Here is a 56,411-nt window from a genome sequence, read left to right as displayed (position 1 = left end):
CCGAGGAGGCCCTGGGCATCGAGAAGGTCCCCGCGTCGCTGGACGCCGCGCTGGACAACCTCGAGGCCGACCACGAGTACCTCGTCGACGGCGGGGTGTTCACCCCCGACCTGATCGAGACGTGGATCGACTACAAGCGGGCCAACGAGATCGACCCGATCCGCCTGCGCCCGCACCCGCACGAGTTCGCGATGTACTACGACATCTGAGTCGTGACCGCCGCCGCGGCCCCCGTCCTGCTCGCCAGGACGGGGGCCGCGGTGCGTTCGGTCCCCGAGTGCCCGTCCACCGCCCTCGCGGGGCGTGGATGAGGGCGCTCAGCGGGCGCTCGCCCGGGATCACGCGGTGGGGGCGGCCCAGAGCCAGGCGCCGCGCAGCAGCTCCCCCTCGGAGTCGGTGGCGTCGGACCACCGCTCACCCCCGAAGACGAAGAGGTCCCGCCCGAGGCCGGTGCTCGACTGCCCGGACGCGTCGGCGCGGTCGGGCAGTGCGGGGACGACGACGAAGGCGTCCGCGACGCTGTCGTAGACCACCGACCGCCGCGACGGGTCCGCCGCCTTGAGGTCCAGCCAGACGTCGTAGGTGGCGCGGTCGCGGTCGAGCACGCCGCTGACCCCCGCTGTCCCGTCGCCGTGGTCGGGCGCCGCGGTCCACGTCCACGACTCCTGGTCGAGGAGCGCCGACGAGTCGTCGTCGAAGTGCCCGGCGAGCAGCGGCCCGTCATCGGTGGCGAACAGCTGGTAGGACAGCCCGGGCCCGTCCGGGAGCACGGTCCACGTCCCGCTGGCGAGGTCGAGCCGCGCGGCGACCTTGCGGGGCAGCTCGTCCGATCCCGGCGCCAGCACGGCGGAGCCTGCGACCACGAGCTGGTCGCCGGCCGGCACGACGTAGCGGTCGTGGACCGCGGGCAGCGGGTCGGCGGGGAGCTCGCTCCAGGTCGCGGTCCCCGGGTCGAAGACGACGTCCGGCACCCGGCCCAGCGCGCTGGCGTCGGCGGCGACGAGGACGGTCCGCTCGAGCGCGACGAGCCGGGCGCCGCGCTCCGGCCCGGGCACCTGCCCGTGGTCGGTCCACCGGTCGTCGGGCAGGTGGTAGGAGAGCAGGCGCAAGGGAGCGTCGCAGTCCGGGCCCGACGCGCACGTCGTCAGCACGTACGCGGTGTCGTCGAGGACGGCGGTCCTGCCCGGGCCGCGCAGGCCGAACGGGGGCGGCGCGGCTGCCCGCCACGAGTCGCCGGCCCGGTCGTAGACGGCGCCGTCCGGCAGCAGGGGCTCCGAGGGCGTGGAGCAGTCGGCGTTCGGCGGGCAGAGGAACTCCCAGCCGCCCACCACCAGGACGCTGTCGCCGATACCCACGACCACGGCGTCGGTGCGGGGGCTCAGCGGCGCCTCCGGCAGCTGCCGCCAGCCCCCGCCGTCGCCGCCCGAGCCGGACGTGCAGCCGGCCGCACCCGTCGCGACGACGGCGCCGACGAGGAAGGCGGAGATCATCGACCGGCTCATGCCGCTTCGACGCCCACCGGGACGTTCTGGTTCCCGACGGCGCCGGTCAGGCGTAGCGGGCGACGAAGGCGGTGAGGATCCGCGCCGGCTCGGTGACGACGGCCGGCGTGACGCGGGCGACCAGCGCGTCGAGCTCCGACGGCGGGAAGTAGCCGGCGTCGCGGTAGACGTGGATGCGCGTCACGAGCCCGGCGACGTCCAGCTCCGGGTGGAACTGGGTCGCGTAGACGTTGCGCCGGACCCGGAACATCTGCACCGGGCAGCCGGCCGACCCGGCGAGCAGCACCGCGGACGGCGGCAGGACCCGGCAGGCCTCCTTGTGCCCGACGAACGCGTCGAACTCGCCGGGCAGGCCGGCGAGCAGCGGGTCGGCCCGGCCGTCGTCGGTGAGCGCCACGCGCACCGCCGCGATGGGCTCGCCGTAGGTGCGGTCGACGACGCCGCCCTGGTGGGTGCCGAGCGTCCCGATGCCGTAGCAGGCGCCGAGGAACGGGACGTCGCGGGCGACCACCCGGTCCAGCAGCCGGGCCAGGTCGTGCTCGACGCGGCGCTGCACGGCGGACTTGGCCTCCGCCGGATCGCTGGCGTTGAACGGGCTGCCACCCAGCAGGATCCCGGCGTGGGCGTCCAGGTCGAGCTCCGGCAGCGGCCCGGCCTCGACGCGGACGCGCCGCAGCTCCCGCTCCTCCAGCCCGGTCGCGCGCAGGAAGCCGGCGTACTCGTCGTCGGCCGCGACGTCCTCCGGGCGGGTGGAGAGCAGGAGGAAGGGCCGCACGCCGGGATCGTAGGGTCGCCGGCGCCCTACCCCTCGGGCCGGTCGACGCGCACCGCCACCGCCCGCCGCGCCGCCGCACCGATCCGGCCCACCTGCCGCGAGAGGACGGCGTCCAGGACGCGGTTCACCGGCGTCACCTCGCCGAGCCGGGCGGCACCGGCCCAACGCGGCACGGTGACCGTCCGCGGGCGCGGCGAGGTCAGGCACCCGGCGATCCGGTCGGCGACCCGGGCCGGCGCGATGCCCCGGGAGAGCCGGCCCTCGGCGTCGGCGTCGGAGACCGGGGGGTGCCCGTGGCCCCGGGCCAGCCACTCGGTCTGCACGAAGAACGGGTTGACCGTGTGCACCCGCACGCCGCGGGCGGTCACCTCGCGCCGCAGGCCCTTCACGAAGCCGCCGAGCCCGGCCTTCGTGGCCGAGTAGACCGTCAGGGGCGGCACCTGCGACCACGCGGCGACCGAGGAGACGGCGACGACGTCGCCCCTCCCCCGCTCCCGAGCGGCGGCGAGCAGGTGCGGCAGCGCCAGCCGGGTCAGCTCGATCGCACCGGTGAGGTTGAGCGCGACGATGCCGGCGACGGCCTCCCCCGGCATCTCCTCCACCAGCCCGGCCCAGCCCAGCCCCGCGTTGAGGACGACGCCGTCGAGCCGGCCGTGCGCTGCCAGCGCCGTCTCCAGCAGGCGGGCGCGGTCCCCGGGGTCGGCCACGTCCGCGGTCACGCAGGTCACCCCCGGCAGGCCGCCGACGGAGGCGGCGAGCCGGTCCCCGTCGCGGGCGCAGGTCACCACGCGGGCGCCGTCGGCGGCCAGCCGCTCGACCGTCGCGCGGCCGATGCCGGCGCTGCCGCCGGTGACGACGAGGACGCGCGTGCTCAGCTCCGTCATGCCCGCTGTCCTACCCGCGGGTGACGGCCCAACCGGCCAGGCATCGAATCCGCTGGTCCTGGGCATGGGCGAGGTCATGCACCTCCCTGCTGCCCGCGGTCCGCTCAGCGAGTCCCTCGTCCACGACCTGGCCACCCGCCCGGCGCTCTCCCCCCGGACGTTCGAGAGCGCCGCCCGCCTGGCCGACGCGACCGGGCCGGCGCTGCTCGACGAGGACCTGCAGCTGTCGCTGGCGATCTGCTACGAGCTGCACTTCCGCGGTTTCGACGGCGTCGACGACGCGTGGGAGTGGGACCCCGAGCTGCTGCGGCTGCGCGCCGGCCTGGAGCGGCGCCACCTGGCCGCGCTCGAGGAGCTCGTCGGCCCGGTGCCGGTCACCGACGAGCCGATCGACGTGCAGCTCACCGCCGCCATCGCCGCGGACGACGGCCCGTCGCTGTCCTCCTTCATGGCCAAGCAGGGCAGCCTGGAGCAGTGGCGGGAGTACCTGACCCTGCGCTCGGTGTACCACCTCAAGGAGGCCGATCCGCACACCTTCGCCATCCCGCGCCTCTCCGGGCGGACCAAGGCCGCGATGGTCGAGATCCAGGCCGACGAGTACGGCGGCGGCTCGGCCGCCCGGATGCACAGCGAGCTGTTCGCCGGCCTGATGCGCGACCTCGGGCTGGACGCCGGCTACGGCGCCCTGTGGGACGACGCCCCGGCCGCGGCGTTCGCCAACACCAACACGATGGCGGTGTTCGGGCTGCACCGCCGCTGGCGCGGCGCGGCCCTGGGTCACCTGGCGACGGTGGAGATGACCTCGTCCGAGCCCAGCCGCCGCTACTCCTCCGGGCTGCGCCGTCTGGGCTTCGACGCCTCGACCACGGTGTTCTACGACGAGCACGTGGAGGCCGACGCCGTCCACGAGCAGATCGCCTCGGTGGACATGTGCGGCGCCTTCGTGGCGGAGAACCCCGCGTTGGCCCGCGACGTCCTCTTCGGCGCCCGCTGCTCCCTGGCGATGGACGGCCTGGCCGCCCGGCACCTGCTGGGCGCCTGGGAGGCCGGTCGCTCGGCGCTGCGCCGGGCGACCCCCCTGGCCGCCTGAGGCGGTCGGTCGCCCTCAGTCCTGCGGGCGGGGCTCCTGCCGCAGCTGGGCCGCGGGACGGGGACGGCTCGGGGCGCTCGGCGCGGAGAAGCCGGCCCGCTTGTGCGAGCCGTCGCAGAACGGCTTGATGCCGGACTTGCCGCAGCGGCACAGCGCGATGGTGCGGCGGCCGGGGTCGATCTCGCCGCCGTCCTGGTCGACCAGCCGGAAGTCCCCGCGCACGATGAGCGGGCCGTCCCGGTAGGGCGTGATCGTGGCTGCGACCTCGCCCTCGTCGGTGGTCGCTGCGACGTCGTCGGGCGACGGGGACTCGGTGGAGGGCAGGCTCGACACGCCTCCACTCTGCCCCGCCCCCGGGGCCGGCACACGCCCGCGGTCGCGCGCGACCCGCTCGGGGGACGGCTCACCCGGTCGTGCGGCGGTCCCCCTCCCGCGCGGGTGCCGAGGCCCGGGCCGCGGGGATCGAGGCCGGCGCCGTCTCGTCGGGCAGCTGGACGCCGGTCTCGTCCACGGCCCTCTCGGCGTCGAGCGTGGGCGGCGCGAGCAGCCGGACGACAAGGACCGCGAGGACCGCGCCGACCAGCGGGGCCAGGATGAACAGCCACACGTGCTCCAGGGGCTGCCCGCCGGCGAAGAGGGCCGGGCCCAGCGACCGGGCGGGGTTCACCGACGTGCCGGTCAGCGGGATGCCGATCAGGTGGACGGCGGCCAGGGTGAGCCCGATGGCCAGGCCGGCGAAGCCTGGGGACGCGGCCTTGCCGGTGACCAGCAGGACCACCGCGACCAGCACGAAGGTCAGCAGCGTCTCCAGCACGAACGCACCGGGGCCGCTGATCGCCACGCCCCAGTCGTTCGCGCCCAGCACGCCGGTCTGGTCGGTGACCTCGCCGAAGTCGCTGGTCAGCAGCTGGAGGACGGCGGCGCCCGCGATGCCACCGGCGAACTGGGCGACCCAGTAGGCGCCGGCCTCGGACGCCGTCATGCCGCGGGAGAGCAGCACGCCCAGCGTCACGGCCGGGTTGATGTGGCAGCCCGACACCGGGCCGATCGCGTAGGCCAGCGCCAGCAGCGTGAGACCGAAGGCGAGGGCGACGCCGAGCGCACCGATGCTGTCGATGCCTCCGACGGCCGCGCCGACGGCCAGCGTCACGAGCAGCGCGGTCCCGAGGAACTCGGCGACCAGGGAGCGGAGAAGGGTCGGGGACACGTGCGACCTCCCGGACGGCCGCAACCGCTCCCCCGCGCCGCCGTGGACGACGACCACGGTGCGGATGCCACCCAGCATGACCGACCGGCGACCGTCGGTACAGCGGTCAGCTCGCCGGTGACTCCGCAGCAGCCGGCCGCCGCCGCGGGAGCCGCAGCCACGCCGGGCGCCGCAACCACGCCGGGCGCCGCAACCACGTCGGGCGCCTGAGCCACGCCGGGCGGCGCGGCCCGCGGAGCGGCAGCACCCCGACGGTCACGGCGGCGAGGGCCGTGATCGCCAGCACCTGCCGGGCCACCCCGGTGCCGTCCGGGAGGACCAGCAGGAGCAGCCCCGCCGCCAGGGTCGCACCGGCTGCCACGGCTCCGAGCACGACCGGCCGCCGGTGCCCGGCACGACGGCCGACCAGCCAGAGCAGGGCCAGGACCGCGACGCCGACGGCTCCACCGACCGCCGCCGTCCCCAGCGCGACCGCGGTCGCCAGGCCGGCCGTCCGCCACGCAGCCGCGGCGCCGGACCGCCGTCGCGGAGGCGTCGGCGCCCGGCCCGGCCGCACCGGGAGCAGGGAGACCAGGAGGAGGAGCACGACCGCCGCCGCACCGCCGGCGAGCGCCAGCCGGTACCCGTCGGCCGGGGCGAACTCGAGCCGGACGGTCCCGCCCGGGCCCTCCGGCAGCAGGTAGCCCTGCTGCCAGCCGTCGACCGTCACCGCCTCGACCTCGCGCCCGTCCAGCCGGGCCACCCAGCCGGCGTTGGCGTTCTCGGGGACCACCAGCAGCGTCGGCTCGTCCCGCGCGCCGACCTCGACCGCGCGGTGCTCGGCGTCCCAGCGGGTGCGCTCGACCGGCGTCCGGCCGGCGGGACCGGCCTCGACCGTCGCGCCGTCCCGCGTGAGAGTCACCGACCGGGCGGTGAGCAGGAAGCCGGCCCGGGACTGCAGCCGGTGCTCCCCTTCGGGGAGGAACACCGCCGAGGACCCCGAGCAGACCTCCAGCGGGACGGGCTCGCCGGCCAGCAGCGCGCCCAGCGTCGTGGTGGCCGCGGTCTGGACCACCTCACCGTCCACCTGCACGTCCGGCCCGGCCCCGCACGGGAAGGGGACCTCGGTCTCCGGGGCCAGCACCGGGTTGGGGCCGCCGACCTCCAGCTCGCTCACACCGATCCCCAGCCGCTGCTCCCAGCCGGTGCGGGGGTCGACGGTCTCGCGGAAGTCGGGCAGCTCGAAGGTGACCGACAACCGGTCGGTCACCACCGGCGCGAACCGGGCGGTGCCGTCGGCCTCCAGCTGCAGCGTGCGCCGCAGGCCCCCGCCGTCGTCGATGCTCACCGCCGCCGCGGAGGAGGCCGGCACACCGGGGTCGGTGACGACGCGGAGCGAGTCGATCGTCCGGACCTCCGGGAAGGTGAGGGTCAGCGTGGGCCGCTCGTCGTCCACCCCGGCCAGCCAGGTGGTGCCCGGGTCGCCGTCGACGGCCGCCGCGGGGCTGGCCCGCGGGTCCCACAGCGAGCTGCTGCTGGCCTCGGGTCGCGGGCCGCCGCGGATCAGCGCGAGCATCGCGTCGAAGGCCGGCCCGAGGCGCGGCAGGCCGGTCGCCGCGACCTCGTGCTCCGCGTCCCCCACCGTGTCGAAGACCCGGTCCAGCACCAGGCTCTCCTCGGCGGCGTCGGCGAGCGCGGCGGCGCAGCGCGGCGCCCCGGCGGCGTCGACGACGCAGCCGGTCCGGCCGGCCGAGACGTCGAAGGCGTAGGTCTGCACCGGCGCGTCCACCGGCGGGGCGACCAGGGTCCGCTGCACGTCGACGCCGGTGAGCGAGACCTCCGCGAGCGAGAGCCCCGACCCCGAGGTGGCCGAGGCGTCCGGGACGGTGCTGATGGTCAGGGAGGTCGAGGGCCCCGAGGCCAGCGGGAGGATCTGCGGTTCACCGGTGTCCGCGACCGGGACGGTGACCGTGCCGCCGTCCGTGGTCAGCCGCAGCCGCTCGGGCCGCTCGCCCCCCAGCTGCGCGCCCAGGCGGACGATGACCCCCGAGGCCGAGAAGGGCTCCAGGGTCGAGACCCGCCACCACGCGGGCTCGGACGTGTCCGCCCACGGCGCCGGCTGCCAGGCCGTCAGCAGGTTGCGGTCCAGCGCCGACCACGGCTGGGCGTCGAGCTGGGGGGCCTGGAAACCATCGGCGTCCGAGGCGGAGCTGGAGGCGCTCAGGTGCCCGTTGAAGTAGGCGACGGTCGACTCGGCGAGGTCCTCGTCCGGCGTGGTGTAGTCCCGGGCGGGCGCGTCCAAGCGCACGGGGTCCATGACGGCCATGCCCGCGGACGTCGCGCCCGCGATGCGGCCGAAGTTGCGCTCCCGCCGGACCCAGGCGTCGCTCAGCACCACGGTGGGGACGTCGAGCGCCCCCGCGGACACCGTGGGGCGGTCGGTGACCAGCCCCCGGTCCTCGAGCGCCAGCAGCGCGTCCGGACCGCCGTGGACGCCGACCGCCGCCGACAGCGGCGCGGTCCAGGCGCGGGGCGCGACGTCGGCCACCTCGTAGACCTGGATGGCGGGGGCCGGCTCCTGCAGCCCGGCGTCGACCACCGTCTCCCCGTCCGGGGCGTCCTCGCCCACGAGGGGACCGAACTCGGCGACCGGGGTGATGCCCGGCGACCTCGCCAGGGCCTGCCGGACCAGCAGCGGCCGGGTCGAGCCGGCGGTCTCGGTGTCGAGGTCGTTCCGCAGCACCAGGTGGGAGATCCCGGCGCGGGCGAGGAACGGAGCCAGGCCGGTGGAACCCTCGCCGCGGGAGAGCCGCCCCTCCACGGCGTCCAGCATCCGGATGTGGCCCTCCGGGGTCAGCGGGATCTGGTTGCGGACGTCCCACGGCGAGCGCGCCAGCGACTGGAGGGGTTCGTCGGTGGCCGAGCCCCAGGCGTAGGTGGGGAACGACGACCCCGGCACCAGCAGCGCCCGCCCGCTCGACTGCTCGTCGGCCAGGAACCGCGCCGTCTCCCGCCAGTGAGCGGGCAGGTCCTCGAAACCGGTCGGCGGCACGAGACGCCCGGCCAGGGCCGGCGACGCCGTGGCCACCAGCGCCAGCACGAGGGCGGCCAGCACCCCGCGAGCGGCCCACGCGAGGGCCGGCCCCCGGTCGGGCCCCGGGCCGCCGTCCGCAGGCACGCGCCGGCGAGCCCGCCGTACCAGGACCGCACCGAGATGGGCCAGCCCGAGCACCAGCGGCAGCCGGAGCACCGGGTCGAACTTGTGGACGTTCCGCAGCGGGGCCAGGGGCCCGTCCAGGGCCTCGCGCAGCCAGCCGGCCGCCATCCCGTCCACCGTGGCGAGGTGGCCCATCGACACCAGGGCCACCCCGGTGAGCACGGCCAGCACGAGCCACCGCCGCTCGGGCAGGTCGCGGCGGCACAGCGCCGCCAGGCCGGCGGCCGCCAGGACGACCGTGGCTGCGACGGGGAGCGCGTCCTCGAGCAGGGACCACCCCGCCGGCCAGACCGGGCCCTGCCGCGTGCGGATCGAGGCCACCCACAGCGAGGTGCCGCGCAGCACGCTGAGGACGTCGGTCGGGGCGGTCGTCGTCGCGGCCGATTCGATGTAGTCCAGGAAGCGCGGGCTGTAGCGGCCCAATGTCAGGAGGGGGCCGATCCACCAGGCGGTGGCCAGCGCGACGGCCAGCGCCCACCAGCCGATCAGGCGTCGGCGGAGCGCTCCGGGCGGGCGGGTGAGCAGGAACAGCGCGGCCAGCGGTAGCGCCGCGGCCGTCGCCACGGCGTTGACCCCGCCGATGCAGAACACGACCAGCCCCGAGCGGGTCGCCGCCCGCCGCGCCGAGCCGTGCAGCGCCACGCCCGCCAGCGGCACCACGACCCACGGCGTCAGGGCCATCGGCACCATCTCGACCGAGTGCGCGCCCAGCGAGGTGACCATCCGCGGCGCCAGGGCGTACGCGATGCCGGCCACCAGCGCGGTCGTCGGCGTGCCGATGCGCAGCCGGCGGGCGAGGACCACCACGCCCAGGAACGCCACGCTCATGAGCGCGGCCAGCCACAGCCGCTGCACCAGCCACGGCGGCAGCCCCAGCAGCCGGCCGAGCACGAAGAACGGCCCCATCGGGAAGAAGTAGCCGTACGCCTGGTTCTGCAGCTGCCCCGCGGAACCCTGCGGCTCCCAGAGCGTCAGCGCACGAGCGAGGAACCCGACCGGGTCCACGACCAGGTCCAGCTTGGTGTCACCGACGATCTCACCCGGACGCTGCAGGACCGAGAGCAGCACGAAACCCAGGCACACCAGCGCGTAGCGGCCGCGCCCCAGCAGCCACCGGAGGCCGCCGCCGCGGCGCTGCACCGGATCCGCGAGCGGAGCCGGGCGGGTGGTGGTCGCGCCGGTCAGCTCGTCGAGCGGGATCGTCGCCATGTCCCCGGCCTCAGGCCACCGGGGCGGGCTGCCGGACAGGCCCGTCCGGCACCTGCTGGGTCGGCCGCGCCGGCCTGCGGGCGGCGAGCAGCACTCCCCCGGCCACCAGGACCGCCCCTGCGCCCCCGGCCACCCACGGGAGGACCGCGCCGGGGGCGCCGGCGGCGAGGTCCCGCGCCTCCCGCGTGCGGGCGACCGCCTCGGCCACGCTGTCCTCGGACGAGCGGAACGCCCCGCCGAGCAGGACCGCGCCCGCCGTGCCGTCCCGGCCCCGCAGGCGGGTCAGGGGGATCTCCTCGATCTGGACCACGACGCCGCTGACCGGCTCCACGAGCAGGTCGCGCGTGGTGCTGTGCACGACGTCGGCCGGCGCGCTCGGCCCGGTGCCGCCGAGGAGCGCCCCCGGAACGGTCACCGAGCGGACGACCTGCTCGGGGACCACGTGCTCGTACCGCTGGACCTCGAGACCGCGGAAGCGCTCCGTGCCGACGTAGCGCAGCGGGAAGGACGCCTGGACGGTGTCGTCCCACATCATCCGGTCCTGCTCCCGCGTGGCCGGCGGCAGGACGTCCACCAGGCCGCGGACGGCGGCCGGCCGGCCGTCCACCGACGCCGCCGGGCAGTCGACCGCCTCGGCGGTGCGCCGGTCCAGGCAGGCCGTCGTCGTCCCGGTCCCGAGCAGCGTCCCGTCCGCGGCGCGCGTGCTCCGCTCGTACGCCCGGATCGCGGGGCCGTCGGGCTCGGCGTCGGGATCGGCGTCGTCGCGGACGCGCAGCGACACCGTCACCTGCTCGCCGGACCGCTGCTCGAGCGTCACCGGGTCGAGGAAGGTGACGTCCGCGCCCACGACGACGGTGTCGTAGGCCACCTCGCGCGGGAGCTCCGCCGCGGACGCCGGCGACCCGGCGGGCGCCAGCGCGGCGACGGCGAGCGTGACGCCACCGAGCGCGGCCAGGGCCCGCCCGAGGACACGTGCCCGCATGCAGCCCCCCTCGCCAGGCCGGTCGCGCGTGCCGCGATCGACCGGAGTCCGTCGGTTCGTATCACGCTGCGCGACGAACCGACAGGCCTCGCCTGCCGACGGGTGAACACCGAGGACGTGCGTCGTCGCCCGTTCGGGTGGCGTTCGCTGACCCCGAGTGACGAGGCGAACGTGCTCGGTCAGAAATGCGCCGTCACGCGCGGATCCGCCGCATTCCGGCCGGAACTGTGCCTTTTCCGGGGGCTTATGACCCAGGTCACCTGCACTACTGTGCCGCGAATGTTCGACGGGCCCGTGGACACCGACGTCCTCTTCGTCAATTGGCGCGACCTCAGCCATCCGCAGGGTGGCGGGTCCGAGCGGTACGTGCACCGGGTCGCCGAAGGTCTGGCGGCCGCCGGGTTGCGGGTCACCCTGCTCTGCGCCGCCCACGAGCGGGCCCCGGCCGAGGAGGTCGTGAACGGCGTGCGCATCGTCCGGCGGGGTGGCCGGCTGAGCGTCTACCCCCGGGCGCTGGCCTACGTGCGCCGCCACCGCCCGCGACTGGTCGTCGACGTGCAGAACGGGATCCCGTTCTGCAGCACGCTGGTGACGCGGACGCCGGTGACCGTGCTGGTCCACCACGTGCACCGGGAGCAGTGGCCCATCGTCTTCGGCCGCATCGGTGGTCGGATGGGCTGGTGGCTCGAGTCGGTGCTCGCCCCCCGGGTCTACCGCCGGGCGCGCTACATCGCTGTCTCCGAGGCCACCCGTGGGGAGATGGTGGAGCTCGGCATCGACGCGGAGCGCATCAGCATCGTCCCCGTCGGGATCGAGCCGGCCCTGGAGGTGACGACGCCGCGCTCCCCCACGCCCGAGCTGGTCGTGCTCTCCCGGCTGGTGCCGCACAAGCGCGTCGAGCACGCTCTCGAGGTGCTCGCCAGGCTCCGCGACCGCTGGCCGGACCTGCGGCTGACCGTGGTCGGGGACGGGTGGTCCGAGGAGGACCTGCGCGCGGAGGCCGTACGCCTCGGCGTGGCCGACCGGGTCACCTTCGCCGGTTTCGTGGACGAGCAGACCAAGCACGAGCACCTCGCCTCGGCCTGGGTGCACCTGGTCCCGTCGGTCAAGGAGGGCTGGTGCCTCGTGGTCAACGAGGCGGGCGGCCACGGCGTGCCCACCGTCGGCTACCGGTCGGCCGGCGGGCTGCGCGAGTCCGTCGTCGACGGGGTCAGCGGGGTGCTCGTCGACGACCTCGACGAGATGACCGCCGCGACCGCGCGGCTGCTCGAGGAGGACGGCACGCGCGAGGCCATGGGGCGCGCCGCCCAGCAGCACGCGGCTGCGTTCGCGTGGCCGGCCACCGTGCGCGCCTTCGCCGCCGTGCTGGCCCGCTCGGCACGGGCCGCCGGGGCCGCGGCCTCCGCCCCGGACCACGGGCTCGACGATCTCGCGCACGCCCTGGAGCGGGCCGCGGTGGCCGTCGTCTTCACCGGGAACACCGCGAGCGAGCAGACGCCCGCAGAGGGCCACGACGTGCTCCTGCACCGGCACCTGGACCTGCGCACGGATGAGGCCGACCTCCCGCCGGCCCTGCAGAGCAGGACCGCCTGACGACGACTACGAGGTGCCGCTGAGCCCGTCCGGCCACGGCGTGCCGACCGCCACGTCGTCGACGCAGACCTCCCCGGCGGGGGCGCCCGAGGCACGGACCGTCACCGGCCCCTGCTGCCCCGTCACGACGAACATGGCCTGCCCGGCTCCGGCCGGCACCGTGAGGTCCTGCCGGTCCTCGCCGACGGCCAGGTGCAGGGTCACCGGCGCGGGGCTGTCGTAGGAGAGCCGGAGGACCTGCACGCCGTACCAGATCGGGACGTCGCCGAGCTCCTGCTCCCCCGCGGGCAGGGGCCAGCCGCAGTCCGCCACCGGGCCCACGGCCTCGAAGATCGGCTCGAGCAGCGTGATCGGCCGCAGGACCGCGTCCTTGTCGAACATCCCCATGGCGGTCGCCGGCTGGTCGAAGCGGCGCTCCTCGCCCAGGGCGCGGAGCGTCTCGTCGAGGTCGAAGTCGTCGAAGATCGAGACGTGCACGGCCGGCAGGGCGCTCACCACCGACATCCCGGGGTTGGCGTCCATCGTCTGCAGCACGTCGGTGAGGTACTGCCTCGACCGGTCGTGCCGCAGCTCGCCCACGACGAGCGACGTGGTGACCAGGGAGCTGGAGACGAGCAGCGCGCCCACCGCCGCCGCGGGCGCCATCGACCGGCGAGCCACCGAGGACTCCCGCCGGGGCCCGCTGAACGCGGCGCAGCAGCCGATCGCGATGACCGGGAGCGCGTCGGTCACGTAGCGGGGGTCGCGCGCGGCGATGTCCAGGTTGGCCGCACGGGTGAGCTGGACCAGCGCGACGACCACCGCGAGGTAGCCGAGGACGAGGAGCCAGGCCTTGACGGCCGGGAGCCCGCGCTGCCGGATGCTGACGGCGATCACGGCGAGCGCGAGGGCCGCGAAGAGGACGGCCAGCGGCAGCGCGGGTTCCGCCGCGAGGGTGTCCTCGGCACCCGCGCTCGTCCAGGGGCCACCGAACAGCCCCGGGACCAGCATCGCGAAGACCGTCTCGGCGGTCGTCGGCAGCACCCTCCCCAGCTCGGGGTCGAGGGTCGAGCGGCCGACCACGGAGAGGTAGAAGGGCACGTAGGCCGCGACCAGCACCGCGTGCGGGAGGAGGTACGGCCAGGAGTCCAGCACCCTCCGCAGGCTGCGGCGCCAGGGCGTGCCGGCCTCCTCCACGAGCACGAGGACGGCCACCAGCAACGCCGGGACGAGGACGGCCTTCTCCCAGAACAGCAGGCCGAGCGCCGTCCCGGCTGCCGACACGGCCGCCCACGCCCACGACCGGTCCCGGTAGGCGCGCACCCCGCCGAGCAGCGCCGTCAGCATGGCGATCTGCAGGGGCAGCGCCTCCAGGCCGGCCGCGAGCCAGGTGGCGACCGTCAGCCCCAGCGGGCTGAACAGGTACACGGCGAAGGGCACCAGGATCCACGGTGACCGGCCGAACAGCTGCCGGAGCACCGCCAGGAGCAGGCAGGACGCCACCAGCTGCAGGGCCAGCAGCCACAGCGCCGCGGGGAGGAAGGACGGCCCGGGGTCGCGCCCGATCAACCCGTAGACCAGGTTGGGCCCGATCTCCAGGTGACCGTTGTGCTCGCGGACGAGGAAGTCCCCGGACAGCCCCGTGCGCTGGAGGAGCGTCAGGTGGAACAGGTCGTCCTGCCAGAAGTACGAGCGCATGACGACGACGGCGCGCACGCAGGTCTGCAGCAGGATGAGCAGGACGCCGGCGACGAGCAGCGGATCGGCCCGCCACGCGCGCCACCGGTCGGTCCCCGTGTGCCCGAGCATGCGCGCAGCGTGCCACGTGCGCGGCCCGGGTGTCCGCCGACCGGAGCGCCGTCCGCGCAGTCACCCGACCGGGCGAGGGGCGGCTCAGTCCTCCGCGGAGCGCCCGTAGAAGACGGCCTCGACGACGCCGCGCGCCTGCCGGGTGGTGCGGTGGTAGTCGTCGAGGAACCGGCCGGCCTCGGTGTCGGGGCCGTACCCGCAGGCGCGGGCCACGCCCTCGAGCTCGAGCCCGGGCCGCGGCAGCTGGTCGCTGGGGCGGCCGCGCACGAGGAACACGGCGTTGCGCGCCCGGGTGGCGATCTCCCACGCCGCGCGCAGCGCCGCGCCGTCCTCGGCGGACAGCAGGCCGGCGTCCCCGGCGGCCTGCAGCCCCTGCACGGTGGTGCGGACGCGCAGCTCCGGCACCTCACCTGCGTGCTGCAGCTGCAGCAGCTGCACCGTCCACTCCACGTCGGCCAGCCCGCCGCGGCCGAGCTTGGTGTGCGTGGCCGGATCGGCGCCGCGGGGCAGCCGCTCGCGCTCCACCCGGGCCTTGATGCGGCGGATCTCGGCCACCTGCTCCTGGGCGATGCCGCCCTCCGGGTAGCGGATGGGGTCGACCATGGCCACGAACGCCGCGCCCAGGTCCTCGTCGCCGGCGACCGGGACGGCCCGGAGCAGCGCCTGCACCTCCCAGACCGAGACCCAGCGCTCGTAGTACTCGCGGAAGGCCGAGAGGCTGCGGGTCAGCGCCCCCTGCCGCCCCTCCGGCCGGAGGTCGGCGTCGATCTCGAACGCCGGGTCCGGGGCCGGCTCGGACAGCAGCCGCCGCAGCGTGTGTGCGACGGCGTTCGCCGTCGCCGTGGCCGCGGCCTCGTCGGCGCCCGGCCGCGGGCGGTGCACGAACAGCACGTCGGCGTCCGAGCCGTAGCCCAGCTCGCCGCCGCCGAGCCGGCCCATGCCGATGACGGCCATGTCCACGGGCAGGTCGGCGACCTCCGTGCCGGCCTCCAGCGCCTGGGCGCGCAGGGCGACGTCGAGCCCGGTCCGCAGCGTGGCGACGGCGACGTCGGTCAGCGCCTCCCCCACCCGCAGCACGTCCAGCCGGCCCAGCAGGTCGGCGCAGGCGATGCGCAGCAGCTCCTGCCGGCGCAGGCTGCGCAGCACGCGGATCCCGGCCTGCGGATCCCCGGCGCGCTTCGCCGCCTGTCCCCAGGCCCCCGTCAGCGCGGACACCCCGCGCGGCTCCAGCTCGGCGTCGTCGGCCAGCAGCCGCAGCGCCTCGGGGGTGCGGGTGAGCAGGCCGGCGACGTACTGGCTCGAGCCCAGCAGCTGCGCCAGCCGCTCGGCCACCTGGCCCTCGTCGCGCAGCAGCCGCAGGAACCACTGGTTGCCGCCGAGCGCCTCGCTGACCTGCCGGTAGGCCAGCAGCCCGGCGTCGGGGTTGGGGCAGGAGGCGAAGGTCTGCAGCAGCACCGGCAGCAGGTACTTCTGCATCGACGCCGAGCGGGAGACCCCGCCGGTCAGCGCGCCGAGGTGCCGCAGCGCGGCCTCCGGGTCGCCGAAGCCCAGCGCGCGCAGCCAGTCGCCGGCCGCCTTGGAGCCCAGCTGCAGCCGCTCGCCGGGCACGCGGGCCACCGCCGAGAGCAGCGGCCGGTAGAACAGCTTCTCGTGCAGCCGGCGCACCTCGCGGGTGTGCAGGGCCAGCTCGGCCCGCAGGACCTCGACCGCCCCACCGCGGGCGTCGGGCTTGTAGCCCAGCGACCGGGCCAGCCAGCGCAGCTGCTGCTCGTCGGTGGGCAGCAGGTGGGTGCGCCGCAGCCGGAGCAGCTGCAGCCGGTGCTCCACCGTGCGCAGGAACCGGTAGGAGGCGATCAGCGTGGCGGCGTCGTCGCGGCCGACGTAGCCGCCCGACGAGAGCGCCAGCAGCGCCGGCAGGGTGCCCCCCACACGGAGGGACGCGTCGGCCCGGCCGTGCACCAGCTGCAGCAGCTGGACGGCGAACTCGACGTCGCGCAGGCCGCCCCGGCCGAGCTTGAGCTCGCGCTCGGCCTGCGCCGGCGGGATGTTGTCCTCGACCCGGCGGCGCATCGCCTGCACCTCGCCGACGAAGCCGGGGCGGTCGCCGGCCCGCCACACCAGTGGCCAGAGCGCGTCGACGTAGGAGCGGCCGAGGTCGGGATCCCCCGCGACCGGGCGCATCTTGAGCAGCGCCTGGAACTCCCAGGTGCTGGCCCACTGCTCGTAGTAGGCCGTGTGCCCGGCGACGGTTCGCACCAGCACCCCGGCCTTGCCCTCCGGCCGCAGCGCGGCGTCGACCTCCCAGGCCGCCTCGCGGCAGATCCGCATCAGCGCGGCGGCCACCCGGGTCGCGCTGCCGAGGGCGGCGCTCTCGTCGTCGGCGGGGTCCACCGGCTCGCCGACGAAGACGACGTCGACGTCGCTGACGTAGTTGAGCTCGCGCCCACCGGTCTTGCCCAGCGCGATCACCGCCAGCCGGCAGGCCGCGGCGTCGGCCGGCTGCTCGGCAACGGCGAGGGCCAGCCCCGCGGTCAGCACGGCCGCGGCGATGTCGGCGAGCTCGGCGGCGGCCTCCTCGGCGGCGAGGGCGTCGCCGAGGTCGCGGCCGGCCAGGGAGAGGATGGCCCGCCGGTAGGCCAGCCGGAGCCCGGCGACGCGGGCGGGCGAGGCGTCCGGCGCCCCCTTGCCCAGGCGCACGCCCCACGGCGGGTCGTCCGGGTCGGCGCCCACCGCGGTGAGCATGTGCCGCTCCAGCGCCTGCGGGGTGGGCCGGGCCTGGCCGCCGTCCTCGGCGTCGAGGACCGTCCAGTCGTCGGGGTGCGCCGCCAGGTGGTCGGCCAGCCCGGAGCTCGCGCCCAGCACGGCGAGCAGCCGGCTGCGCAGCAGCGCCGACCCGCGCAGGCGGGCGAGCAGCGCGGCGGCCGCCTCGCCGTCGGCGTCGGCCTCGTCGAGCGCCTCGACCAGCCGGTGCAGCGAGCGGACGGCGAGGTCGGGGTCACCGGCACGGGCCAGCGCGGCGACCACCGGCCCGGCCTCGGGATCGGCCGGCTCGTTGCGCTCGAGGTCCCACAGGCCCAGGTCCGGGTGGGACAGCAGGCGGGCGGCTCGTTCGCCGTCCTCGAAGCCGAACCGCACCAGCCGGACGACGGCGCGGCGCGGGATCTCCCCGTCGGGACCCACCGGCTCAGACCACCTGCGGGGCGTGCGCCCGCACCAGGTCGGCGAAGCGCCCGGCGAAGGGCTCCCACGTGCCGGCGAGGTCGTCGTGCACCGCGTCGGCGCGGGCGCACAGCGTCTCCACGTCGACGGGCGCGGCCGCCACGCCCACCGGGTCACCGGCCGCCCAGGCCCGCACCAGCTCGGGTGTCGTCTCGATGTGGAACTGGATGCCGTAGACCGCCTCCCCCACCCGGAAGGCCTGGTGGGCGTAGTGCGGATTGCTCGCCAGCAGGGTGGCGCCCGGCGGGAGCGCGGCGATCTCGTCGTGGTGCCAGGCGACGACGTCGGGCGAGAGCGGCAGCGGCCCGAACAGCGGATCGGCGTAGGCGGCGTCCCGCTTGGCGACCAGGGTCGCGCCGACCTCGGGACCCTCGCTCCCCACCCGCACGGTGCCCCCGCCGACCTGCGCGAGCAGCTGGGCGCCGAGGCACACGGCGAGGGTCGGGGTGCCGGTGGCGATCGCCGCGCGCAGCAGCGCGCGCACGCCGGCGAGCTCCGGGCTGGTCGCCTCGTCGTCGGTCGCCGACTGCGGACCGCCGAGGACCAGCAGCCCGTCGTGGCCCTCGAGGGTCTCGGGCAGCGCGTCCCCGCGCCCGAGGTGCCGCTCGTCGAGGATCAGGCCGGCCCCGGTCAGCCACCCGCCCAGCCGGGCCGGCGGGTCGGTCTCGCTCGGGACGACGACGAGGAGGCGGGCCACCCCCAGGAGGTTAGCCGCGCCGGCCGACCCTCCCGCCGGGACGTGCGGCGCGCACGGCCGGTTCCCCCTACGGTGCCGGTACCTGCACGAGCCGGTACCGGGAGAGGAGCGCGCGTGGGCACCGTGGCGCGTCCCGATCCGCCGGGAGCTGCCCGCGAGAGGGCGCCCGGAGCGCACCGGCAGCCGGCCGGCCGCTGGGTGCTGCCGGTCGCGCTCGCGCTCGTCGCCGTGCAGACCGGGCTCCGGATCTGGGTGCTCTCGGGCCGGACCTACTACGGCGACGACTTCGACCTGCTGCACCTGGCCGACCGGTCCGCGCTGCTCTCGCCGTCGTACCTGCTCACCGACTACGTCGGCCACCTCATGCCCGGCGCCTTCCTGGTGGCCGGGCTGGTCGAGCGGGCCGGGCCGCTGGAGTGGGGGCCGGCGCTGGTGAGCCTGGTCGCCCTGCAGCTGCTCGCCTCGCTCGCGCTGCTCCGGCTGCTGCGCGTGCTGCTCGGCGATCGGCCGGCGCTCCTCGTCCCGCTCGCGCTCGGGCTGTTCAGCCCGATGACGTTGGGCTTCGCGACCTGGTGGGCGGCCGCGCTCAACTCGGTCCCGCTGCAGATCGGGCTGGCCTGGTTCCTGGCCGACGCGGTGCTGCTCGCGCGGACCGGGCGCCGCCGCCACGCGGTCAGCGGGACCGCGGCGCTGGTCTTCGCGCTGGCCTTCTACCTCAAGGCCGTGCTGGTCCTGCCGATCGGCGTCGGACTGCTGGCCGTGGTGCTGCTCCGCGACGGGGTCCCGCACCCCGTCCGGGCGGCGCTGCGCCGGGGCCGGGCGCTGTGGGCCGGCTCGGGCGTGGTGCTCGCCGTCTGGGCGGTCACCTACCTGGCGACGCGGGAGACACGCGTGATCAGCGACGGCAGCGCCCGGGACGTGCTCCTCACCGTCACGACCGGCTTCGAGGCGCTCGCCCAGGCGGCGCTGGGCGGGCCGTTCAGCTGGGACATCCGCCCTCCCTCGACACCGATCGCGGGCCTGCCGGCGTCCGTCGTCGTCGCCGGCGCGGTGCTGTTGCTGGCGGCGTGCGCGGGGACCGTGCTGCTCCTCCGGGGCGCCGCGGCCGTCTGGGCACTGGTCGTCGTCACCGTCGCCGCCGGGCTGCTCATGGCCGCGCTGGGCCGCTCGGGCGCGGGCCTCGGCGAGGTGGCGCCCCGCGCCTACCGCTACTACGCCGTCGAGTCGGTGCTGCTGCCGGTGGCCGTGGCCCTGCTGGCCTCGCTCCCGCCCCGGCGGACGCGCGACCCCGCCGTCGTCCGGCCGGCCGCGGGGTTCCCGCGGTGGGCCGTCCCCTTCGTGGCGGTGCTCACCGCGTTGTTCGTCGGCGGCTCCCTGCTCTCCACCGCCGGTTACGCGCGGGCGTGGCGGGAGGACCGCACCGCCGGCTACCTGGCCACCGCGCGGGCCTCGCTCGCGGCCGCGGGTCCGACCCCCCTGCTCGAGCAGCCGCTGCCCTCCGACGTGCTGTCGGACTGGAGCTACCCGGGCAACCTGACCTCGCACGCGCTCGCCCCGCTCCCCGACCGCCCGCCGTTCTCCTCCTCCACCCCCGAGCTGCGGCTCCTCGACGACGCCGGCCACCTGGTGCCGGCCCGGCTCGAGCCCGGCATCCGCGTGCTGTGGGGCCCGGTCCCCTCCTGCGGGTACCTCGTGTCCTCCGGGCAGCCGGCCACGCTCCCGCTCGAGAGCGCCGTTCCCGACTGGGTGTGGACGGTGCGGCTGGACTACCTCACCGCGGCCGACGCCGTGCTGACCGTCGCGCCTGAGGGCGGCGCGCCGGTGGACGTCCCCGTCACCGCCGGCGCCGGCTCCGTCTTCGTCCGGATGACGGGGCCGACGACCGCGCTCCAGGTGGCCCGGACGGGAGACGGCCCCGACGTGTGCGTGCTGGGCGGGGTGCTCGGGCAGCCCGTCCTGTGAGAGGCGGACCGCCCGGCGTTCACAGCCCGGGCAGGTACCGCTGCAGCTCGAAGGGCGTCACGTTGCGCCGGTAGGAGTTGAACTCCTCCCACTTGTTGCGGAGGAAGAACTCGAAGACGTGCTCCCCCAGGGTCTCGGCGACCAGCTCGCTGCCCTGCATGGCGGTCAGCGCCTCGCCGAGGGACACCGGCAGGTCCTCGTAGCCGGCGGCGCGCCGCTCGGTGTCGGTGAGCGACCAGACGTCGTCCTCCGCCTCCGGCGGCAGCTCGTAGCCCTTCTCGATGCCCTTGAGCCCGGCGGCGAGCAGGACGGCGAAGGTCAGGTAGGGGTTGCACGCCGAGTCCGGCGAGCGGACCTCGACCCGTGCCGACTGCGCCTTGCTGGGCTTGTACTCGGGCAGTCGCACCAGCGCGGAGCGGTTGGCCCGGCCCCAGGTGGCGGCCGTCGGAGCCTCGGTGCCGGCGAGCAGCCGACGGTAGGAGTTGACCGTCTGGTTGGTGACGGCGGTGACCTCGCGGGCGTGGGTGAGCAGCCCGGCGATGAACTGCTTGGCCGTGGTGGACAGCCGGATCGGGTCCGCTGCGTCGTAGAACGCGTTGCGGTCGCCCTCGAACAGCGAGAAGTGGGTGTGCATCGCCGAGCCGGCCAGCTCGGTGAACGGCTTGGGCATGAAGGTGGCGTGCACGTTCTGCGCCAGCGCCACCTCCCGGACGACGTGCCGCAGCGTCATGATGTTGTCGGCCATCGACAGCGCATCGGCGTAGCGCAGGTCGATCTCCTGCTGGCCGGGGGCGACCTCGTGGTGGCTGAACTCCACCGAGATGCCCATCGCCTCGAGTGCGAAGACGGCCTCGCGGCGGAAGTCGTGCGCGACGTTGTGCGTGGAGAGGTCGAAGTAGCCGCCGGTGTCGGCGGGCTCCGGCGGCCGGCCGTCGGTCGGCAGGTCCTTGAGCAGGAAGAACTCGATCTCGGGGTGGGTGTAGAAGGTGAACCCCATGTCCGCGGCCTTGGCCAGCGCCCGGCGCAGCACGTGCCGCGGGTCGGCCCACGACGGCGAGCCGTCGGGCAGCGTGATGTCGCAGAACATCCGCGCGGTGTCGCTGGGCCGGCCCTCGCGGCCGGGCATCACCTGGAAGGTGCCCGGGTCGGGCTTGGCGAGCATGTCGGACTCGTAGACCCGGGCGAAGCCCTCGATCGCCGAGCCGTCGAAGCCGATCCCCTCGGCGAACGCCGCCTCGATCTCGGCGGGGGCCACCGCGACGGCCTTGAGGTAGCCCGACACGTCGGTGAACCACAGCCGGACGAACCGGATGTCCCGCTCTTCCAGGGTGCGCAGGACGAACTCCTGCTGTCGATCCATGCTCGCCATGATCGCGTCCGCTCGTTTCCGGGATGTGACAGCCGCCTTGTCCGGGCCCCAGCCTGCCCCTTCCGGAGGAGCCGCACACCGCTTCCGGCCACGTCGGTGCGGCGTGTCGTCCGCGGCGGGGTGCTCCCGGGGTCCCGCGTGGCCGGGCATCGCGGTCCGAGACCAGACTGTGCGGCGTGAGCGATCAGGGACCGGTGCAGCTGCGGGTGGCGATGGCCCAGGTGGACACGCGGGTCGGCGACCTCGAGGGCAACCGCGAGCTCGTCGTGCGGTGGACCGCGCGGGCGGCGGCGGAGGCGGCCCACCTCGTGGTGTTCCCCGAGATGACGCTGACCGGCTACCCGCCCGAGGACCTCGTGCTGCGCGAGTCGTTCGCGCGGGCCAGCGAGCGCACGCTGGTCGAGCTCGCGGCCGACCTCGCCGATCAGGGGCTGGGCGGCATCGCCGTCGTCGTGGGGTACCTCGCGCACACCCAGGGCGCCGGCCCGGCGCCGGTGGACTCCACGCCGGCCGACGACGACCGCCCGGGTGACGCCAACCCGCGCCGGGGTGCGCCGCGCAACGCCGCCGCGCTGCTGTTCGGCGGCGAGGTCGTCGTCCGCTACTACAAGCGGCACCTGCCCAACTACGGCGTCTTCGACGAGGCGCGGTACTTCGTGCCCGGCACCGAGCTGCCGGTCGTCCGGCTGCACGGCGTCGACGTCGCGCTGACCGTGTGCGAGGACCTGTGGGTGGAGGGCGGCCCGTGCGGGGTCGCCGGGCAGGCCGGGGTCGACCTCGTCGTCTCCCCGAACGCCTCGCCCTACGAGCGGGCCAAGGACGACCTGCGGCTGCCGCTGGTGCGCCGCCGGGCGGCCGAGGCGCGGGCCACGGTCCTCTACTGCAACCAGGTCGGCGGGCAGGACGAGCTGGTCTTCGACGGCGACTCGATGGCGGTGGCCGCCGACGGCACCCTGCTCGCCCGCTCGCCGCAGTTCGTCGAGCACCTCGCGACCATCGACCTCGACCTCGACCCGGCCGCGGTGCCCGAGCGCCGCGCGGGCCGGATCGGCCCGATGACGGTCACCCGCCACGTGGTGACCGAGGCCCCGATGCCCGCCTTCGACCGGCGGCCCTCCACCGTCGTCGAGCCGCTCAGCGACTGCGAGGAGGTCTGGCGCGCGCTGGTCCTGGGCCTGCGGGACTTCATCGACAAGAACGGCATGCCCTCGGTCGTGCTCGGCATGTCCGGCGGCATCGACTCGGCCCTGGTCGCCGCGCTCGCCGTCGACGCGCTCGGTCCCGACCGGGTGCACGGGGTCGGCCTGCCGTCCCGGTGGTCCAGCGAGCACTCGCTGTCCGACGCCGAGGACTCCGCCCGGCGGCTGGGGATGCACTACTCCGTCGTCCCGATCGCGCCGATGGTCGACGCGTACGAGGCCTCGGTCGAGCTCTCCGGCGTCGCCGCGGAGAACCTGCAGGCGCGGGTGCGCGGCACCCTGCTCATGGGGTTGTCCAACCAGCACGGCCACCTGCTGCTGGCGACGTCGAACAAGAGCGAGGTGGCCGTGGGCTACTCGACGCTCTACGGCGACGCCGCGGGCGGGTTCGCGCCGATCAAGGACGTGCCGAAGACGCTGGTCTGGGACCTGGCGCGCTGGCGCAACTCCTACGCCCGCGACCGCGGCGAGACCGAGCCGATCCCGCAGAACTCGATCGACAAGCCGCCGTCGGCGGAGCTCGCCCCGGGCCAGCAGGACAGCGACTCGCTGCCCTCCTACGAGGTGCTCGACGCCGTCATCGCCGACTACGTCGACCGCGACCTCGGGATGGCCGAGCTGCTGGAGCGCGGCCACGACCCGGAGATCGTCGCCCGCGTGCTCCGGCTGGTCGACACGGCGGAGTTCAAGCGCCGGCAGTCGGCCCCCGGCACCAAGATCAGCCTCAAGGCGTTCGGCCGCGACCGGCGGCTGCCCGTGACCAACCGGTGGCGGGAGACCCTGCCCACCGTGCGCGAAGGAGCGGACACATGACCGAGTCGGTGCTGTACGGCGGCACGTCGACCGCGCGGGTGCGGGTGCACCACCTGCAGCAGGCCAAGGACCGGGGCGAGAAGTGGGCGATGCTCACCGCCTACGACACCTACAGCGCGGCCATCTTCGAGGAGGCCGGCATCCCGGTGATGCTCGTCGGCGACTCCGCGGGCAACGTCGTCCTCGGGCACTCGAGCACCGTGCAGGTGACGGTCGAGGACATGCTGCTGCTGACCAAGGCGGTCACCCGCTCGACGAAGCGCTCGCTGATCGTCGCCGACCTGCCCTTCGGCTCCTACGAGTCCGGCCCGCAGCAGGCCTTCGAGACCGCGGTGCGGCTGATGAAGGAGGGCGGGGCGCAGGCGGTGAAGCTCGAGGGCGGCGTCCGGGTGGCCCCGCAGATCAGGCTGCTGCACGACTCGGGCATCCCGGTCATGGCGCACATCGGCTTCACGCCGCAGAGCGAGCACGCCCTGGGCGGGTTCCGGGTGCAGGGCCGCGGTGCCGGTGCCGAGCAGCTGCTGGCCGACGCCCGCGCGGTGCAGGAGGCCGGCGCCTTCGCCGTCGTGCTGGAGATGGTGCCCGCCTCCATAGCCGCCCAGGTGACGAAGGAGCTCGCCATCCCGACCGTCGGCATCGGGGCGGGGCCGGACTGCGACGCCCAGGTGCTCGTGTGGCCCGACATGGCCGGGCTCAACGGCGGGCGGGTGCCGAAGTTCGTGAAGAAGTACGCCGACCTGCGGGGCGAGCTGCTGCGCGCGGCGCAGGAGTACGCGGACGAGGTGCGCGGCGGCGTCTTCCCGGGCCCCGAGCACTCGTTCGAGTAGCCAGCAGGCCGTAGCCGATGGCGTTGAGGCCGAACGCGACGGCGTAGGTGCCGAGCTGGACGCCCCCCGACCGGACGTCCAGGCCCAGCGGCGCGAAGAGGTAGTGGCCGAGGAAGCCGCCGTCGTAGGCCGGCTCCCCCGCCCGCTCCCGCAGCGCCAGCTCGAGGTCGGTGAGCGGGCAGTCGGCGCCGGCGAGGTTCACCGCGAGGATCGCCAGCGCCACCGGGACGTGCAGCAGCACCAGCCGGGGCCACCGGAGCGCGAGGAGCGCGCCGGTGAGCATGAACAGGACGGCCAGCCCGTGGACGACGGCGACCGCGAGGGCGAGCAGCTGCACGTGGCCAGTCTGCTCGCCGGACGAGCGGCGGCACCAGGCCCGGCCGCGGCGCGCTAGGCCGGCCCGGCGGCGCGCAGCGTGTGCTCGAGCCGATCGAGGAGCTCGTCGACCTGGTCCTCGTCGTAGCCTCGGCCGCGGCCGAACCGCGGCTTGCGGAACACCACCGTGCGCACCTCGTCCGGTGTGACCTGCGGGGCCCGCCGCAGGGCGAGCGCCGTCAGGGCGTCGGCGGCCCGGGCCAGGAAGGCGTCGACCTCGGCCGGGTCGTAGCCGCGCTTGCCCAGCGGTGGCCGGCCGAGCTCGACCGCCCGCAGCTCGTCGGCGGTGAGCGCCGCGACCATCAGACGTCGGTGACGCGGACGCCGGCGTGCACCTTGTAGCGGCGGTTGACCGAGACCAGGTTGACCGTCAGCGCCTCCACCTGGCGGGCGTTGCGCAGCCGCCCGGCGTAGATCCCGCGCATGCCCGGCAGCCGGCCGGCCAGCGCCTGGACGGTGTCCATGGAGGCGCGGTCGTCGCCGACGACCATCACGTCGCCGTCGATGGTGGGCTTGGACAGGTCCTCGAGCAGCCGTGCGGAGAGGTGGTGGAAGGCGCCGACCACGTGCGAGTCCGGCAGCAGCGCGGCGGCCTGCTGGGTCACGCTGCCCTCCTCGACGTCGAGGACGTAGGCGCCGAGCTCGTCGAAGCCCATGGGGACGACGCAGTCGACGACGATCTTGCCGGCCAGCTGGGGAGCCACCTCGGCGACGGTGGCGGCGTGCCCGGCGAACGGGACGGCGATGATCACGAGATCGGCCGCGCCCGCGACGTCGGCGTTCGCGCCGCCCTGCACCGAGACCTCGCCGCCACCGGAGGCCGTGGCCGCGCGGGTGGCCACCTCGGCGGCGACCTCCGCGGCGCGCTCGGCGTCGCGCGAGCCCAGCAGGACGCGCTGCCCGGCGGCGGCCAGGCGCACGGCGAGCCCGCGGCCCTGCGGTCCGGTCCCCCCGAGGATCCCGACGACCAGTTCCTCCACCGCACGACCTTCGGTCACGTCAGCCCCTTCCGCGGCGCCGGACGGCCCGGCTCCTGGACCGATCATCCAGGGGCCGCACCGGCGACCGTCAGTCGCCCTCCCACTTCCGGTCCTCCTCCTCGATGCGCTCCTCGCGCTCGGCGACCGAGGCCAGCGCGTGCTCGGCCTCCTCCCGGGTCGCGTACGGGCCGAGCCGGTGCCGCTCGGCGCAACCGTCCCGGGTCTCGACGGCGTGGTGCTTCAGGCAGTAGAACCAGGGCCCCGCGGCCATGTGCGCCTCCCTCGTCAGGTGGTTGCCCACTCTTCCACCGCCGCCGGTCCGCTGCTCGTGCGAGATCGCCGGGTCACGGACGGTTCCGAACCGCCGGGTCGTCATGCATGCTGCTGCTGTGATCGGCCGGTTGCTCCGCGTTCCCGACGGCGGTCCCGACGGTCAGGACACCACCGGTGACGATCACGTGGCGGCCGTCTCCGTCGCCATCCTGCTCGTGATCGGCGCCCTGATGGGCTTGGCGAACCTGCTGGTGGGCGACGTGCTGCGCGACGGGGGCCCGCGCTGGGCCTACGGCGGCACCATGCTCGTGCTCCTGCTGCTGGGTGGCTACCTGGGCCTCCGGCGCCGCATCGGGCGCGGGCTCACCCTCGGCCTGGTCCTGACCGGTGACCTCACCTACCTCGTCGTCGTCCTGTGCATCCAGGACCCGCTGCGGTACGCCACGCCGCTGATGCTGCTGTTCCCCGCGCTGGCGGCGGCCTGGTTCCTGTCGCTGCGGCCGCTGATCGTGCACCTGGTCGTCACGGCCGCCGTCTGCCTGGCCGCGCTGTGGCCGAGCTACGACAGCACGGCCGGGCTGCTCGTCCAGGTGGGGGTGAGCGCCGGCATGCTCGACGCGGCCGCGGTGGGGGTGTTCGTGCTGCGCCGGCGGGTCCAGCGGCTGCTGGCCGCCACCGAGAGCCTCAGCCACCGGGACCCGCTGACCGGGCTGTTCAACCGCCGCTACCTCGTCGAGCAGGCACCCCGGCTCTGGCGTCAGGCCCGTCGCGACGGGACCCAGGTCAGCGCGCTGGTGCTCGACCTGGACCACTTCAAGCGGCTCAACGACGAGTTCGGGCACGCCGTCGGCGACGCCGTCCTCTGCGCCGTGGCCGACGCGCTGGCCGGGGCCGTGCGGCCGGTAGACGTGCTCGCCCGCACCGGCGGCGAGGAGCTGGTCGTGCTCGGCTCGGTGGAGGTCGTCGCGGAGGCGCGCCGCCTGGCCGAGCGGCTCCGTCTGGCGGTGGCCGGGTCGCGCAGCGACGGCGGGCACTCGGTGACGGCGTCGATCGGCCTGGCCGTCAGCCGCCCCGTCGACGGCGAGGACCCGGTGACGGCGCTCTGGCGGCTGGTCGACCGGGCCGACGCCGCGATGTACGTGGCCAAGCGCTCCGGCCGCGACCAGGTCGCGTTGGCCGACCTGCCGCGACCCCGGCCTCCCCGCGCCGACGTGACGCCGCCGCACCGCCTCTCCCCCGAGGCAGGCCACGCGGTCCTGCCTCGACCGGTGGGTTCGGCCGAAGTCTGAAACGCTTCGGGCATGTCGCTCCTCGCGCCGGGCCCGACGCGGACGGTGCCGCTGCCGCTGCGCGCGCAGGCCGACGTCCGCGACCGGTGGCTGAGCGAGCGACTGCTCGACCTGCTGCCCGTGCTCATGGACCGCACCGGCATCGACCTCTGGATCGTCGCCGGCCGCGAGGGCAACGAGGACCCGGTGCTGGCCACCCTGCTGCCCGCGACCTGGCTGTCCGCGCGCCGGCGCACCGTCCTGCTGCTGCACCGCAGCGACGACGGCGTCACCCCCGTCGCGGTGTCCCGCTACCCCGTCGGCCTGTTCCTCCCGGCCGGGACCGGTGACGACGATGGGGCGCCGGAGGACGAGTGGGCGGTCGTGCGGCGCTTCGTCGAGCAGGCCGACCCGGCGCGCATCGGCATCGACGTCTCCCCCGACTTCGCGCTCGCCGACGGGCTGTCGCACACCGAGCACGCGCAGCTGGTCGCGGCGCTGGGCCCCTGGGCCGACCGGCTCGTGCCGGCCGAGCAGCTGGCCGTCGGCTGGCTGGAGACCCGGCTCCCCGACGAGGTGGCCGCGCTGCACGGCCTGTACGCGCTGACCCGCGAGGTGGTGACCGAGGCGTTCGCGGCCGTGGTCCCGGGCCGCACCACCGCCCTCGACCTGGCCTGGGAGCTGCGGCAACGGATGCACGACCTGGGTGCCGAGCCCTGGTTCCAGCCCTCGGTCACCCTGCAGCGCGCCGGTGTGCCGCTGGCCGACCTCGGCGGGGCGCTGCTGCCGGCCGTCCGGTTCGACGCCGTGATCGAGCCGGGCGACCTCGTGCACTGCGACCTGGGGCTGAGCGGCCTGGGGCTGCGGACCGACGCCCAGCGCGCGGCCTACGTGCTGCGCCCCGGGGAGACTGCGGCACCCGCCGGGCTGCGGGAGCTGATGGCCGGGGGCAACCGGATGCAGGACCTCACCGTCGCCGAGCTGCGGCCCGGACGCACCGGCAACGAGGTCCTGGCGGCCGCTCGCGCGGCCGCCGCGGACGCGGGGATCGAGGCGGACCTCTACTCGCACCCGGTCGGTGTGCACGGGCACGGGGCCGGGCCGGCGATCGGCCGGTGGGACCGGCAGACGGGGGTCCCCGGCGAGGGCGACCACCCGGTGCGCGTCGACACGGCCTACGCCCTGGAGCTCGCGGTGCGGCGGCCGGTGCGCGAGTGGGGCGGGCAGTGCGTCCGCCTGGGTCTGGAGCAGGGCATCGTGCTGACCGCCGCCGGGGTGGAGTACCTCGACCGGCGCCAGACCGAGCTGGTCCTCGTCCCGGCCGGCTGAACCTCGGCCGGCCGGGCGGAGGACTACTTCTTCTTCTTGCGGGCGTCCGCCGTCTTCTTGGTGCTGGCCTTCTGGATCGCGTCGACGAGCTCCTTCTTCTTCATCGTCGACCGCCCGGAGATGTCCAGCCGCTTCGCGATCGCCTTGAGGTGCTCCTTGGTCGCGTTGGCGTCGACGCCACCCTTGGTCGTCCGGTTCGTGCCGCGACCACCCGCGGCCTGCGCGTCGGAGGGTCCCTTCTTCCCGCCCTCCTTGGCCTCCCAGTGGTCGCCGACCTTCTCGAACGAGTGCTTGACCGCAGCCCACGCGACCTGGTTGGCGCGGCGCTCGTCGCCGTACTCGCCGGCGGCGGAATCGTGCGCCTTGGCGAACGTGCGCTGGGCCTTCTTCGGCGAGCGCTGCAGCGTGCTGGGCAGCTCCGACTTCTTGGCGTCGCCCTTCTTGGTGGTCTTCGGCATGACCTCTCCTCTCGGGTCCTGGCAGGGCCCTACCCGGTGGGCGCCCCAAGATCACATCGCGAGGAAGGGGACGAGCGCCGCCACCAGCTCGTCGGGGGCCTCCTCGGCCACGTGGTGCCCGCTGTCGACCGGTCCTCCGCCGCGCAGGTCGTCGGTCCAGCCGGCCCAGATCGGGAGCGGGTCGCCGACCAGGTCCATCAGGTCGTCCCGGCTGGACCACAGCACCAGGGTCGGGCAGGAGACGCGGCGGCCGGCTGCGCGGTCGGCCTCGTCGGCGGCGCGGTCGACGCCCAGCCCGGCTCGGTAGTCCTCGAGCATGGCGCGCACCGTCGCCGGGTCGCGGATCGCGGCGAGGTGGTCGGCGTGGTTCTCCTCCCCCATCGCCTCGACCCGCCCGGGCGCCAACGAGCCGTACCAGGCCTCGGGGTCGGCGGAGATGGCGCGCTCGGGCTTGTCAGGCTGCGCGAAGAAGAACCAGTGCCACCAGGCGGCGGCGAAGTCGGCGCCGGCGCGCTCGAGGTGCTCGACGATCGGGATGCAGTCGACGACGGCGAGGTGGGTGACGGCGGCCGGGTGGTCCAGCGCCGTCCGCAGCGCGACGTAGCTGCCCCGGTCGTGCCCGACGACGGCGAACCGCTCGTGCCCGAGCGCACGCAGGAGCGCGACGACGTCGCCGGCCATCGCCCGCTTCGAGTACGGCGCGTGGTCCGGGGTGGTCGCGGGCTTGGACGAGCGGCCGTAGCCGCGCAGGTCGGGGCAGACGACGGTGTGCCCGGCCGCGACGAGCAGCGGAGCCACCCGGTGCCAGGTGGTGTGCGTGCGCGGGTGGCCGTGCAGCAGCACCACCGGGGGGCCGCTGCCGCCGGCCCGGAACCGCAGGACGACGCCGTCGCCGACGTCGACCTGCGATTCGGTGAAGCCGTCGAAGAAGGTCAGGGCAGGTCCGCGGTGTCCGACGACTGCCGGTGCCCGCCCTGCGCGTCGTCGGGGTCGGTGTTGACGGTCCGCTCCTCCGACTCGGCCAGGATGATCTCGGCGGCGACCTCCTCCATGCCGCTGCCGCGCAGCTCGGCCTCCTCGGGCAGCATCTCGGCCCGGCTGGCGACGTTGGCCTCGGTGACGTTGGCCAGCGCCTCGGGGCTGGGCTCCTTCTGCGTGGTCACCTCAGAACCGCTGCTGCTCGGTGCCGATGCCCAGCGCGCGGGCGACGTCCTGGACGTTCTCGAACTGCTGGCCCTCGGGGAGCCGGCGCAGGTCGGCGAGGACGCGGTCGGGCGGGGTGCCCTCCTGGGCCTTGGCGATGAGCTGGTCGCGGTCGGCCGGCCACACCTCCTTGCCCAGGGACTCGGCGAGCGCCGCGCGGCGCTCGATGTCGCCCTCGTCGGTGCCGGGCGAGGTGGCGGGCTGGTGCGGGTCGGTCACGGGATCTCCTCCTACGGGTGGGTGCGGGGTCACTGACCCGACGACGTGGAGTCGTCGGTGTAGCGCAGGACGGCGGCGACGGGGTGGTCGGGCAGCGCCGCCTGGGGGACGACGACGAGGCCGGCCGCGCCGGCCACGGCGGCGGCGACCAGGGCGGTGCCGGCCGGGACGACCTGCCCGTGGGTGCCGAGGGCGTCCATGTCCTGCTGCCCGGTGCCGAGCTCCAGGGGGCTGCTCCCCACGAGCAGCGTGGCGTCGGCGTCGAACGGCTCGGCCAGCAGCAGGGTCTCGACCTGCCCCTTGCGCAGCGCCTCGACGACCGCCGCCGTCCCGGTGACCGCGAGCCCGTGCGCGCCGGCGGCCTGCACCTGCTCGACCGCCTGGGCGATCTCCCGGGCCTCGTGCTCGGCGACCAGCTCCGCCGCCCGGCGGGTCACCGGCTCCCGGTCCGCGCCGGCGGCGCGTCCGCCCTCGTCGGTGGAGACGACCAGGTCGGCCCAGGCCGGCGCGGCCTTGTCGGAGAGGAGCTGCCGCGCGCGGACGTCACCGGCGACGAGGACGAAGCGGGCCCGCAGCCCGCCGACGAGGTCGCCGACCTCGTCGGCCACCCGGCCCATGTTCTCCTCCCACTGGTTCTCCGCGGTGTGCATGTAGGTGTTGTGCGCCCAGCCGCCGACCTTGACCTTGCGCATGTGGAAGCTGTCGCCTTCCACCTGCTCCTCGTGCTCGTCGCCCGACAGGCCGACGGCGACGATGTCGGCACCGACGCGGTCGGCGAGCACGACGACGTGCGGGACGCGCGCGGCCAGCTGGCGCAGCACCGGCAGGACGTCGGGCTGCGGGGTCCACGAGGCCAGGGCCTGACCCGGGGCATCGGCGAGGATCTCGTCGAGGACGACCGAACCGTCGGACGCCACGACCAGGGCGCGGCCGCGCAGCGTCCCCGCCTGGCCGCCGTCGTTGCCCTCGAGCAACCGGCCGCGCACGGCGTCGACGACCGCCTCGGGGGCGCCCTGCCCGGTCAGCTGCTCGGCGATGCCCCGGACGCGGAGCTCGAGCTCCGCGTCGGCGTTCTCGGTGGTGTGCGTGACGTCCGCGCAGACCGTGGCGTACGGGCCGGGGGTGGCGAAGACCGGCGCCAGGAAGGACACGTCCATGTCGGGGGGACAACTCCTCGGTGGTTCTTCGTGCTTCGGGGGACGTCCCGGCCTCTGCTCGACCGCGACGTCGTCGTGGTCGCCGCCTACCCACGACCCGCTGCCTCACACCCGGTGTCGGATCGAGGAGGCGGGGGTAGGCGGTCGGCATGACCGAGCACGACGAGTTGCCGATTCCCGACTACGACCAGCTACAGGTGGGAGCGCTCACCTCGCGCATCCGCAGCCTGGACGCGACGGGGCTGCAGACGCTGCTCGAGTACGAGCGGGGTCATGCGAACCGGATCCAGGTGGTGCAGATGATGAACCACCGCCTGAGCTCGCTGAAGGACGGCGCCCAGCCGTCCGGCGGCGACCCGGCCGCGGCCGCCGCCGACGACCCGGTGCACGCCGCCGGCGGGTCGAAGGTCTCCGAGCAGACCAGCGGCCCGCCGGTCAACCCGCCGTCGCAGGGCGACCCGACCAACCCGGCGCAGCCCCGCTGACAGCACGAAATCTGCGCACTCGGGGTCCTCGGCGTGCTGGATGCCCCGGGTGCGCAGATCTCGTGGAGGGACCGCGGGTCGCGGTTCAGCCCAGGGAGTCGGCCAGTCCCATGACCGCCGGCGTGACCACCACGAGCAGCAGGGCCGGCAGCAGGCAGAGCATCAGCGGGAAGGTCACCTTGACCGGCACCTTCATCGCCTCCTCCTTGGCGCGCTGCCGCCGCTTCACGCGCATCTCGTCGGCCTGCACCCGCAGGACGTCGGTGATGCCGATGCCGTACGAGTCCGCCTGGTTGATCGCGCTGACGAACCGCCGCAGCTCGGGCACCTCGGTGCGCCGGAGCAGGGCGTCGTAGGCCTCGCGCCGGGGGCGGCCGACCGCGACGTCCTGCATCGTGCGGCTCAGCTCTTGGGCGAGGGGGCCGCGCCCGCTGGCGACGGTCCGGGCCATGGCGGCCTCGAAGCCGAGCCCGGCGGACACCGCCACGGTCATCTGGTCCAGGGTGTCGGGCAGCTCGTGGGCGATCGCCTTCTGGCGCTCCTGCCCGCGGCCCCACACGACCGCCTCCGGCAGGTGGTAGGCGCCGGCGACCACGGCGGGGACGGCGATCCAGGCGAGCAGCCCGCCCCCCGAGGCGAGCACCGCGAGGCCGACGAGCGCCGCGACCGCCGCCAGGACGAGCTTGGCCCAGAGCACCCGGGTGAGGGTCAGCGCCTGTCCACCGCCGGCCAGGTCCACCAGCCGGCGCATCCGGCGCGCGGACGTGTCCGGCGTCAGGACGCGGAGCAGCGAGGAGAAGCCGGTGCCACGCGACTCCAGCGAGCCGGCTTCGGGCGTCGTCGCGTGCAGGCCGCGGGTCAGGTTGCGCCGGGCGATGGAGACCACCCGGCCCGACCCGAGCACGAGGCCCTGGGTCAGGTAGGCCAGCGGCAGCACGACGGCGGCGACCGCGAGGAGCAGCGTGATCGGCATCAGAACCTCACCTTGACCAGCGCGCGGAGCCAGACCGCCCCGACGACCATGAGCGTGGCGGCGATCCCGACGACCACGAGGCCGCCGGTCGAGGCGAACAGGGTCGCCAGGTAGTCCGGCGCCACCATCGCCAGGACGAGGGTGACCCCCACCGGCATCACCAGGAGGACGGTGCCGGAGACCCGGCCCTCGGCCGAGAGCGCGACCGCCTCGCGGCGCAGCTCGGCACGGTCGCGGATGGTGTCGGCCACCCGGTCCAGCACCTCGGCCAGGTTGCCGCCCACCTCGCGGTGGATGCCGATGGCCTGCACCACCCAGGCGAAGTCCTCGCTGCCGACACGCTCGGCGACCTCGGCCAGCGCGTCGTTGACGTCGCGGCCGACCCGGGTCTCGTTGACCACGCGGGCGAACTCGTCGGAGGTGGGCGACTGGGTGTCACGGGACACGGCGTCGATGGCCCGGAGGATGCTGTGCCCGGCCCGGAGGCTGCCGCTCAGCAGCTGCAGCGAGTCGTCGAGCTGCGCGGCGAACGCCGCAGCCCGGCGACGCCGCCGGATCCCGACGAACAGGTAGGCGCCGGCCGGGGCGGCCAGCACGAGGAGGAACGCGCCCAGAGCACCGCCGAGCAGCAGACCGAACGCACCCGCTCCCGCCGCCGCACCGGCCGTGACCAGCAGGAACTCGGCCGGCCGCATCGTGATGCCGGCCTTCTCCAGCTCCGCCTCGAGGCGCTCCCGGCGCTTCTCCCTGGCGAGCACCCGGTCCACGAACGCGGTCGTGGACTCGGCCGCACCGGCGAGCCGGGAGGGCGCCTGCTGCGCGGTGGGGTCCAGCCGGGTCAGGGGGACCCGGGTACGTGCGGGCACGACGAACGCGGCGACCAGGGCGGCCACGGCGGCGAGGCACAGGACGGCGCCGAGCCACGCCGGCGCGCTCATCGCGCGGCCTTCCGCGGACCGGTGCGCTCGGGAGCCGCGCCGAACACGCGCGGGGACACCGTGATGCCCAGCTCGGCGAACCGGTCGGCGAACCGCGGGCGCACCCCGGTGGGCACCGCCTTGCCGAGGAACCGGCCGTTGAGGTCGGTGCCGGCGGAGTAGTCGAAGAGGTAGGCGTCCTGCAGCGTGAGGACGTCGCCCTCGATGCCCTGGACCTCGGTCACGTGCGTGATGCGGCGGGTGCCGTCGCGCAGCCGGCTGATCTGCACGACGACGTCGACCGCGGAGGCGACCTGCTCGCGGACCGCGCGCAGCGGAAGGTCCATGCCCGCCATGAGCACCAGGGTCTCCAGCCGCGCCAGCGCGTCGCGCGGGGAGTTGGCGTGCACGGTGGACAGCGAGCCCTCGTGGCCGGTGTTCATCGCCTGGAGCATGTCGAGGCTCTCGCCGCCGCGGACCTCGCCGACCACGATGCGGTCGGGCCGCATGCGCAGGGAGTTCCGGACGAGGTCGCGGATGCTGATCTCGCCCTTGCCCTCGATGTTGGCCGGCCGCGACTCCAGGCGCACCAGGTGCTCCTGCTGCAGCTGCAGCTCGACGGCGTCCTCGATGGTGACGATGCGCTCGCCCTCCGGGATGAAGGAGGACAGCACGTTGAGCAGCGTCGTCTTCCCGGTCCCCGTACCGCCGGACACGATGATGTTCAGCCGCGCCTCGACGCAGGCCTGCAGCAGCTCGGCCATCTCCGTGGACAGGGTGCCGAAGCCGATCAGGTCGCTGACCTGCAGCGGCTTGCGGCTGAACTTCCGGATGGTCAGCGACGAGCCGCCGAAGGCCAGCGGCGGGATGACCGCGTTGACCCGGGAGCCGTCGGGCAGGCGGGCGTCCACCAGCGGTGAGGACTCGTCGATGCGCCGCCCGACGCGGGACACGATGCGCTCGATGACCCGGCGCAGGTGGGCCTCCGACGCGAAGGCCGTCGACGTCCGGGTGAGCCGGCCGTTGCGCTCGACGTAGATGGCGTCCGCGCCGTTCACCATGATCTCGGAGACGCCCGGGTCGTCGATGTAGGGCTGCAGCGGGCCGTGCCCGAGGACCTCGTCGGTGATCTCGGACATGAGCCGCCGGCGGTCCTCACCGGACAGCGCGTTGGTCTGGTCGTTGGCGATGACGCGCTGCAGCTCGGTGCGCACCAGCGCGTGCAGCTGCTCCTCGGGCAGGTCCGGGTCGTTGAGCTTGCTGCCCAGCCGCTCGAACAGCGCCTGGCCGGCGCGCTCCTTGAGCCGCGTCAGCCCGCCGCCGGGGACCTCCGCGTGCACCTCGGCCACCGGGGTGCCGGACGCGCCGTCCTCCTCCCCCGTGACGGCCGCGACCCGCGTGGCCAGCGATCCGCTGTCCTCGGTCACCCGCGGGGCCGGCAGCGGCGTGCGGGCCGGGTCGGACCCGAAGACCTCCTCGCCCCGCGCCGTCGCCAGGCGTGCGCTGAGGCTCATCGCCCGACGCTCCGCAGCCGGTCGAGCAGGCCGGCGCCGCGGGCCTCGTCCTGCTCGGGCAGCAGCCGGGCGAGCAGGCTCTGCAGGCCCTTGCCGACGGCGTCCCGGGCACCGCTCTCCAGCAGCGGCACGCCGGTGTTGGTCGACAGCGGGACGGCCTTGCTGCGCGGCAGCACGACGTCCAGCGGCGCGCCGATCGTGGTCGCGACGTCGGCCAGGGAGAGCGCCCCGGCCGTGTCGGCCATGTTCAGGACGAGGTGACGGCCGGCCGGCACGAGGCCGAGCTCGGTCAGGACGTCGAGCTCCTTGCGCATGCCGCGCACGCCGGGGACGTCCATGCTGCTGACCAGCACCAGGTCGGTGGCCCGCTCCAGCGCCACCAGCGTGTGGTCGGACAGGCCGGGCGCGGTGTCGATGACGACGTAGCGGAACTCCCGGCTCAGGGTGTCGATCAGCCGACCGACCTGCTCGGCGGTGACCGAGTCACCGGCGGCCGGCGAGTCGCTGCCGGCCACCACGTGCAGACCGCTGGGGTGGCGGGACAGGAACGTCTTGAGCAGCAGCGGGTCGCTGCTGGCCGCGCCGTGCACCGTGTCGGGCAGCGTGTACTCCGGCACGAGCGCCAACCCGCTGGCCACGTCGCCGAACTGCATGTCCAGGTCGACGACGACCGTCGAGCCCAGCCCGCTCTGCGCCAGGCCGACGGCCAGGTTGGTCGACACGGTCGTCTTGCCCACGCCACCCTTCGGCGACGCGACGACGACCACCCGGCGCTCGGGGCGGGCCGGCGCCGTCGCCGTCCGCATGTCACGGCGGGCACGGGCCAGCTGACCGGCGCGCTGCAGGACGGCGGTGATCTCCTCCGGGCCGGCAGCGGCGTCCAGGACGTCACGGACACCGGCCCGCATGGCCGCCATCCAGGTCTCGGGCTCCGCGTCCTCGACGACCAGCACGATGCTGGTCGCCTCGGAGACGTCCACCCGGCCGGCCAGCTCGAACGCCTTGTCCATCGGGACGCGGGTGCCGAGGACGACGGCCGCCGGCGGGACCTGCACCTCGAGCCGGGCGACCAGACCGCCGGCCTCGTCGAGGGCGTCGACGCCGAGCTCGACGACGTCGCCGTCGTGCCGGGCGGTGATCCGCCGGGCGAGGTCCGCGCCGACGCCGATCATCAGGACGGTGCTCACTGGTCTGCTCCCATGGAGACGGTGGTGGTGGTGTCGCCCTCGGCGGCGCCGGAGCGCTCCTCGAGGGACAGGTAGACAGAGGTCGCGGACGAGCCGAGGACGAAGACCTCCGCGTCCGCCGGCTGCATGGCGAGGGTGATCAGGTAGGACGCGGTCGGGTCGCCGACGTTCTCGGGCGCGGCCACGCGGGTGACCAGGACGCCGTGGAAGACGCGGAAGACGCTGTAGGCGTCGACCCCGGCTCCGGCCGCTTCCTGGCTGGTGAGCTGGACCCCGACCTTGTCGCCCGGTCGGACGGCACCGGCCACGGCGCGCTGCCCGTCGAGCGTCACGCTCACCTCGACCATGCCCTCGGGGGCCGCCACGGTGCCGGGGTCGGCCACCCGGGAGGCGTCGGTGAAGCGCGCCGTGCGCAGCTGCTCGCCCGGCAGGAGGACGGTCGCCGAGACCCGCTCGCCGAGGGTGGCGAGGTCGGTGACCGCGTCGTCGGAGACCAGCCGGCTGGGGACCTCGACCGTGGAGGTGCTGAGGCCGGAAGCCGGCGTGCCGGCGGGGACCTCGGCGTCCACGACCAGGACGGAGACGAGGTCCTCGTCGGCGCGGGCGCGAGCGTCGGCGCCGTTGGCGTAGCTGATGAGCACGAACGCACCCGTGAGGGCGAGGAGCACGGCCGCGGTGGCGGCCAGGAGTCGGCGTGGCATCGCTGGTCCCTACTGGTGGTCGAGGAAGACGGCACGGGCACCCAGGTCGGGAGCCGTGGTGGTGGGCGGCGTGGTGTCGTCGGTCTGGTGGCCGGCGTAGACGAAGTAGCCCTCGAGCGCGGGCCCGGAGGCGACGTACCTGGTGACGCGGAAGGCGGCGTAGCCGTGGACGCGGAAACTCGCGCCGGCCGTGCCCGCGCCGGTCACCGAGTCCCAGACGGGGAGGACGATGGTGCCGCCGACGAGCGAGGAGAGCCGCGCGGCGTCGCAGCCGGAGCCGAGCGCCGCGAAGCTCTTGGTCGAGGCGGTGACCGACTGCTTCCACTCCGAGGTGGTGCGGCACTCGCCGGTGGTCGGGGTGGTGAGGGCGGTGCCGTTCGGCACGGTGCCGGAGGGGCCGGGGCAGTTGCCCGGGCCGAAGGAGGTCTCGAGCGGGATCGTCGCCGTCGCGTGGGTGCCCGGTGACCCCTTGTCGCTGCCGTAGGCGTTCCCGCCCGGGGTGATGGCGGACTTGTAGACGCACCAGCTGATGCCGACCGGGGCATCGGCCCGTCCCCGGCTGGCCGGGGCCCACCGGGCGTAGGACTGGACGGAGAGCTCGCCCTTGCCCTGCCCGAGCGCGCCGGCGAAGAAGTGGTTCACGACCCAGGGCTTCTTCTGCGTGACGCTGACCTCGCGGCCGTTGACCGCCACCCAGCCTTCGCCGGGACCCAGGTCGGTGAGCTTGGCCGCGCGGTTGTTGGCCCAGAAGGCGTCCTCGGCGGTGCTCTTGATGTCACCGCAGTTGTTCGCGGCGCAGTCCATGGCGACGGCGAGGACGGCGGCATCCGCGCCGTTCTCGACCTGCTGGCGGGCCGACCAGACGCCGGCGACGTCGATGGCGATGGCGGCCAGGCCGAAGAGGATCGGCATGAGGAGGGCGAGCATCACGGCGATCGCGCCGCGTTCCTCGTGCAGCCGCCGGAGCGGGTGCACCGGTCGCGGGCGACGGCCGGTCAGCCGCCGCACCGGAACACCGCCTTGCTGGTGATGGGGAAGGCGATGCCGCCGGCGAAGCTGCCGACCGGCTGGAACTGGTGGGTGATGGTGACGGTGACGTCGGTGTCAGGGCTCTTGCCGCTGCACGTGGCGGGCGAGATGGACACCTGCCCGGCGCTGAGCGGGACGTCCGAGGTGGACGCGGCGAAGACGGCCGCGCCCTGGGCGGCGCTGGTGCTGTTCTCGAGGGCCATCGTGCGCGCGGCCTCGCGCGCCGCGGCCGACAGGGTGGCCTGCACCTGGAAGGCGCGGCTGACCGAGATGAGGCTGAAGAGGAAGAGCAGCAGGAGCGGGACGACGAGCGCGAACTCGACGGCCACCGCCCCGCGCTCGCCGAGCAGGCGACCTGCGGGACCTCTGCGGAGCCGGGCGTTCATCGGTGTCCTCCCTTCTCGAGCTGCTGGTGGCTGGGCGGGCAGGCGGTGTGGTCCCGTGCGGGACCGCACCGCCTCCCCCGGCCCGTCGTGGTGCTGGACGGGCGTCAGGAGGTCTTGGGAGCCGTCCCGTTGACGTTGATGTTGTTGAACAGGCCGTCGAGCTTGCCCTTGAAGATCGTCACGGCGGCGACGACGGCGGCGGCGATCAGGCCGACGAGCAGCGCGTACTCGACGGCGCTGGCGCCCTTCTCCTCGCGCTTGACGCGGTCGCTGAGGTCCAGGGCCAGCAGCTGCAGAGCGATGAACGGGTTGATCACGGTGATCTCCTGAGAGGTCCGCCGTCGACTTGTCGGGCCGTGGTGACCGGGGTCGCGGCTCCATCAAGATCGGGGACCGCTCACCGGGGCAACAGGGGCTGGCCGGGTGCCGTCACCCCTCGGGGGGACCTCCGTCCGAGGGGATGCGGAGGTTTCAGAACCGCGCAGGCACTCGACCCGGTGACCCTCCGTCGCCCGAACCGATGACGCTGCGTGATGACGCAGCGGAGCCGTCCCGCTACAGGGCCGCCCAGTCCCCCGCCAGGAGGACGGTCGCCAGCGCACCCGCCAGCAGCGCCGGGCCGAAGGGCAGCTCCGTGTCCCGGCCGGCCCGCCGGGCGGTCAGCAGCACCAGCGCGAGGACCGCCTGGACGACGAAGCCGAGGAAGAAGCCGAGCAGCACGGCGTCCCAGGAGAACCACCCGAGGACCAGGCCCAGCAGGGCCGCGAGCTTCACGTCGCCCATGCCCAGCCCGGTCGGCGCCAGCAGCGCCATGCCCAGCAGGACGAGGAAGGCGACCGCCCCGGCGAGCAGCGCGCGCCCGAGGTCGGGCCAGGCGTCGTGCAGGCCGGCCGCGAGCGCCAGCAGGCCGACCATGACGACCGTGCCCGGCAGCAGCACCCGGTTGGGCAGCAGCTGCCGGCGCAGGTCGATCACCGCCAGCAGGAGCGCCACCGCCGCGAACCACACCCACGCGGGCAGCTCCGCCGACCAGCCGAAGCGCAGCCCGACGAGGGCGAGGACCGCGGCGGTGACGAGCTCGAGCACCGGCGGCCGCGCCGCCCGGGGGCCCGGCCCGAGGACGTCGCCGAGACCGGCTCCTCGCGCCCACGGGTACCGCGCCGCGGACCGGTCCACGACCGTGCCGACCCCGATGCCGAACAGGCCCAGGACGACGGCGGGCAGCACGGACACGGCGGCCACCCTGGCACAGCGACCGCCCCCCGTCGGGGAGGGCGCGGGCTGCCGGAGTGGTCAGCCGGTGGTGGGGGCGCTGCCGTCCGCCGTCGACCGGACGACCAGTTCGCCCACCTCCAGCCGGCCGACGCGGAGATCGCGGATGTCCGCGCGCCCGAGGGTGAGGCGACCGACGGCCAGCGCGCCGACCGCCAGCGCCCCGATCGCGAGCGCGCCGACCGCGAGTGCCCCGACCGCCATGGCGCCGGCCGACGCGGCTCCGGCCGCGAGGCCCTGGACGGCCACCGTCCTGATCTCGACGGGCCGCGTCACGACGACGGGCCGGTCCTTCCGGCTGGGTGCGCGGGTGTGGTGCGGCATGGGGATCTCCCCTCCGTGCGGACTGCCAGCCACCTCAGGATCGCGTCGGTGCAGAGCGGGCGGAAGTGCCGCGGGCGTGCTGAGGTCGGCGCAGGCCCGCGGCCACAAGGGCGCGCTCCACCTTCGCCCCCTGACGACCGGCCACGAGATCTGCACACTCGGGGCCATCGAGCAGCTGAAGGCCCCGAGTGTGCAGATCTCGCGGAGGGACGACGGACGAGTCGGCCTGTACGCCGGGTTCTGTCCACGGGTGCCTCACGGCCTCCCGATGGGCGGTCATCCATCTAGGCCTGCCGTTGCCGGCAGGCTCGAGCGGTCTACCCGCAGGCTCGGGCGGGCCGCCCTCGAACGCCTGCGCAGGACGGCTGCCCGGTTTCCCGGGCCGCCGTCCCTTCTTGACCTTGCTCCGGGTGGGGTTTACCGAGCCGCACCGGTCACCCGGTGCGCGGTGGTCTCTTACACCGCCGTTTCACCCTTACCAGCGGCGAGCCGCTGGCGGTCTGTTCTCTGTGGCACTGTCCCGCGGGTCGCCCCGGGTCGCTGTTAACGACCACCCTGCCCTGTGGAGCCCGGACGTTCCTCGGCGACGGGGTCTCCCCCGCCGACGCGACCGCCCGGCCGACTCGTCCGTCGTGCGGCCAGTCTAGGGGGCGGCCGCTCAGCCCCAGAAGAGGCGGAACCCGACGCGGCGCCCGCCGTCCTCGCGCAACGTCGACATGTCGACGACCTGGCGCGCCTGCTCCTCCACCGGCTCGCTGGAGAGGATCTCCAGGTAGCGCCGGTGCTCGACCAGCGAGGCGACGGCGAGCTCGACGGTGTCGCTGACGTCGACCTCGTGCGGCGGGTCGGTCATCTCCCCCACCGCGATGTACTGGACGCCGCTCCACCGCTCCTCGGCGAGGTCCGGGAAGATCCACTCGTTGCCCGCGTCGGCGACGGCGTCGACCACCGACTGGCCGAGCGCCCGGTGGTCGGCCGAGTTCACGTACGCCGGCGAGACACCGGGCGGGGTCCACGTCGCGCCGAAGTACCCGGTGACGACGAGCTCCGGCCGGTGCCGACGGATCGCCGCCGCGAGGTCGCGCCGCAGCTCCGGCCCGGCCACGAGCGTCCCGTCCCGGTGGTCGAGGAACTCCACCTCGCTGACGCCGACGACCGCCGCCGAGCGCCGCTCCTCCTCCTCCCGGAGCGGCCCCGCCTCGGCGGGGGGCACGCCCTCCATCCCGGCCTCGCCCCGGGTGGCCAGCAGGTAGTGCACCTCCTTGCCGGCCGCCGTCCAGACCGCGACGGCTGCGGCCAGGCCGTACTCGATGTCGTCGGGATGGGCGGCCACGACGAGGGCGCGCTGCCAGTCGTCGGGCATGGGTGCAGGAGGCATGCGGCGAGTCTCGCGCCGCGCGCCCGCCGTGACGAGGCCTGCGCGCGTCGACCGACACCTCGCGCGGCGGCACCGGAGCGCCCCCGTAGGTTCTCCGCCGTGTCCGCTACCGACCTGGTCATCGCCGCGGCGGTGGCGTTCCTGGCCGGCGGGGTGAACTCCATCGCGGGCGGTGGCTCGCTCATCCTCTTCCCCACCCTGGTGGCCCTCGGCCTGGGCACGGTCGAGGCGAACGTGACCAACTCCGTCGCCCAGTGGCCGGGCTACCTGGGCGGGGTGGCCGGCTTCCGCGCCGAGTACGCCGGCCAGCGCCGGCGCCTGCTGCGGCTGGGCGCGGTGGCCGTCCTCGGCGGCACCGCGGGCTGCGTCCTGCTGCTCACCACGCCGTCGGAGGCCTTCGACGTCGTGGTTCCCGTGCTCGTGCTCCTGGCCAGCTCGCTGCTGGCCGTGCAGCCGCTGGTCACCCGGCGGCTGCGGCGCACGCAGGCCGACGGCGGGGCCACCCGCGATCCGGCCTGGCTCTACGTCGCCCTGTTCCTGGCGACGGCGTACGGCGGCTACTTCGGCGGCGCGCTGGGCGTGATCCTCGTCGGGGTGCTGGGCCTGGCGCTGCAGCGGCTCCCGCTGGCCAACGCGCTCAAGTCGGCGCTGTCCGCGGTGACCGCCACCGTCACCGTCGTCGTCTTCGGGATCTTCGGCGAGGTGCACTGGGTCGTCGTGGCCGTCGCGGCACCTGCGAGCCTGCTGGGCGGCTTCCTCGGCGCGAGGATCGCGACCCGCATCCCGGCCACGGCGCTCCGGGCGCTGATCGTCACCTTCGGGGTCGCCGTCTCGATCTACCTCTTCCTCCGGGTCTGACCTGCGCGGACGCCCCCACCCCCGAGGGGTGAGCCGGGGCGCCCGGCGTTCACCTCGCGGCGCGGTCGGTCGATGGATGCGGCATGGCCGGTCGTGCGGGTTCCCCGCTGCTGCCCGGAGCGCCCCGGTGGCTGCTCGGGCTGGTGGCGCTCGCCGCCGCGCTCTCGGGGATCCCGACGGCGGTGCGCATCCTCGGGCCGGAGGGCGGACCGGGCGTCGACCTGTTCGTCGACCTGGGCCTGTTCGGCCTCCTCCACGTCCTGCTGCTCGGGCTGCTCGTCTGGCGGGCCCGCACCGTGGCCAGCGAGCGCGCGGTGTGGAGCCGCCTCGCCGTCGGCGCCGCGGTCTTCGTCGGCTGCATCGTCGCCGCGGTCCTGCTGCACCTGGTCGCGGCCACCCGCCCCCTGGCCGCGGTCCCGCTGGCCTGGAGCCCCGCGGCGGCCTTCCCCTTCATCTACGGCGCGCTGGTGCGCTGGAACCGGCACAGCACGAGCGTCGCCGACCCGAACGACGCGCTGAACGGCGCCTCCGCCGTCCTCGCGGTGGTGGCGGTCCTCAACCTGGTCCTCGTGCCTGACGGCGGCGGGTTCGGCGGGCTGACCGCGTGGCAGCTGCAGGCGGTCTTCGCCCAGCTCGCCGTGGCCTTCGTCCTCCTGGGAACGGCCCTGACCCTGCCGTCCCTCGGGGGGCTGGGCCGCGACCCCCGCACCTGGCTCGTCGTCGGCTCCCAGGTGCTCTGGGTGCTCGCCGCGGTCATGGTCCTCGCCGGCGGCGACACCGCCGCGTGGCTGCCCGGCGTGCACCCGCTCGTGGTGCTCTGCCTCGCCGCGGCCGCCGTGCTGCGGTCCCGCCGGTCGGCGCCGCAGCCGGCCGACCCCACCGCGGCGATCATCGGCGCCTTCGTCGTCATCATCGCCTCGACCGCGGTGCTCGTCGTCGGCGCGCTCACCGGGGGCACCGCCGTCGCCGTGTGGTGCGCCGCGGTCGCGACGGCGGGCGCCGGCCTGCGGATGGCGTTCAACGTCGGCGAGCTGGCCCAGCTCGCCGTCACCCGGCGGGAGGCGCTCACCGACGAGCTCACCGGCCTGGCCAACCGGCGGGCGGTCCTCCGGCGCATCTCCGAGCTGTCCGCGGAGGGCACGCCCGTCGCCCTCGCCCTGCTCGACGTGGACAAGTTCAAGGAGGTCAACGACGCCCTCGGGCACGCGACCGGCGACGAGCTCCTGCGGCTGGTCGCCCGCCGCCTGGAGCCGTCGCTGCGCTCGGGAGACCTGCTCGGCCGGCTGGGTGGCGACGAGTTCGCCGTCGTCGCCGTGCTGGACCAGGACGCGCCGGTCGAGCAGGCCGGACTGGTCCTCGGTGAGCGGCTGCACGCCCGGCTCGAGGAGCCCTTCCCCGTCGGCGGCATGTTCGTGCACTGCTCGGCGAGCATCGGCGTCACCACGAGCAGCTCCGCCGTCGACCGGCCGGCCCAGCTGCTGCGCCGCGCCGACGTGGCCATGTACGACGCCAAGCGGGCCGGCCGCGGCGTCACCCTCTACGACCCCGCCCAGCACGCCGACAGCAGCGGGCACCTGGCGCTGGTCGAGCAGCTGCGGACGGCGCTCACCGCCGACGAGCTCGTGCTGCACCACCAGCCGCAGCTCGACGTCGCCGACGGCCGCGTCGCCGGGGTGGAGTGCCTGGTGCGGTGGGCGCACCCCGAGCGCGGGCTGCTCGGTCCCGCGGACTTCCTGCCGCTGGCCGAGGTGCACGGTCTGATGGGGCCGCTCACCGAGCAGGTGCTGCGCGCGGCGGTGGCCCAGGCCGCCGACTGGCGCGGTCGCGGGCTGCAGCTGCACGTCTCGGTCAACCTCTCCGCCAGCAACCTGCTCGACACCGGGTTGCCCGCCCGGGTGGGGGCGCTGCTGGAGCAGCACGCGGTCCCGGCGTCCTCGGTCGTGCTCGAGGTGACCGAGAGCGTCCTGCTCACCGACCCCGACCGGAGCCTCGCCGTGCTGGCCGACCTCGCCGCGCTCGGCGTGACGGTGAGCCTGGACGACTACGGCACCGGCTACTCGTCGCTGGCCCACCTGCGGGACCTGCCGGTCGGCGAGCTGAAGCTGGACCGCTCGTTTACCGCCGACCTGCTCACCGACCGCCGCACCGACGCGATCGTCGCGAGCACGATCGACCTGTCCCACCGGCTGGGCCTGCGGGTCGTCGCCGAAGGCGTCGAGGACGAGCCCACCCTGGCCCGCCTGCGCGCGCTGGGCTGCGACACCAGCCAGGGCTGGCTGCACTCCCCCGCGCTGCCGGCGCCGGTGCTGGAGCGCTGGATGCTGGACCGCGAGTTCTCCGCCGTCGTCGGGACCGACGCCTAGCGCAGGTGCGCGGTGTCGTTCACCAGCCGCACCGAGGTGCGGCCGTCGGTGGACCACGCGACCGTGCACAGCGACGCGGCCTGCAGGTACACCCGGTGGACGACGTCGTCGCCGGCACCCAGGCCCGCCGCCAGCATCAGCTTGATCGGCGTCACGTGGCTGACCACGAGCACCGACTGCCCGGCGCACCGGTCCAGGATCCGCCGCCGCGCGCGGGCCACCCGCGTGCTGACGTCGGCGATCGACTCCCCGCCGGGCGCGGGGACCGCGAGATCGGACATGAACCGGCGGACGGCCAGGGGGTGCTGAGCCAGCGCCTCGGCCATGGTCAGCCCCTCGAGGTCGCCGAAGTCGAGCTCGATCAGGTCCTCGTCCAGCTCGACCGGCAGGCCCAGCACCCCCGCGACGATCTCGGCGGTCTCGCGGGTGCGGCGCAGCGGCGAGGCCAGCACGACCTCGATGCCCAGGTCGGCGACGCGGTGCGCCGCTGCCTCGGCCTCGGCGCGGCCGGTCCGGGACAGCGGGAGGTCGTTGCGGCCGCTGTAACGACGCTCCGGCGTGTGCTCGGTCTGCCCGTGCCGCAGCAGGTGGGTCACCGTGGTGACGACCTGCCGGGGCTCCTCCGGCTGGACGTCGGTCTCGGTGACCGAGGGCTCGGCAGCGATGTCCCGGTGCACCGGCTTGCCGTCCATCGCGCTGTTGGCCAGCGCGTCGGCCGCGCCGTTCTGCGCCCGGGGCACCCAGGTGTAGCGGACGCTGCCCAGCCGGCCGGCGATGTCGCGGGCCTGCAGCGCGAGCTGCCGCATGTCCGGGTGCTTGATCTGCCAGCGGCCCGACATCTGCTCGACGACGAGCTTGGAGTCCATGCGCACCTCGACGTCGGCCGAGGCGTCCAGGTCCAGGGCCGCCTGCAGACCCGCCACCAGACCGCCGTACTCGGCGACGTTGTTGGTGGCCCGCCCGACCGACGCGGCCCGCTCGGCGAGCACCGCGCCGGTGTCGGCGTCGCGCACCAGGGCGCCGTAGCCGGCCGGCCCGGGGTTGCCGCGCGAACCTCCGTCGGCCTCGACGATGAAGCGGGTCACAGCCCCGACTCGGCGGTGCGCACCAGGATCCGGCCGCAGTTCTCGCACCGCACCACCTCGTGCGGGTCGGCGTTGCGGACGGCGGCCAGCTCGTTGCCGTAGAGCTCCAGCCGGCAGCCCTGGCACTGGCGCGCCCGCAGCATCGCCGCACCCGTGGTGCCGGTCTGGGTGCGGATGCGGTCGTACAGCGACAGCAACGGCGCGGAGATGCCGCCGGCGACCGCGGCGCGGGCGGCCTCGTGCTGCGTCGTGCCGTCGGCGATGTCGGCCAGCGCGTCGTCGCGCAGCTGCTCGGCCCGTTCCCGCGCCTCCCGGGCCTCGGCCTGCCCCTGCTGGGCCGCGGCGAGCGCGGACTCGGCGGTCTCCAGCCGTTCCATGAGCTCGAGCTGCTGGTCCTCGAGGTCTGCCTGGCGCCGCCCCAGCGACTCCAGCTCGTGCTGGAGGTTGGTCATCTCCTTGGGCGTCGCGCTGCCGGAGTCCAGGCGCTCCTGGTCGCGGCGCGCCCGCTGGCGCACCGTGTCCACGTCGGACTCCAGGCGGCGGACCTCGCGGGTCAGGTCGCGCACCTCGGTCTCGGCGCGGACGACGTCCGCGGACAGGGTGCGCTCGGACTCCTCCGCGGCCTCCACCGCCGCGACCTCCGGCAGCGTCCGCCTGCGGTGTGCCAGCTGGGTCAGCGCGACGTCCTCGGCCGCGAGCTCCAGCAGCTTCTGCTGCTCGAAGTGGTCCACCTTCACGAGGAGGAACCTACCGAGAGACGCCACGGGTCGGTGCGCCGCTCCGAGACGGCGACCTCCACCGCCCCGCCCAGGTCGCCGCGCAGCGCTTCGGCGGCCACCGGCAACCACGGCCACTCGGTGGCGAAGTGCGCGACGTCGCACAGCGCGGGGCCGTCCACCTCGAGCGCGTCGGAGGCCGGGTGGTGCTTGAGGTCGCTGGTGAGCAGCACGTCGGCGCCCGCCGCTGCCGCCGCGGGCAGCAGCGACCCGCCGCTCCCACCGCAGACCGCGACCCGCCGCACCTCCCGGTCGAGGTCCCCGGCCACGCGCACCCCGCCGGCGGTACCGGGGAGCACCTGGGCGGCGGAGGTCGCGAACTCGCGCAGGGTCACGGTCCCGGGGAGCTCCCCGATGCGGCCGAGACCGGCGCCGGGCACGCCCGCCGCGGGCTCCAGCGGCACCGCGCCGGTGAGGCCGAGGACATCGGCCAGTGCGGCGTTGACGCCGGTCCCCGGCGCGCGGTCGGCGTTGGTGTGCGCCACGAACAGCGCCGCGCCGGCGCGCACGAGCCGGTGGACCAGCCGGCCCTTCGGGTCGTCGGCGGGCACCCCGTGCACCGGGGTGAGGAACAGCGGGTGGTGGGTGACCAGCAGGTCGGCGCCGGTCGCCACCACCTCGTCGACGACGGCCGCGGTCGGGTCGACGGCGAACAGCACGCGGCGCACCGGCTCGGACCGGTCGCCGCAGACCAGCCCGACGGCGTCCCAGGGCTCGGCGAGGGCCGGGTCGTAGCGCGCCTCGAGCGCCGCGACCACCCGGCCGAGGTCCACGTCCACGCCGGGGACCGTACGCGAGGGGTCCGCCCGCCCGCGGTCGCCGAGAGGACCGGGCCCGGCGGTGACAAGCTCAGGGCGTGGCGGGCGACGCGGGGCGGACCAGGGGCCCGCGCGCTCCCGCGTGGCTCGAGGAGCTGGTGCGCACCGGCTCCCCCGCCGTCCCGTGGCGGGACGTCGTCCGCTTCGCGGTGGCCATCCCCGCCCCGCTGGCGCTCGCCATCGCGGTGGAGGGCGGCATCGAGCCCGGGACGACGCTGAGTGCGGGCACCTTCGGCACCATGGGCGCCCTGGTGGCGACCCTCGCGCCGCAGGCCGCTCCGCTGCGGGACAAGCTCCGTCGGATCGTCGCCGCCACCGCGTTCGGTGCGGTCGGCCTGCTCGTCGGCGGCTTCGCGACCGGCGGCGGCTGGGCACCGGTGGTGGTCGTCGCGCTGATCTCGGTGGTCGCGGCGCAGATCAGCGCCGTCAACGCCACGATGTCGCTGGGTTCGCTGCAGCTGCTGATCTACACGGCGCTCTCGTCCGGCTTCGTCACCTCGCTGGCGTGGCACACCGAGGTGGCGTTCTTCCTCGCCGGTGCCGCGTGGGCGACGCTCACCACGCTGGTGCAGACCCGCACCGAGGTGGTCGACCCCGACCGGGCCGCCGTCGCCGCGGTCTTCACCCGCATCGCCGGGCTGCTCGAGGCCGGTGACGCCGAGCACGCCGAGGGCGCCCGCCGGGAGCTCACCACCGCCCTGAACGCCGCCTACGACCGGGTCATCCGCAGCCGCAGCCACCACGCCGGCCGGGTGCGCGAGCTCTCCGAGCTGGCCGGCGTGCTCAACTCCGCCGCACCGCTGGTCGAGGGCGCCGCGGCCGCGGCCCGTGCGCGGGTGCCCGTCGACGACGCCGACGTCGCGGCCGTGCACGCCCTGGCCGCCGCGCTGGCCGGCCGCGGGGAGCTCCCCGGCGAGCGTCCCCCGGCCCTGGAGGACGGCCCGCACCCCCAGCGGGCGGTGCGGCACGGCGTCCGGCTGGTGTGGAGCGTCGTCGGCGACCCGGAGGAGCGGGCCGGCGCGGCCGCGCTGCCGGAGTCCGCGGCCCTCCGCTCGCGGCTGCACGACGTGGTCGACCGCACGGTGGCCAGCGCGGACAGCCGCGCATTCGCCGTCCGCCTGGCGCTGTGCATGTCGGTCGCGGAGATCGCCCGCCAGCTGCTGCCCACCGACCGGCCCTACTGGGTGCTGCTCACCGTGGCGATCGTGCTCAAGCCCGACTTCGGCTCCGTGTTCGGCCGGGCGGTGCAGCGCGGAGCGGGCACGCTGCTCGGCGTACTGCTCGGCTCGGCCGTGCTCGCCGGCCTGAGCCGCAGCCCGTGGCTGCTGCTCGCGATGGCGCTGTTCGCCGCGGTGCTGCCGTGGGCGAGGGCGGCCAACTTCGGGCTGTTCTCGGTGTTCCAGACGCCGGTGATCATCCTGATGCTGGACCTGACGCTGCCGAACAACGCGGGACTGGTCGCCGAGCGGCTGGTCGACACCCTCGTCGGCTGCGCCATCGTGCTGGTGTTCGGCTACCTGCTGTGGCCGCAGACCTGGCGGGCGCCGCTGGACCAGGCGCTGCACGACGCGGCGGTCGCGCTCGACGGGTTCGTGGCGGCGGCGTTCACCGGCGGCCCGGCCGACCGCCGGCGCGCCCGCCGGCGCAACTACCGGGCGCTCACCGAGCTGCAGACCCAGCTGCAGCGGCGGCTGGCCGAGCCACCCCCGATCAGCACCCGCGCGGCAGCCTGGTGGCCGGTCATCGTCGCCCTGGAGCGCACCTCCGACGCGGTGACCGAGGCGGTCATCGCCACCCGCGCCGGGGAGCCGGGCCCCGACCTCGCCCAGGTCGCCGTCCTCCGCCGGGCGATCCGGCAGCTGGAGGACGACGTCCGCGTGCCCGCGCCCGACGACGACGCCGAGATCCTCGCCGACGGCGTGCTCGCCCCCGTGGCCCGCGAGGTGGACACCGCCCGCCGCCTGGTGCGCGAGAACGCCCCCGGCCGCAGGCCCCTGCGCGGACGGCGCTGAGCCTCCGGTTGCGGCCGGGCGCCGCATGGCCGTGGATGTGCCGGGTGCCGACCGATCCGCTGCCCGTCCTGCCCCCGCTGACCGACCCGCCGCCGCCGGGCTCGCGCACCGTGCGCACCGACGACGGCGTCGACCTGCACGTCGAGGTCGACGGCGACCCGGGCAGCCCGCTCACCGTCGTCCTCTCGCACGGGTTCACCGCGCGGCTGGCCGAGTGGGAGCTGCAGCGGGCGGCGCTGCGGGACCGGGCGCGGCTGGTGCTCTGGGACCAGCGCGGGCACGGCCGCTCGGGGTGGACGCCGCTGACCCGGGCGACGATCGACCGGACCGGCCGCGACCTCGGCCAGGTGCTGGACGCCGTCGTGCCCAGCGGGCCGGTCGTCCTGGCCGGGCACTCCATGGGCGGGATGAGCGTGCTGGCGCTGGCCCGGCAGCGCCCCGAGCTGTTCGGCGACCGCGTCGTGGGCGTCTTCCTCCTGGCGACGTCGGCCGGCGGGCTGGTCGAGACCGGCCTGGCCGGGCGGCTGGTGAAGCTGGTGCGCCGGCTCCGGCTGCTCCCCCTCTACCTGCGCGGCGTCGAGCTGGTCGCGCCCGTGCTGGAGCGGTTCCGCTGGCGCGGCAGCCCGTTCGGCCGCTGGTTCACCCGCCGGCTGCTCTTCGGGCGGGACGACGCCGATCCGGGCCGCGTCCGCCTGGTGCAGCAGCTGCTCGAGGAGACCCCCTACCCGGTCGTGGCGGCGTTCTACGCGACCTTCCTCGACCACGACGAGCACGCCGCGCTCGAGGTGCTGCGCCGGGTCCCGGTCACGGTGGTGGCCGGCACGCACGACCGGCTGACCCCGGTCGGGCACGGCCGGCGGATCGCCGAGGTCATCGGCGCCGGCGCCGAGCTGGTCGTCGTGCCCGGCGCCGGGCACAGCGTCAACCTCACGCGGACGGCGGTCGTCGACCGGGCCTTCGCCGACCTGGTCGACCGGGTGGACGCCGGGTTGGAGGAGACCGGTTGAACCACGTCGCGCTCGGGCATGCGACTGTGGCCTGCGTCACGGAGATCATCTTGCAGTGACCCGACGACATCCCTAACTTCAGCGGCCACCCGACGACATGGACGGACCCCTCGCCCGAGCAGCGGTACCGAGGGGCGGCGAGGAGCAGAACGTGGACCGGATGAGTGCGCTCGACAGCGGCTTCTACTTCGCCGAGAGCGAGAACACCCCCATGCACGTCGGGTCGGTGGCCATCTTCGACGGCCCGGCCCCGACCTACGGCGACGTGGTGCGCCTCCTGCTGAGCAAGCTGCCGGTGGTCCCGCGCTACCGGCAGCGGGTCCGCGAGGTGCCCCTGCAGGTGGGCCGGCCGATGTGGGTCGACGACCCGCACTTCCAGATCCTCTACCACGTGCGGCACACCGCCGTGCCGCGCCCGGGCAGCGACGAGCAGCTCCGCAACCTGGCCGGCCGCATCCTCGGCCAGCGCCTCGACCTGTCCAAGCCGCTGTGGGAGATCTACCTGGTGGAGGGCCTGCAGGACGACCGCTGGGCGATCATCTCCAAGGTCCACCACTGCATGGTCGACGGCGTCGCCGGCAGCGACCTCATGCAGCTGATGTTCGACCTCTCCCCCGATGCGACCCACGACCAGCCGCGCGACTGGACGCCGCAGCGCAGCCCCTCCAGCGCCGGCCTGGTCGCCGGCGCGGTCGCCGACGCCGTGGCCCACCCGCTGCGCCAGGCGACGTCGCTGCCCGCGCTCGGGAAGCCGGGCCAGGTCGTGAAGGGGCTCGCCCACTCCGGGCGGACGCTGGCCTCCACGCTCCCCTCGCTGGCCAAGCAGGCACTCACGCCCACCGCCCGCTCGCTCAACGGCCCGATCGGTCCGCACCGCCGCTGGGCCTGGACGTCGGCGGAGTTCGACGAGTTCAAGGAGGTGCGGACGGCGCTCGGCGGCACGGTCAACGACGTCGTCCTCACCGCGATCAGCACCGGTTTCCGCGACCTGCTGCAGGGCCGCGGGGAGCTGTCGTCGGAGAAGCTCGTCGTGCGCACGATGGTGCCGGTGTCGGTCCGCTCGGACAGCCAGCGCGGCGCCCTCAACAACCAGGTGTCGGCCGTCTTCGTCGACCTGCCCGTCGGCGATCCCGATCCGCGGTCCCGGCTGGCGGCCATCCGCGGGCAGATGGACGAGTACAAGAAGGCGATGCAGGCGGTCGACGTGCCGTCGATCATCTCGATGGGCGACTTCGTGGCGCCCACCCTGCTCTCGCTCGGCGTGCGCGCGGCCCTGTCGGCGGGGCAGATGTGGTGCCAGGCGGTGACCACCAACGTGCCGGGCCCGCGCGTCCCGCTGTACGTGCTGGGGCGGCGGATGTGCTCGACCTACGCCCACGTGCCCATCGCCGGCGGCACCCGCTGCTCCATCGGCATCTTCAGCTACCTCAACACGATGACCTTCGGGATCAACGCCGACTTCGACGCCTTCCCCGACGTCGACGTCCTCTCCGCGGGCATCCGCCGGGGCGTCGAGGAGCTGCTCGAGCACGCCCGGGCCGAGCGGGCCACCCCCGAGGTGCCGCAGCCTGCCCCCGGTGGCGGCAAGCCGCGCAAGCGGTCGGCGTCGGCGGCGGCCCGGTGAGCCCTGGGAAGCAGCGCGCGGGGGGCCGGGGGGCGGTCGGCGAGCGCGACCTGACCGTCGCGGTCACCGGGCCCACCGGGACCTTCGGCGCCGGGCTGGTGCCGCTGCTGCAGGAGGACGACCGGGTCACGCGGGTCATCGGCCTGGCGCGCCGGCCCTTCGACCCCGCCGAGCGCGGGTGGACCAAGCTGGAGTACCGGCAGGGCGACGTGCGCGACCCCGACGCCCTGCGCGAGGCGTTCGCCGGCGCGGACGTCGTGGTCCACCTCGCCTTCATGATCTCCGGCAACGCCTCCCGGGAGACCATCCGGGCGATCAACGTGGACGGCACGCTCAACGTCTTCCGCGCCGCGGCGGCCGCGGGCGCCCGCCGGTTCGTCTACGCCTCCTCGGTGGCCGCCTACGGCTTCCACCCCGACAACCCCGAGCTGATCGACGAGGACTGGCCGGTGCGCCCCGCCGCCCGGCTGTTCTACGCGCAGGAGAAGGCCGAGCTCGAGGAGCTGCTCCGGCACGAGTCCGCCACGGCACCGGACCTCGCCCTGTACCTGCTCCGGCCCCCGGTCGTGCTGGGGCCGAACGCCGTCGGCGCGAAGGACGTGCTGCCCGGCCCGCTGGCGCCGCTGGGACGCCGGCTGCTCGGCCGTCCGCGGCGGCTGCCGCTGCCCGTGCCGCTGCTGGTGCCCGAGCACCCGCTGCAGCTCATCCACGAGGAGGACGTCGGCCGCGCGCTGCAGCTGTGCGTGGTCGCCGCCGGGCCACCGGGGGCCTACAACATCGCCGGCGAGGGTGTCGTCACCGCAGCCGACGTGGCCCGGGAGTTCGGCGCGCTGCCCATCCGGCTGCCCGCCGCACCGGGTCAGGCAGCGGCCCGCGCGGTGTCCCGGCTGCCGTTCCTGCCGCCGGTCGCCGAGTGGGTGGAGGCGGCCTCGCGGCCGGTGATCATGGACACGACCCGCGCCCGCGAGCAGCTGGGCTGGCGCCCGCGCTACACCGGCCTGGAGGCCCTCCGGGACACGCTGCGCGACCGGGAATGAGGCTCAGGTGCCGGTGCGGACGCCGCCGATGCCGGCCAGCCAGGGCAGCACCTCGTCGGCCAGCCGCTCCGGGCACTGCAGCTGCGGCACGTGCCCCACGCCGGCCAGCTCGACGTAGCGCCAGGACGGGTGCCGGCGGGCGACGTCGCGGGCGGCCTGCACGGGGATGAGCCGGTCGAGGTCGCCGTGCACGAGCAGCACCGGCCCGCCCACCTGCTCCATCGCCGCCCGGTAGCGCCGCGGATCGGCCAGCTGCACCAGCAGCGAGCGCGCGGCGGCGAGGTAGGCCTTGTCCATGCCGGCGTGGTCCTCGCGCTGCTCGAGCAGCGCGACCGACCGGTCGAACACCGACGACGGCAGGGTGTCGGGGTCGACACCCACCAGGGCCAGCATCTCCCGCACCCGCTGCAGCGGGGTCTGCCGCGCCCGGCGCAGCCACAGGAACCGCTCGCCCACCATGGGCATGGCGTAGAGCGCGAACGTGGCCGCGACCAGCGGGTCCAGCGCCCGGCGCGGCCCGGGGACGGCGGGGTCGAGCAGCACCAGCCCGCGCACCGCCTCGGGGTGCGCCGCCTTCTCGAGCAGCGAGATCATGCCGCCCATCGAGTTGCCGACCAGCACCGCGGGCTCGCCGGCCACCTCGCCGAGGAAGCGGTGCAGCACCTCGACGTTGGCGTGCACGGTGGCCCGTCGCCCACCCGGCTCGCTGCGGCCGAACCCGGGGAGGTCGATCGCGAGCACCCGCGCGTGCGGCCGGAGCAGCGGCGCGAACGTGTCCCAGTTCAGGTGCGAGCCGCCCAGGCCGTGCACCAGCACCACCCGCGGCGCACCCACGGGCCCGCCGAAGTCGACGTAGTGCACCGGCCCGTCCAGGTCGACCGTCCGGCTCTCGCCCGGCACCACCTGCTCCGCCGCCACTGCCCCACCGCCCTCGCCGTCGTCGTCCTCGTCGAGCACCACCGTGGCACGCCGCGAGGAGTACTGCCGCGGCCACCGACCTGCTACACCGGCCTCGTGCGCACGAACTATGACGCGGGACACATTTTGGCGACATCCGCCTGCGCGTCCGGTGAACGGCGTGTGAGCCGTGCCGCACATTGGTACTGGCCGGTAGCACGGACGTAACCGGGAGGTCGATGTGGCACGACAGCAGGACGACGGACCAGCGCTCCCGCTCTACCTGAGCGAGCCGGGCCGCGCCGTCGCCGACTACGGGCTGTACCTGGCCGCGCGTCCGTTCACCCCGCGGCTCCCGAAGGGCGACGGGCACCCCGTGCTGGTCGTGCCGGGGTTGCTCGCCGACGACGTCTCCACCACCGCGCTGCGCAGCGTCCTCCGCAAGCTGGACTACCGCGTGCACGGCTGGGGGCTCGGCCGCAACATCGGCCCGACGGCGCTGTGCGTCAACGGCCTGCGCGACAAGCTGGACTACCTGCACGGCCGCTACCGCCGGCCGGTGACGATCATCGGCTGGAGCCTCGGCGGCATCTTCGCCCGCGACCTGGCCCGCACCTCGCCCGACCGGGTCCGCCAGGTGATCACGCTGGGCAGCCCGTTCCGGCTCACGAAGTACAGCCAGACGCGCGCCGCCCGTGCCTTCGACCGCTACTCGCACCTGCACGTCGAGCAGCGCACGCTGCCGCTGGAGCCGGAGAACACACCCCTGCCGGTGCCGGCCACCTCGATCTACTCGCACTACGACGGCATCGTGCACTGGCAGACCTGCTTGAACACGCCCGGCGAGCGGTGCGAGAACATCGCGGTCACCGCCAGCCACCTGGGGCTGGGGCACCACCCGGCGGCCATCTGGGCGGTCGCCGACCGGCTCGCGCAGCCGGAGGGCACGTGGGCGCCGTTCCGGGCGCCGCGCTTCCTGCGCCCGGCCTTCCCCAAGCCCGCCGAGGCGACGCCCTGCGAGCCGGTGGGGACCGCCGCCGCCTGACCTCAGCCTGTGTCGTCGTCGTCGTCGTCGGCGAGGACGGCGCGCAGCCCGAGCAGGGCGAGCGGGATGACGGCCGGGAACGCCAGGAACCAGATCCGCGCGAGGTTGCTGGCGATGACGAACGGGATGACCAACGCCACCGGCACGAGCCAGACCAGCGCTCGGGGCAGCGCGCGCGCCCGGCGGTTGCGCAGCACGCCGAGGACCAGCAGGGGCCCCGCGGCGCCGAAGGCCAGTGCGAGCTCCCGGAGCGTGTAGGGCAGGCCCGACCAGCCGAGCACGTCGGAGACCTGACGGGTGAACCGGTCCAGGTTGTAGGCGTAGCCCACGTCCGTGGGCGCCAGGACGAACCGGAGCAGCAGGTAGCCGAGCACACCGGGCACGAAGCAGGCGAGCTGGCGCAGCCGCACCGACCACGGAGCGGGCACGACGAGCACCAGCAGCGCCGCGAAGACCGTCGTCTCCCGGACGAACATGCCTGCGGTCGCGACCAGCAGCAGGGTGCCGTGCCGACGGGCGACGATCGCGTAGGCCGCCCCGGCCAGCACCGCGTGGCTCCACGCGTCGACCAGCACGGCACCGCCGAAGCGCAGCACGGGCCAGGTGGCCAGGAACAGCAGCCCGCCGGTGAAGCCCTCGAGGGCGGTGAAACCCAGCCGGCGGAGCAGCAGGCCGAGCACCCAGGCGGCCAGCGCCAGCCCGGCCAGGTCCAGGACGGCGAAGGCGACCTTCAGGTCGAAGTCGTCGGCCCGGCCGAAGGCGAGCATCCCGGCGCGGGCGAGGAAGGGCACGACCACGCGGTAGCGGAACGGCTTGGGGACGCCGTCCAGGTCGCCGGTGAGCGCCATCCGCGCGTACGCGGCGGAGTCCCCCGAGTCCCCGCCCGTCGCCGGGTCGTCGAGGTCCCACTCGCGGTACCCCACGTAGACGATCGGCGCGGCCGCGAAGGCGAGGACCAGCAGGAGCAGCGCCTGCCGGCCTCCCCGGCGCGGTCCCGCGCTGCCGTCCACCGGCAGGGCATACCCGGGGAGCACGGGCGAAGCACCGGACGTGGCCGGGCAGGTGGGCGCGACAGGGTTCGAACCTGCGACCGCTCGCTTGTAAGGCGAGAGCTCTACCGCTGAGCTACGCGCCCCGCGCGCCCAGGGT

General features: G+C 75.3%; 51 protein-coding genes, 1 tRNA gene, 1 other RNA gene and 1 pseudogene (1 of these 54 running past the window's edge). 16 read left to right on the top strand and 38 right to left on the bottom strand.

Annotated elements, in window-relative coordinates; genetic code table 11:
* A protein-coding gene (gene glnA, locus ACI79H_RS05560; RefSeq protein ID WP_456553378.1) for a type I glutamate--ammonia ligase crosses the window boundary here: on the top strand, positions 1–209 show its end. It extends 1,225 nt beyond the left edge of the window; the window shows 209 of its 1,434 coding nt (coding positions 1,226–1,434); the start codon falls outside the window, past its left edge; it ends in the stop codon at positions 207–209.
* A gap of 129 nt (positions 210–338) precedes the next feature.
* On the opposite strand, the gene ACI79H_RS05555 is transcribed toward glnA (ACI79H_RS05560), so the two are convergent.
* From ACI79H_RS05555 to ACI79H_RS05545, 3 genes are read right to left on the bottom strand one after another with little or no spacing between them, the layout of a single operon-like run.
* Positions 339–1,502: a hypothetical protein gene (locus ACI79H_RS05555; protein ID WP_456553377.1), complete on the bottom strand. Its 1,164-nt coding sequence runs from the start codon at positions 1,500–1,502 to the stop codon at positions 339–341.
* Between the two features lie 46 nt (positions 1,503–1,548).
* Positions 1,549–2,277 (bottom strand): glutamine amidotransferase, encoded by a 729-nt coding sequence (locus ACI79H_RS05550; RefSeq protein WP_456553376.1) that lies wholly within the window; start codon positions 2,275–2,277, stop codon positions 1,549–1,551.
* Positions 2,278–2,303: 26 nt separating this feature from the next.
* Positions 2,304–3,161, bottom strand: coding sequence for an SDR family NAD(P)-dependent oxidoreductase (locus tag ACI79H_RS05545; RefSeq protein ID WP_456553375.1), 858 nt, complete (start codon positions 3,159–3,161; stop codon positions 2,304–2,306).
* 64 nt (positions 3,162–3,225) lie between these two features.
* Here ACI79H_RS05545 and ACI79H_RS05540 point away from each other — a divergent pair, with 64 nt between their 5' ends.
* Positions 3,226–4,251: an iron-containing redox enzyme family protein gene (locus tag ACI79H_RS05540; RefSeq protein ID WP_456553374.1), complete on the top strand. Its 1,026-nt coding sequence runs from the start codon at positions 3,226–3,228 to the stop codon at positions 4,249–4,251.
* Between the two features lie 15 nt (positions 4,252–4,266).
* On the opposite strand, the gene ACI79H_RS05535 is transcribed toward ACI79H_RS05540, so the two are convergent.
* The 4 genes from ACI79H_RS05535 to ACI79H_RS05520 form a co-directional block, all read right to left on the bottom strand.
* Positions 4,267–4,584, bottom strand: a complete 318-nt coding sequence (locus ACI79H_RS05535; RefSeq protein ID WP_456553373.1) for a CDGSH iron-sulfur domain-containing protein — start codon at positions 4,582–4,584, stop codon at positions 4,267–4,269.
* A 70-nt stretch (positions 4,585–4,654) separates the two neighbouring features.
* Entirely contained in the window at positions 4,655–5,458 is an 804-nt protein-coding gene (locus ACI79H_RS05530; protein WP_456553372.1) for an MIP/aquaporin family protein, read from the bottom strand.
* A 106-nt stretch (positions 5,459–5,564) separates the two neighbouring features.
* Positions 5,565–9,863, bottom strand: coding sequence for an alpha-(1->3)-arabinofuranosyltransferase domain-containing protein (locus tag ACI79H_RS05525; protein WP_456553371.1), 4,299 nt, complete (start codon positions 9,861–9,863; stop codon positions 5,565–5,567).
* A gap of 10 nt (positions 9,864–9,873) precedes the next feature.
* Entirely contained in the window at positions 9,874–10,845 is a 972-nt protein-coding gene (locus tag ACI79H_RS05520; RefSeq protein ID WP_456553370.1) for a porin PorA family protein, read from the bottom strand.
* A 279-nt stretch (positions 10,846–11,124) separates the two neighbouring features.
* Here ACI79H_RS05520 and ACI79H_RS05515 point away from each other — a divergent pair, with 279 nt between their 5' ends.
* Entirely contained in the window at positions 11,125–12,438 is a 1,314-nt protein-coding gene (locus tag ACI79H_RS05515; RefSeq protein WP_456553369.1) for a glycosyltransferase family 4 protein, read from the top strand.
* Positions 12,439–12,444: 6 nt separating this feature from the next.
* Here the strand turns inward: ACI79H_RS05515 and ACI79H_RS05510 are convergent, their stop codons facing one another.
* The 3 genes from ACI79H_RS05510 to ACI79H_RS05500 all read right to left on the bottom strand — a co-directional run bounded on the left by ACI79H_RS05510 (position 12,445) and on the right by ACI79H_RS05500 (position 18,142).
* Positions 12,445–14,226 carry a hypothetical protein gene (locus tag ACI79H_RS05510; protein ID WP_456553368.1) on the bottom strand — a complete coding sequence of 594 codons (1,782 nt, stop codon included), beginning with the start codon at positions 14,224–14,226 and terminating at the stop codon, positions 12,445–12,447.
* A gap of 84 nt (positions 14,227–14,310) precedes the next feature.
* On the bottom strand, positions 14,311–17,406 hold the full coding sequence (locus ACI79H_RS05505) for a bifunctional [glutamine synthetase] adenylyltransferase/[glutamine synthetase]-adenylyl-L-tyrosine phosphorylase (RefSeq protein ID WP_456553367.1): 3,096 nt from the start codon (positions 17,404–17,406) through the stop codon (positions 14,311–14,313).
* Between the two features lie 4 nt (positions 17,407–17,410).
* A complete protein-coding gene (locus ACI79H_RS05500) occupies positions 17,411–18,142 on the bottom strand; it encodes a type 1 glutamine amidotransferase (protein ID WP_456553366.1) in 732 nt (243 codons plus the stop codon).
* Positions 18,143–18,256: 114 nt separating this feature from the next.
* Here ACI79H_RS05500 and ACI79H_RS05495 point away from each other — a divergent pair, with 114 nt between their 5' ends.
* Positions 18,257–20,104 (top strand): hypothetical protein, encoded by a 1,848-nt coding sequence (locus ACI79H_RS05495; protein ID WP_456553365.1) that lies wholly within the window; start codon positions 18,257–18,259, stop codon positions 20,102–20,104.
* A gap of 19 nt (positions 20,105–20,123) precedes the next feature.
* Here the strand turns inward: ACI79H_RS05495 and glnA (ACI79H_RS05490) are convergent, their stop codons facing one another.
* Entirely contained in the window at positions 20,124–21,464 is a 1,341-nt protein-coding gene (gene glnA, locus ACI79H_RS05490) for a type I glutamate--ammonia ligase (protein ID WP_456553364.1), read from the bottom strand.
* Positions 21,465–21,649: 185 nt separating this feature from the next.
* On the opposite strand from glnA (ACI79H_RS05490), the gene ACI79H_RS05485 reads away from it, so the two are divergent.
* Together ACI79H_RS05485 and panB are read left to right on the top strand one after the other, a co-directional pair.
* Positions 21,650–23,485 carry an NAD+ synthase gene (locus ACI79H_RS05485; protein WP_456553363.1) on the top strand — a complete coding sequence of 612 codons (1,836 nt, stop codon included), beginning with the start codon at positions 21,650–21,652 and terminating at the stop codon, positions 23,483–23,485.
* Positions 23,482–24,312, top strand: coding sequence for a 3-methyl-2-oxobutanoate hydroxymethyltransferase (panB, locus tag ACI79H_RS05480; protein WP_456553362.1), 831 nt, complete (start codon positions 23,482–23,484; stop codon positions 24,310–24,312). Before ACI79H_RS05485 ends, panB begins: the two co-directional genes overlap by 4 nt.
* Before the next feature lie 28 nt (positions 24,313–24,340).
* On the opposite strand, the pseudogene ACI79H_RS05475 reads toward panB, so the two are convergent.
* From ACI79H_RS05475 to ACI79H_RS05460, 4 genes and pseudogenes are all read right to left on the bottom strand, one after another.
* Positions 24,341–24,649: pseudogene (locus tag ACI79H_RS05475) on the bottom strand (DUF2784 domain-containing protein); the annotation flags it as partial.
* Between the two features lie 53 nt (positions 24,650–24,702).
* A complete protein-coding gene (locus tag ACI79H_RS05470; RefSeq protein WP_456553361.1) occupies positions 24,703–24,990 on the bottom strand; it encodes a DivIVA domain-containing protein in 288 nt (95 codons plus the stop codon).
* Positions 24,990–25,685, bottom strand: coding sequence for an NADPH-dependent F420 reductase (gene npdG / locus ACI79H_RS05465; RefSeq protein ID WP_456553360.1), 696 nt, complete (start codon positions 25,683–25,685; stop codon positions 24,990–24,992). Before npdG ends, ACI79H_RS05470 begins: the two co-directional genes overlap by 1 nt.
* 70 nt (positions 25,686–25,755) lie before the next feature.
* Positions 25,756–26,043, bottom strand: a complete 288-nt coding sequence (locus ACI79H_RS05460; RefSeq protein WP_456553359.1) for a hypothetical protein — start codon at positions 26,041–26,043, stop codon at positions 25,756–25,758.
* 82 nt (positions 26,044–26,125) lie between these two features.
* Here ACI79H_RS05460 and ACI79H_RS05455 point away from each other — a divergent pair, with 82 nt between their 5' ends.
* The gene (locus tag ACI79H_RS05455) at positions 26,126–27,229 is read left to right on the top strand and encodes a diguanylate cyclase (protein ID WP_456553358.1); all 1,104 of its coding nucleotides are present in this window, start codon (positions 26,126–26,128) and stop codon (positions 27,227–27,229) included.
* Between the two features lie 12 nt (positions 27,230–27,241).
* Positions 27,242–28,537, top strand: coding sequence for a M24 family metallopeptidase (locus tag ACI79H_RS05450; protein ID WP_456553357.1), 1,296 nt, complete (start codon positions 27,242–27,244; stop codon positions 28,535–28,537).
* A gap of 23 nt (positions 28,538–28,560) precedes the next feature.
* On the opposite strand, the gene ACI79H_RS05445 is transcribed toward ACI79H_RS05450, so the two are convergent.
* From ACI79H_RS05445 to ACI79H_RS05425, 5 genes are all read right to left on the bottom strand, one after another.
* Positions 28,561–28,995, bottom strand: coding sequence for a ChaB family protein (locus tag ACI79H_RS05445; RefSeq protein WP_456553356.1), 435 nt, complete (start codon positions 28,993–28,995; stop codon positions 28,561–28,563).
* A 51-nt stretch (positions 28,996–29,046) separates the two neighbouring features.
* The gene (locus ACI79H_RS05440) at positions 29,047–29,841 is read right to left on the bottom strand and encodes an alpha/beta fold hydrolase (protein ID WP_456553355.1); all 795 of its coding nucleotides are present in this window, start codon (positions 29,839–29,841) and stop codon (positions 29,047–29,049) included.
* 86 nt (positions 29,842–29,927) lie between these two features.
* Positions 29,928–30,158, bottom strand: a complete 231-nt coding sequence (locus ACI79H_RS05435; protein ID WP_456553354.1) for a hypothetical protein — start codon at positions 30,156–30,158, stop codon at positions 29,928–29,930.
* Between the two features lies 1 nt (position 30,159).
* On the bottom strand, positions 30,160–30,417 hold the full coding sequence (locus tag ACI79H_RS05430; RefSeq protein WP_456553353.1) for a DUF2795 domain-containing protein: 258 nt from the start codon (positions 30,415–30,417) through the stop codon (positions 30,160–30,162).
* Between the two features lie 29 nt (positions 30,418–30,446).
* Positions 30,447–31,574, bottom strand: a complete 1,128-nt coding sequence (locus ACI79H_RS05425) for a baeRF2 domain-containing protein (protein ID WP_456553352.1) — start codon at positions 31,572–31,574, stop codon at positions 30,447–30,449.
* A 149-nt stretch (positions 31,575–31,723) separates the two neighbouring features.
* Here ACI79H_RS05425 and ACI79H_RS05420 point away from each other — a divergent pair, with 149 nt between their 5' ends.
* Positions 31,724–32,059, top strand: coding sequence for a hypothetical protein (locus ACI79H_RS05420; protein WP_456553351.1), 336 nt, complete (start codon positions 31,724–31,726; stop codon positions 32,057–32,059).
* Between the two features lie 85 nt (positions 32,060–32,144).
* Here ACI79H_RS05420 and ACI79H_RS05415 read toward each other — a convergent pair whose 3' ends face one another.
* The 12 genes from ACI79H_RS05415 to ACI79H_RS05360 all read right to left on the bottom strand — a co-directional run bounded on the left by ACI79H_RS05415 (position 32,145) and on the right by ACI79H_RS05360 (position 41,740).
* A complete protein-coding gene (locus tag ACI79H_RS05415; RefSeq protein ID WP_456553350.1) occupies positions 32,145–33,032 on the bottom strand; it encodes a type II secretion system F family protein in 888 nt (295 codons plus the stop codon).
* Positions 33,032–33,970, bottom strand: a complete 939-nt coding sequence (locus ACI79H_RS05410; RefSeq protein WP_456553349.1) for a type II secretion system F family protein — start codon at positions 33,968–33,970, stop codon at positions 33,032–33,034. The genes ACI79H_RS05415 and ACI79H_RS05410 overlap by 1 nt, the downstream gene beginning before the upstream one ends.
* A complete protein-coding gene (locus ACI79H_RS05405; RefSeq protein ID WP_456553348.1) occupies positions 33,967–35,463 on the bottom strand; it encodes a CpaF family protein in 1,497 nt (498 codons plus the stop codon). Before ACI79H_RS05405 ends, ACI79H_RS05410 begins: the two co-directional genes overlap by 4 nt.
* On the bottom strand, positions 35,460–36,650 hold the full coding sequence (locus tag ACI79H_RS05400; RefSeq protein WP_456553347.1) for an AAA family ATPase: 1,191 nt from the start codon (positions 36,648–36,650) through the stop codon (positions 35,460–35,462). Before ACI79H_RS05400 ends, ACI79H_RS05405 begins: the two co-directional genes overlap by 4 nt.
* Positions 36,647–37,351 (bottom strand): Flp pilus assembly protein CpaB, encoded by a 705-nt coding sequence (gene cpaB, locus ACI79H_RS05395; protein ID WP_456553346.1) that lies wholly within the window; start codon positions 37,349–37,351, stop codon positions 36,647–36,649. The genes ACI79H_RS05400 and cpaB overlap by 4 nt, the downstream gene beginning before the upstream one ends.
* A gap of 9 nt (positions 37,352–37,360) precedes the next feature.
* Positions 37,361–38,359, bottom strand: coding sequence for a TadE/TadG family type IV pilus assembly protein (locus tag ACI79H_RS05390; protein ID WP_456553345.1), 999 nt, complete (start codon positions 38,357–38,359; stop codon positions 37,361–37,363).
* On the bottom strand, positions 38,347–38,766 hold the full coding sequence (locus ACI79H_RS05385) for a TadE/TadG family type IV pilus assembly protein (protein WP_456553344.1): 420 nt from the start codon (positions 38,764–38,766) through the stop codon (positions 38,347–38,349). Before ACI79H_RS05385 ends, ACI79H_RS05390 begins: the two co-directional genes overlap by 13 nt.
* Before the next feature lie 104 nt (positions 38,767–38,870).
* A complete protein-coding gene (locus ACI79H_RS05380; RefSeq protein ID WP_456553343.1) occupies positions 38,871–39,083 on the bottom strand; it encodes a Flp family type IVb pilin in 213 nt (70 codons plus the stop codon).
* A gap of 238 nt (positions 39,084–39,321) precedes the next feature.
* Entirely contained in the window at positions 39,322–39,999 is a 678-nt protein-coding gene (locus tag ACI79H_RS05375; RefSeq protein WP_456553342.1) for a prepilin peptidase, read from the bottom strand.
* Between the two features lie 60 nt (positions 40,000–40,059).
* Positions 40,060–40,362, bottom strand: a complete 303-nt coding sequence (locus tag ACI79H_RS05370) for a hypothetical protein (protein ID WP_456553341.1) — start codon at positions 40,360–40,362, stop codon at positions 40,060–40,062.
* A gap of 213 nt (positions 40,363–40,575) precedes the next feature.
* Positions 40,576–40,988, bottom strand: an RNA gene (gene rnpB, locus ACI79H_RS05365) — RNase P RNA component class A.
* 32 nt (positions 40,989–41,020) lie between these two features.
* Positions 41,021–41,740, bottom strand: a complete 720-nt coding sequence (locus tag ACI79H_RS05360; protein WP_456553340.1) for a PIG-L deacetylase family protein — start codon at positions 41,738–41,740, stop codon at positions 41,021–41,023.
* Between the two features lie 99 nt (positions 41,741–41,839).
* Here ACI79H_RS05360 and ACI79H_RS05355 point away from each other — a divergent pair, with 99 nt between their 5' ends.
* Positions 41,840–42,598 carry a sulfite exporter TauE/SafE family protein gene (locus tag ACI79H_RS05355; RefSeq protein ID WP_456553339.1) on the top strand — a complete coding sequence of 253 codons (759 nt, stop codon included), beginning with the start codon at positions 41,840–41,842 and terminating at the stop codon, positions 42,596–42,598.
* Positions 42,599–42,681: 83 nt separating this feature from the next.
* On the top strand, positions 42,682–44,961 hold the full coding sequence (locus ACI79H_RS05350) for a putative bifunctional diguanylate cyclase/phosphodiesterase (protein WP_456553338.1): 2,280 nt from the start codon (positions 42,682–42,684) through the stop codon (positions 44,959–44,961).
* Here the strand turns inward: ACI79H_RS05350 and ACI79H_RS05345 are convergent.
* From ACI79H_RS05345 to ACI79H_RS05335, 3 genes are read right to left on the bottom strand one after another with little or no spacing between them, the layout of a single operon-like run.
* Complete coding sequence (locus ACI79H_RS05345; protein WP_456553337.1) at positions 44,958–46,046, bottom strand: bifunctional RNase H/acid phosphatase; 1,089 nt, start codon at positions 46,044–46,046, stop codon at positions 44,958–44,960. The two genes, ACI79H_RS05350 and ACI79H_RS05345, sit on opposite strands and share 4 nt — an antisense overlap.
* Entirely contained in the window at positions 46,043–46,783 is a 741-nt protein-coding gene (locus ACI79H_RS05340; RefSeq protein WP_456553336.1) for a zinc ribbon domain-containing protein, read from the bottom strand. The genes ACI79H_RS05345 and ACI79H_RS05340 overlap by 4 nt, the downstream gene beginning before the upstream one ends.
* Positions 46,780–47,601 (bottom strand): Nif3-like dinuclear metal center hexameric protein, encoded by an 822-nt coding sequence (locus ACI79H_RS05335; protein WP_456553335.1) that lies wholly within the window; start codon positions 47,599–47,601, stop codon positions 46,780–46,782. The genes ACI79H_RS05340 and ACI79H_RS05335 overlap by 4 nt, the downstream gene beginning before the upstream one ends.
* Positions 47,602–47,678: 77 nt before the next feature.
* Here ACI79H_RS05335 and ACI79H_RS05330 point away from each other — a divergent pair, with 77 nt between their 5' ends.
* The 4 genes from ACI79H_RS05330 (at position 47,679) to ACI79H_RS05315 (ending at position 53,320) form a co-directional block, all read left to right on the top strand.
* Positions 47,679–49,652: an FUSC family protein gene (locus ACI79H_RS05330; RefSeq protein ID WP_456553334.1), complete on the top strand. Its 1,974-nt coding sequence runs from the start codon at positions 47,679–47,681 to the stop codon at positions 49,650–49,652.
* A 44-nt stretch (positions 49,653–49,696) separates the two neighbouring features.
* Complete coding sequence (locus ACI79H_RS05325; RefSeq protein ID WP_456553333.1) at positions 49,697–50,659, top strand: alpha/beta fold hydrolase; 963 nt, start codon at positions 49,697–49,699, stop codon at positions 50,657–50,659.
* Between the two features lie 160 nt (positions 50,660–50,819).
* Positions 50,820–52,283 carry a WS/DGAT/MGAT family O-acyltransferase gene (locus ACI79H_RS05320; protein WP_456553332.1) on the top strand — a complete coding sequence of 488 codons (1,464 nt, stop codon included), beginning with the start codon at positions 50,820–50,822 and terminating at the stop codon, positions 52,281–52,283.
* Positions 52,280–53,320: an NAD-dependent epimerase/dehydratase family protein gene (locus ACI79H_RS05315; protein WP_456553331.1), complete on the top strand. Its 1,041-nt coding sequence runs from the start codon at positions 52,280–52,282 to the stop codon at positions 53,318–53,320. Before ACI79H_RS05320 ends, ACI79H_RS05315 begins: the two co-directional genes overlap by 4 nt.
* 3 nt (positions 53,321–53,323) lie before the next feature.
* Here the strand turns inward: ACI79H_RS05315 and ACI79H_RS05310 are convergent, their stop codons facing one another.
* Positions 53,324–54,280, bottom strand: coding sequence for an alpha/beta fold hydrolase (locus ACI79H_RS05310; RefSeq protein WP_456553330.1), 957 nt, complete (start codon positions 54,278–54,280; stop codon positions 53,324–53,326).
* 178 nt (positions 54,281–54,458) lie between these two features.
* Here ACI79H_RS05310 and ACI79H_RS05305 point away from each other — a divergent pair, with 178 nt between their 5' ends.
* Complete coding sequence (locus tag ACI79H_RS05305) at positions 54,459–55,262, top strand: esterase/lipase family protein (protein ID WP_456553329.1); 804 nt, start codon at positions 54,459–54,461, stop codon at positions 55,260–55,262.
* 2 nt (positions 55,263–55,264) lie between these two features.
* Here the strand turns inward: ACI79H_RS05305 and ACI79H_RS05300 are convergent, their stop codons facing one another.
* A complete protein-coding gene (locus ACI79H_RS05300) occupies positions 55,265–56,272 on the bottom strand; it encodes a hypothetical protein (RefSeq protein ID WP_456553328.1) in 1,008 nt (335 codons plus the stop codon).
* 53 nt (positions 56,273–56,325) lie between these two features.
* Positions 56,326–56,397: transfer RNA gene (locus ACI79H_RS05295), tRNA-Val, on the bottom strand.
* Positions 56,398–56,411: the final 14 nt, after the last annotated feature.

It is taken from the genome of Blastococcus sp. SYSU D01042 (assembly GCF_054050515.1).
This window is presented reverse-complemented; position numbering and strand designations above follow the sequence as displayed.

Excerpts from the sequence above, each read along its gene's own strand:
- ACI79H_RS05555 (WP_456553377.1), bottom strand. The coding sequence starts at position 1,502 with ATGAGCCGGTCGATGATCTCCGCCTTCCTCGTCGGCGCCGTCGTCGCG.
- ACI79H_RS05545 (WP_456553375.1), bottom strand. The coding sequence starts at position 3,161 with ATGACGGAGCTGAGCACGCGCGTCCTCGTCGTCACCGGCGGCAGCGCC.
- ACI79H_RS05540 (WP_456553374.1), top strand. The coding sequence starts at position 3,226 with ATGGGCGAGGTCATGCACCTCCCTGCTGCCCGCGGTCCGCTCAGCGAG.
- ACI79H_RS05525 (WP_456553371.1), bottom strand. The coding sequence starts at position 9,863 with ATGGCGACGATCCCGCTCGACGAGCTGACCGGCGCGACCACCACCCGC.
- ACI79H_RS05520 (WP_456553370.1), bottom strand. The coding sequence starts at position 10,845 with ATGCGGGCACGTGTCCTCGGGCGGGCCCTGGCCGCGCTCGGTGGCGTC.
- ACI79H_RS05515 (WP_456553369.1), top strand. The coding sequence starts at position 11,125 with ATGTTCGACGGGCCCGTGGACACCGACGTCCTCTTCGTCAATTGGCGC.
- ACI79H_RS05510 (WP_456553368.1), bottom strand. The coding sequence starts at position 14,226 with ATGCTCGGGCACACGGGGACCGACCGGTGGCGCGCGTGGCGGGCCGAT.
- glnA (WP_456553364.1), bottom strand. The coding sequence starts at position 21,464 with ATGGATCGACAGCAGGAGTTCGTCCTGCGCACCCTGGAAGAGCGGGAC.
- panB (WP_456553362.1), top strand. The coding sequence starts at position 23,482 with ATGACCGAGTCGGTGCTGTACGGCGGCACGTCGACCGCGCGGGTGCGG.
- ACI79H_RS05470 (WP_456553361.1), bottom strand. The coding sequence starts at position 24,990 with ATGGTCGCGGCGCTCACCGCCGACGAGCTGCGGGCGGTCGAGCTCGGC.
- ACI79H_RS05460 (WP_456553359.1), bottom strand. The coding sequence starts at position 26,043 with ATGACGACCCGGCGGTTCGGAACCGTCCGTGACCCGGCGATCTCGCAC.
- ACI79H_RS05450 (WP_456553357.1), top strand. The coding sequence starts at position 27,242 with ATGTCGCTCCTCGCGCCGGGCCCGACGCGGACGGTGCCGCTGCCGCTG.
- ACI79H_RS05445 (WP_456553356.1), bottom strand. The coding sequence starts at position 28,995 with ATGCCGAAGACCACCAAGAAGGGCGACGCCAAGAAGTCGGAGCTGCCC.
- ACI79H_RS05425 (WP_456553352.1), bottom strand. The coding sequence starts at position 31,574 with ATGGACGTGTCCTTCCTGGCGCCGGTCTTCGCCACCCCCGGCCCGTAC.
- ACI79H_RS05420 (WP_456553351.1), top strand. The coding sequence starts at position 31,724 with ATGACCGAGCACGACGAGTTGCCGATTCCCGACTACGACCAGCTACAG.
- ACI79H_RS05415 (WP_456553350.1), bottom strand. The coding sequence starts at position 33,032 with ATGCCGATCACGCTGCTCCTCGCGGTCGCCGCCGTCGTGCTGCCGCTG.
- ACI79H_RS05410 (WP_456553349.1), bottom strand. The coding sequence starts at position 33,970 with ATGAGCGCGCCGGCGTGGCTCGGCGCCGTCCTGTGCCTCGCCGCCGTG.
- ACI79H_RS05405 (WP_456553348.1), bottom strand. The coding sequence starts at position 35,463 with ATGAGCCTCAGCGCACGCCTGGCGACGGCGCGGGGCGAGGAGGTCTTC.
- cpaB (WP_456553346.1), bottom strand. The coding sequence starts at position 37,351 with ATGCCACGCCGACTCCTGGCCGCCACCGCGGCCGTGCTCCTCGCCCTC.
- ACI79H_RS05385 (WP_456553344.1), bottom strand. The coding sequence starts at position 38,766 with ATGAACGCCCGGCTCCGCAGAGGTCCCGCAGGTCGCCTGCTCGGCGAG.
- ACI79H_RS05370 (WP_456553341.1), bottom strand. The coding sequence starts at position 40,362 with ATGCCGCACCACACCCGCGCACCCAGCCGGAAGGACCGGCCCGTCGTC.
- ACI79H_RS05360 (WP_456553340.1), bottom strand. The coding sequence starts at position 41,740 with ATGCCTCCTGCACCCATGCCCGACGACTGGCAGCGCGCCCTCGTCGTG.
- ACI79H_RS05350 (WP_456553338.1), top strand. The coding sequence starts at position 42,682 with ATGGCCGGTCGTGCGGGTTCCCCGCTGCTGCCCGGAGCGCCCCGGTGG.
- ACI79H_RS05320 (WP_456553332.1), top strand. The coding sequence starts at position 50,820 with ATGAGTGCGCTCGACAGCGGCTTCTACTTCGCCGAGAGCGAGAACACC.